At 67.7% G+C, this 57671-nt stretch carries 54 protein-coding genes and 1 pseudogene (2 of these 55 cut by a window edge); 18 read left to right on the forward strand and 37 right to left on the reverse strand.

Annotation, left to right across the window (positions count from 1 at the left end; translation table 11 throughout):
* From mraY to ACX9NE_RS16525, 10 genes are all read right to left on the reverse strand, one after another.
* Nucleotides 1–591: the 5' portion of a phospho-N-acetylmuramoyl-pentapeptide-transferase gene (gene mraY, locus ACX9NE_RS16480; RefSeq protein WP_459362412.1), read on the reverse strand. 489 nt of this gene lie to the left of the window's left edge; 591 of the gene's 1080 nt are visible here — the first part of the coding sequence; its start codon is at nt 589–591; its stop codon lies off the left edge, out of view.
* Nucleotides 588–2093, reverse strand: coding sequence for a UDP-N-acetylmuramoyl-tripeptide--D-alanyl-D-alanine ligase (locus tag ACX9NE_RS16485; protein ID WP_459362410.1), 1506 nt, complete (start codon nt 2091–2093; stop codon nt 588–590). Before ACX9NE_RS16485 ends, mraY begins: the two co-directional genes overlap by 4 nt.
* Nucleotides 2090–3604, reverse strand: coding sequence for a UDP-N-acetylmuramoyl-L-alanyl-D-glutamate--2,6-diaminopimelate ligase (locus ACX9NE_RS16490; RefSeq protein ID WP_459362495.1), 1515 nt, complete (start codon nt 3602–3604; stop codon nt 2090–2092). Before ACX9NE_RS16490 ends, ACX9NE_RS16485 begins: the two co-directional genes overlap by 4 nt.
* Nucleotides 3605–3892: 288 nt before the next feature.
* Nucleotides 3893–5548: a PE family protein gene (locus ACX9NE_RS16495; RefSeq protein ID WP_459362409.1), complete on the reverse strand. Its 1656-nt coding sequence runs from the start codon at nt 5546–5548 to the stop codon at nt 3893–3895.
* 190 nt (nt 5549–5738) lie between these two features.
* On the reverse strand, nt 5739–7403 hold the full coding sequence (locus ACX9NE_RS16500; protein ID WP_459362408.1) for a PE family protein: 1665 nt from the start codon (nt 7401–7403) through the stop codon (nt 5739–5741).
* Between the two features lie 165 nt (nt 7404–7568).
* Nucleotides 7569–9596, reverse strand: a complete 2028-nt coding sequence (locus ACX9NE_RS16505; RefSeq protein WP_459362407.1) for a peptidoglycan D,D-transpeptidase FtsI family protein — start codon at nt 9594–9596, stop codon at nt 7569–7571.
* On the reverse strand, nt 9593–10687 hold the full coding sequence (locus tag ACX9NE_RS16510) for a hypothetical protein (protein ID WP_459362406.1): 1095 nt from the start codon (nt 10685–10687) through the stop codon (nt 9593–9595). Before ACX9NE_RS16510 ends, ACX9NE_RS16505 begins: the two co-directional genes overlap by 4 nt.
* Nucleotides 10684–11841, reverse strand: a complete 1158-nt coding sequence (gene rsmH, locus ACX9NE_RS16515) for a 16S rRNA (cytosine(1402)-N(4))-methyltransferase RsmH (RefSeq protein WP_459362494.1) — start codon at nt 11839–11841, stop codon at nt 10684–10686. The genes ACX9NE_RS16510 and rsmH overlap by 4 nt, the downstream gene beginning before the upstream one ends.
* A gap of 1 nt (nt 11842) precedes the next feature.
* Nucleotides 11843–12274, reverse strand: a complete 432-nt coding sequence (gene mraZ / locus ACX9NE_RS16520; RefSeq protein ID WP_459362405.1) for a division/cell wall cluster transcriptional repressor MraZ — start codon at nt 12272–12274, stop codon at nt 11843–11845.
* Between the two features lie 389 nt (nt 12275–12663).
* Entirely contained in the window at nt 12664–13065 is a 402-nt protein-coding gene (locus tag ACX9NE_RS16525; RefSeq protein ID WP_459362404.1) for a DUF3040 domain-containing protein, read from the reverse strand.
* A 283-nt stretch (nt 13066–13348) separates the two neighbouring features.
* Between ACX9NE_RS16525 and ACX9NE_RS16530 the strand changes: the two genes are divergently transcribed.
* The 3 genes from ACX9NE_RS16530 to ACX9NE_RS16540 all read left to right on the forward strand — a co-directional run bounded on the left by ACX9NE_RS16530 (nt 13349) and on the right by ACX9NE_RS16540 (nt 16593).
* Complete coding sequence (locus ACX9NE_RS16530) at nt 13349–13963, forward strand: GNAT family N-acetyltransferase (RefSeq protein WP_459362403.1); 615 nt, start codon at nt 13349–13351, stop codon at nt 13961–13963.
* 83 nt (nt 13964–14046) lie between these two features.
* On the forward strand, nt 14047–14733 hold the full coding sequence (gene lppM, locus ACX9NE_RS16535) for a lipoprotein LppM (protein ID WP_459362493.1): 687 nt from the start codon (nt 14047–14049) through the stop codon (nt 14731–14733).
* 216 nt (nt 14734–14949) lie between these two features.
* On the forward strand, nt 14950–16593 hold the full coding sequence (locus ACX9NE_RS16540; RefSeq protein ID WP_459362402.1) for a PE family protein: 1644 nt from the start codon (nt 14950–14952) through the stop codon (nt 16591–16593).
* Here the strand turns inward: ACX9NE_RS16540 and ACX9NE_RS16545 are convergent.
* A complete protein-coding gene (locus tag ACX9NE_RS16545; protein WP_459362401.1) occupies nt 16590–17483 on the reverse strand; it encodes a mycobacterial-type methylenetetrahydrofolate reductase in 894 nt (297 codons plus the stop codon). The two genes, ACX9NE_RS16540 and ACX9NE_RS16545, sit on opposite strands and share 4 nt — an antisense overlap.
* Nucleotides 17484–17692: 209 nt before the next feature.
* On the opposite strand from ACX9NE_RS16545, the gene ACX9NE_RS16550 reads away from it, so the two are divergent.
* Nucleotides 17693–18766 (forward strand): polyprenyl synthetase family protein, encoded by a 1074-nt coding sequence (locus tag ACX9NE_RS16550; RefSeq protein WP_459362492.1) that lies wholly within the window; start codon nt 17693–17695, stop codon nt 18764–18766.
* A 4-nt stretch (nt 18767–18770) separates the two neighbouring features.
* Entirely contained in the window at nt 18771–20291 is a 1521-nt protein-coding gene (locus ACX9NE_RS16555; RefSeq protein ID WP_459362400.1) for an alpha-(1->6)-mannopyranosyltransferase A, read from the forward strand.
* On the opposite strand, the gene ACX9NE_RS16560 is transcribed toward ACX9NE_RS16555, so the two are convergent.
* Nucleotides 20278–20682, reverse strand: coding sequence for an Rv2175c family DNA-binding protein (locus ACX9NE_RS16560; protein ID WP_459362399.1), 405 nt, complete (start codon nt 20680–20682; stop codon nt 20278–20280). The genes ACX9NE_RS16555 and ACX9NE_RS16560 overlap by 14 nt on opposite strands.
* Nucleotides 20683–20762: 80 nt before the next feature.
* Between ACX9NE_RS16560 and ACX9NE_RS16565 the strand changes: the two genes are divergently transcribed.
* Nucleotides 20763–21962 carry a protein kinase domain-containing protein gene (locus tag ACX9NE_RS16565; protein WP_459362398.1) on the forward strand — a complete coding sequence of 400 codons (1200 nt, stop codon included), beginning with the start codon at nt 20763–20765 and terminating at the stop codon, nt 21960–21962.
* Here the strand turns inward: ACX9NE_RS16565 and ACX9NE_RS16570 are convergent.
* The 3 genes from ACX9NE_RS16570 to ACX9NE_RS16580 all read right to left on the reverse strand — a co-directional run bounded on the left by ACX9NE_RS16570 (nt 21959) and on the right by ACX9NE_RS16580 (nt 24857).
* Nucleotides 21959–23356, reverse strand: coding sequence for a class II 3-deoxy-7-phosphoheptulonate synthase (locus ACX9NE_RS16570; RefSeq protein WP_459362397.1), 1398 nt, complete (start codon nt 23354–23356; stop codon nt 21959–21961). The genes ACX9NE_RS16565 and ACX9NE_RS16570 overlap by 4 nt on opposite strands.
* A gap of 33 nt (nt 23357–23389) precedes the next feature.
* Nucleotides 23390–23896, reverse strand: coding sequence for a polyadenylate-specific 3'-exoribonuclease AS (locus ACX9NE_RS16575; protein WP_459362396.1), 507 nt, complete (start codon nt 23894–23896; stop codon nt 23390–23392).
* Nucleotides 23897–23993: 97 nt separating this feature from the next.
* Nucleotides 23994–24857, reverse strand: coding sequence for a hypothetical protein (locus ACX9NE_RS16580; RefSeq protein ID WP_459362395.1), 864 nt, complete (start codon nt 24855–24857; stop codon nt 23994–23996).
* A gap of 103 nt (nt 24858–24960) precedes the next feature.
* Here ACX9NE_RS16580 and ACX9NE_RS16585 point away from each other — a divergent pair, with 103 nt between their 5' ends.
* Nucleotides 24961–26238, forward strand: a complete 1278-nt coding sequence (locus tag ACX9NE_RS16585; RefSeq protein ID WP_459362394.1) for a glycosyltransferase 87 family protein — start codon at nt 24961–24963, stop codon at nt 26236–26238.
* A gap of 12 nt (nt 26239–26250) precedes the next feature.
* On the opposite strand, the gene ACX9NE_RS16590 is transcribed toward ACX9NE_RS16585, so the two are convergent.
* From ACX9NE_RS16590 to ACX9NE_RS16610, 5 genes are all read right to left on the reverse strand, one after another.
* A complete protein-coding gene (locus tag ACX9NE_RS16590) occupies nt 26251–26988 on the reverse strand; it encodes a lysophospholipid acyltransferase family protein (RefSeq protein WP_459362393.1) in 738 nt (245 codons plus the stop codon).
* A gap of 97 nt (nt 26989–27085) precedes the next feature.
* Complete coding sequence (locus ACX9NE_RS16595; protein WP_459362392.1) at nt 27086–27472, reverse strand: hypothetical protein; 387 nt, start codon at nt 27470–27472, stop codon at nt 27086–27088.
* Complete coding sequence (locus ACX9NE_RS16600) at nt 27469–28731, reverse strand: ArsA family ATPase (RefSeq protein WP_459362491.1); 1263 nt, start codon at nt 28729–28731, stop codon at nt 27469–27471. The genes ACX9NE_RS16595 and ACX9NE_RS16600 overlap by 4 nt, the downstream gene beginning before the upstream one ends.
* Nucleotides 28728–29162, reverse strand: coding sequence for an SRPBCC family protein (locus ACX9NE_RS16605; RefSeq protein ID WP_459362391.1), 435 nt, complete (start codon nt 29160–29162; stop codon nt 28728–28730). Before ACX9NE_RS16605 ends, ACX9NE_RS16600 begins: the two co-directional genes overlap by 4 nt.
* A 95-nt stretch (nt 29163–29257) precedes the next feature.
* Nucleotides 29258–29647 carry a polyketide cyclase / dehydrase and lipid transport gene (locus ACX9NE_RS16610; protein WP_459362390.1) on the reverse strand — a complete coding sequence of 130 codons (390 nt, stop codon included), beginning with the start codon at nt 29645–29647 and terminating at the stop codon, nt 29258–29260.
* Nucleotides 29648–29818: 171 nt separating this feature from the next.
* Here ACX9NE_RS16610 and ACX9NE_RS16615 point away from each other — a divergent pair, with 171 nt between their 5' ends.
* The gene (locus ACX9NE_RS16615; protein ID WP_459362389.1) at nt 29819–31621 is read left to right on the forward strand and encodes an AMP-dependent synthetase/ligase; all 1803 of its coding nucleotides are present in this window, start codon (nt 29819–29821) and stop codon (nt 31619–31621) included.
* On the opposite strand, the gene pimB is transcribed toward ACX9NE_RS16615, so the two are convergent.
* The 4 genes from pimB to ACX9NE_RS16635 all read right to left on the reverse strand — a co-directional run bounded on the left by pimB (nt 31618) and on the right by ACX9NE_RS16635 (nt 35308).
* The gene (pimB, locus tag ACX9NE_RS16620) at nt 31618–32763 is read right to left on the reverse strand and encodes a GDP-mannose-dependent alpha-(1-6)-phosphatidylinositol monomannoside mannosyltransferase (protein ID WP_459362388.1); all 1146 of its coding nucleotides are present in this window, start codon (nt 32761–32763) and stop codon (nt 31618–31620) included. The genes ACX9NE_RS16615 and pimB overlap by 4 nt on opposite strands.
* Before the next feature lie 72 nt (nt 32764–32835).
* Complete coding sequence (locus ACX9NE_RS16625; protein WP_459362490.1) at nt 32836–33672, reverse strand: hypothetical protein; 837 nt, start codon at nt 33670–33672, stop codon at nt 32836–32838.
* A gap of 32 nt (nt 33673–33704) precedes the next feature.
* Nucleotides 33705–34871, reverse strand: coding sequence for a peptidoglycan hydrolase RipC (gene ripC, locus ACX9NE_RS16630; RefSeq protein ID WP_459362387.1), 1167 nt, complete (start codon nt 34869–34871; stop codon nt 33705–33707).
* Nucleotides 34872–35044: 173 nt separating this feature from the next.
* Nucleotides 35045–35308: a hypothetical protein gene (locus ACX9NE_RS16635; protein WP_459362386.1), complete on the reverse strand. Its 264-nt coding sequence runs from the start codon at nt 35306–35308 to the stop codon at nt 35045–35047.
* A 134-nt stretch (nt 35309–35442) separates the two neighbouring features.
* Here ACX9NE_RS16635 and ACX9NE_RS16640 point away from each other — a divergent pair, with 134 nt between their 5' ends.
* The gene (locus tag ACX9NE_RS16640) at nt 35443–37458 is read left to right on the forward strand and encodes a DEDD exonuclease domain-containing protein (RefSeq protein ID WP_459370737.1); all 2016 of its coding nucleotides are present in this window, start codon (nt 35443–35445) and stop codon (nt 37456–37458) included.
* Here the strand turns inward: ACX9NE_RS16640 and trpD are convergent.
* A complete protein-coding gene (gene trpD, locus ACX9NE_RS16645) occupies nt 37442–38518 on the reverse strand; it encodes an anthranilate phosphoribosyltransferase (protein ID WP_459362385.1) in 1077 nt (358 codons plus the stop codon). The genes ACX9NE_RS16640 and trpD overlap by 17 nt on opposite strands.
* A gap of 137 nt (nt 38519–38655) precedes the next feature.
* On the opposite strand from trpD, the gene ctaE reads away from it, so the two are divergent.
* From ctaE to qcrB, 4 genes are read left to right on the forward strand one after another with little or no spacing between them, the layout of a single operon-like run.
* On the forward strand, nt 38656–39267 hold the full coding sequence (gene ctaE / locus ACX9NE_RS16650) for an aa3-type cytochrome oxidase subunit III (protein ID WP_055578990.1): 612 nt from the start codon (nt 38656–38658) through the stop codon (nt 39265–39267).
* A 41-nt stretch (nt 39268–39308) separates the two neighbouring features.
* Nucleotides 39309–40151 (forward strand): cytochrome bc1 complex diheme cytochrome c subunit, encoded by an 843-nt coding sequence (gene qcrC, locus ACX9NE_RS16655; protein ID WP_459362384.1) that lies wholly within the window; start codon nt 39309–39311, stop codon nt 40149–40151.
* Nucleotides 40148–41380: a cytochrome bc1 complex Rieske iron-sulfur subunit gene (qcrA, locus tag ACX9NE_RS16660; RefSeq protein ID WP_459362383.1), complete on the forward strand. Its 1233-nt coding sequence runs from the start codon at nt 40148–40150 to the stop codon at nt 41378–41380. Before qcrC ends, qcrA begins: the two co-directional genes overlap by 4 nt.
* Complete coding sequence (gene qcrB / locus ACX9NE_RS16665) at nt 41377–43050, forward strand: cytochrome bc1 complex cytochrome b subunit (RefSeq protein ID WP_459362382.1); 1674 nt, start codon at nt 41377–41379, stop codon at nt 43048–43050. The genes qcrA and qcrB overlap by 4 nt, the downstream gene beginning before the upstream one ends.
* Nucleotides 43051–43236: 186 nt before the next feature.
* On the opposite strand, the gene ACX9NE_RS16670 is transcribed toward qcrB, so the two are convergent.
* The 4 genes from ACX9NE_RS16670 to ctaC all read right to left on the reverse strand — a co-directional run bounded on the left by ACX9NE_RS16670 (nt 43237) and on the right by ctaC (nt 46485).
* Entirely contained in the window at nt 43237–43881 is a 645-nt protein-coding gene (locus ACX9NE_RS16670) for a DUF2561 family protein (protein WP_459362381.1), read from the reverse strand.
* Nucleotides 43881–44813 carry an MmpS family transport accessory protein gene (locus tag ACX9NE_RS16675; protein WP_459362380.1) on the reverse strand — a complete coding sequence of 311 codons (933 nt, stop codon included), beginning with the start codon at nt 44811–44813 and terminating at the stop codon, nt 43881–43883. The genes ACX9NE_RS16670 and ACX9NE_RS16675 overlap by 1 nt, the downstream gene beginning before the upstream one ends.
* Nucleotides 44814–44989: 176 nt before the next feature.
* Nucleotides 44990–45409: a cytochrome c oxidase subunit 4 gene (locus ACX9NE_RS16680; protein WP_459362379.1), complete on the reverse strand. Its 420-nt coding sequence runs from the start codon at nt 45407–45409 to the stop codon at nt 44990–44992.
* An 8-nt stretch (nt 45410–45417) separates the two neighbouring features.
* Entirely contained in the window at nt 45418–46485 is a 1068-nt protein-coding gene (ctaC, locus tag ACX9NE_RS16685) for an aa3-type cytochrome oxidase subunit II (protein ID WP_459362489.1), read from the reverse strand.
* Nucleotides 46486–46707: 222 nt separating this feature from the next.
* Here ctaC and asnB point away from each other — a divergent pair, with 222 nt between their 5' ends.
* On the forward strand, nt 46708–48687 hold the full coding sequence (gene asnB, locus ACX9NE_RS16690; RefSeq protein ID WP_459362378.1) for an asparagine synthase (glutamine-hydrolyzing): 1980 nt from the start codon (nt 46708–46710) through the stop codon (nt 48685–48687).
* Here asnB and ACX9NE_RS16695 read toward each other — a convergent pair.
* Nucleotides 48656–49280: pseudogene (locus ACX9NE_RS16695) on the reverse strand (transposase); the annotation flags it as partial. The gene asnB and the pseudogene ACX9NE_RS16695 overlap by 32 nt on opposite strands.
* A gap of 174 nt (nt 49281–49454) precedes the next feature.
* On the opposite strand from ACX9NE_RS16695, the gene ACX9NE_RS16700 reads away from it, so the two are divergent.
* From ACX9NE_RS16700 to ACX9NE_RS16710, 3 genes are read left to right on the forward strand one after another with little or no spacing between them, the layout of a single operon-like run.
* Complete coding sequence (locus tag ACX9NE_RS16700) at nt 49455–49847, forward strand: hypothetical protein (protein WP_459362377.1); 393 nt, start codon at nt 49455–49457, stop codon at nt 49845–49847.
* Nucleotides 49813–50094, forward strand: a complete 282-nt coding sequence (locus ACX9NE_RS16705; RefSeq protein ID WP_459362376.1) for a hypothetical protein — start codon at nt 49813–49815, stop codon at nt 50092–50094. The genes ACX9NE_RS16700 and ACX9NE_RS16705 overlap by 35 nt, the downstream gene beginning before the upstream one ends.
* A complete protein-coding gene (locus ACX9NE_RS16710) occupies nt 50088–50435 on the forward strand; it encodes a hypothetical protein (RefSeq protein WP_459362375.1) in 348 nt (115 codons plus the stop codon). Before ACX9NE_RS16705 ends, ACX9NE_RS16710 begins: the two co-directional genes overlap by 7 nt.
* A gap of 254 nt (nt 50436–50689) precedes the next feature.
* On the opposite strand, the gene ACX9NE_RS16715 is transcribed toward ACX9NE_RS16710, so the two are convergent.
* The 6 genes from ACX9NE_RS16715 to ACX9NE_RS16740 form a co-directional block, all read right to left on the reverse strand.
* On the reverse strand, nt 50690–51661 hold the full coding sequence (locus ACX9NE_RS16715; RefSeq protein WP_459362374.1) for a lactate/malate family dehydrogenase: 972 nt from the start codon (nt 51659–51661) through the stop codon (nt 50690–50692).
* Between the two features lie 575 nt (nt 51662–52236).
* On the reverse strand, nt 52237–53514 hold the full coding sequence (locus ACX9NE_RS16720) for a sensor histidine kinase (RefSeq protein WP_459362488.1): 1278 nt from the start codon (nt 53512–53514) through the stop codon (nt 52237–52239).
* Between the two features lie 19 nt (nt 53515–53533).
* Complete coding sequence (locus tag ACX9NE_RS16725; RefSeq protein ID WP_459362373.1) at nt 53534–54256, reverse strand: response regulator transcription factor; 723 nt, start codon at nt 54254–54256, stop codon at nt 53534–53536.
* 29 nt (nt 54257–54285) lie between these two features.
* Nucleotides 54286–54927, reverse strand: a complete 642-nt coding sequence (locus ACX9NE_RS16730) for a YoaK family protein (protein ID WP_459362372.1) — start codon at nt 54925–54927, stop codon at nt 54286–54288.
* Between the two features lie 77 nt (nt 54928–55004).
* Nucleotides 55005–55970, reverse strand: a complete 966-nt coding sequence (locus ACX9NE_RS16735; protein ID WP_459362371.1) for a lactate/malate family dehydrogenase — start codon at nt 55968–55970, stop codon at nt 55005–55007.
* A gap of 61 nt (nt 55971–56031) precedes the next feature.
* Entirely contained in the window at nt 56032–56298 is a 267-nt protein-coding gene (locus ACX9NE_RS16740) for a hypothetical protein (protein WP_459362370.1), read from the reverse strand.
* Between the two features lie 144 nt (nt 56299–56442).
* Here ACX9NE_RS16740 and ACX9NE_RS16745 point away from each other — a divergent pair, with 144 nt between their 5' ends.
* Entirely contained in the window at nt 56443–57300 is an 858-nt protein-coding gene (locus tag ACX9NE_RS16745; RefSeq protein ID WP_459362369.1) for a COG4705 family protein, read from the forward strand.
* Between the two features lie 330 nt (nt 57301–57630).
* Here the strand turns inward: ACX9NE_RS16745 and ACX9NE_RS16750 are convergent, their stop codons facing one another.
* Nucleotides 57631–57671, reverse strand: partial view of an alpha/beta fold hydrolase gene (locus tag ACX9NE_RS16750; RefSeq protein WP_459362368.1) — the end only. It continues 781 nt past the right edge of the window; 41 of the gene's 822 nt are visible here — the last part of the coding sequence; its start codon lies off the right edge, out of view — the gene reads right to left on this strand; it ends in the stop codon at nt 57631–57633.

Below are 57671 nucleotides of genomic sequence, written 5' to 3' on the forward strand. Positions count from 1 at the left end.
CATCGCCATACAGCCCGCGGCCAGGCCGTCCAGGCCATCGGTGAAATTCACCGCGTTCGACCAGGCGCTGACCACCACCACACAGAACAACACGAACATCCCCGGCGCGAAGGTGACGGTGGCGATCTCGCGGACGTAGGACAGGTCGGCACTGCCCGGCGTGAGCCCCGCGCCGTTGCGGAACTCCAACACCAGCACCGCGAACAGCACCGCGGCGGTGATCTGTCCGACCGTCTTGGCCGTCTTGTTCAGTCCCAGGTTGCGCGACCTGCGGATCTTGATCAGATCGTCGAGGAAGCCCACCCCGCCCAGGCTGGTAGCCAGACCGAGCACCAACAGGCCGGACGCGGTGATGCCCTCGCCGTCCAACACCAGCCCGAACAGGTGGGTGCCCAGGTAGCCGGCCCAGATGCCGGCCAGGATCGCGACCCCACCCATCGACGGCGTACCACGCTTGCTGTGGTGACTCGGCGGGCCATCCTCGCGGATCTGGTGACCGAAACCCTGCCTGGTGAACAGCCGGATCAGCGCCGGCGTCAACAGGATGGACACGGTCACCGCGATAGCCACGGCGATCAGGATCTGCCTCACCGGCGTGCGCTCCCGTCGTCGTCAGCGACCAACGCCTCGGCCAGCGCCCCCAACCCGGCAGAGTTGGACGCCTTGACAAGCACCACGTCCCCCGGCTGCAGCTCGGCGCGCAACAGGGCCAGGGCGGCGGCCGCGTCGTCCACCATGACGGCCCCTCGGTCGCCGTCGGAGCCCCACGAGCCCTCCATCACCGCACCCTGGTGCATGGCGCTCATCGACCTCCCGGTTCCGACGACAACGAGTCGAGACACATCTAATCGCACCGCGAGCCGGCCGATGCGGTCGTGCTCGGTTATGGCGTCCAAGCCGAGCTCGGCCATCTCACCCAGTACCGCCCAGCTGCGGCGCGGTTGGTCCTTCCCGTGCGCGATCCAGGCGAGCGCCTGCAAACCGGCCCGCATCGAGTCCGGGTTGGCGTTGTACGCGTCGTCGATGACGGTGACGCCGTCGGCGCGGGTGCTGACGTGCATGCGGTGGCCCGACACCGGGCCGGCCGCGTCGAGCGCCGCCGCGATCTGCCCGATGCCTGCACCACACTCGAGTGCGACCGCGGCCGCGCAAAGTGCGTTGCTGACCTGATGGTCGCCGTACACCCCGAGCCGAACCTCGGCCTCGTCAGCACCGGCGTGCAGGGTGAACTGCGGCCTGGCCAACCCATCGAGCGACACCGGCCCGGCCCACACGTCGCCGGCATTGCGACTCACCCGGACCACCCTGGCCGCCGTCACGTCGGCCATGGCGGCCACCATCGGGTCGTCAACGTTGAGAATCACCACCCCGGACGACGGAACGGATTGCGGCAGTTCGGATTTGGTTCGAGCGATCATCTCGCGCGAGCCGAATTCGCCCAGGTGGGCGGTGCCGACATTCAACACGACGCCGATCGAGGGGGTCGCGATGTCGGCCAGTGCGGCGATGTTGCCGGGGTGGCGCGCCGACATCTCCAGGATGAGGAAGTCGGTGTCACGCGTCGCCCGCAGCACCGTCCAGGGATGACCCAGCTCGTTGTTGAACGAACCCGGCGGCGCCACCACCTCACCCAGCGGCCGCAGCACCGCGGCCACCAGGTCCTTGGTCGACGTCTTGCCCGACGAGCCGGTGATCCCGATGATCCTCAGCCCACCGGCCACCAGGTCGGCGGCCACGGCCCTGGCGAGCCTCGCCAGCGCGGCCAGCACCGCCGCACCCGAGCCGTCGGCGTCGTGCTCGAGCACCGAAGCCCGGTCGTCGGCCGCCGCCTGCGGCTTCACCACGATCGCCGGCACCCCGACCGGGCGGGCGGCCAGCACCGCTACCGCACCGGCGGCCACCGCTGAGGCCGCATGGTCATGACCATCCGCGCGTGCACCCGGCAGCGCGAGGAACAGCCCGCCCGGACCGACTGCCCGCGAGTCGAATTCCACCGTTCCGGTGACGCGGGTGGCCGCGGCCCGCTTCGGGGTGATGTCGGCGAGCGTGCCGCCGACGATGTCGGCGATCTCGGCCACGGTCAGGTCGATCATCGCGTCTCCAGAGCGTGCGCCAGTTCCACCCGGTCATCGAACGGACGCACCTCGCCGGCGCCGCGCTGACCGGTCTCATGACCTTTGCCCGCGATGAGTATCACGTCACCGGGGCCGGCCCAGGCGACAGCGTGCCGGATCGCCGCCCGCCGGTCGGCGATCTCGACCAGCTCGGCTTTGGATCCCACTTCGGCTGCCCCGGAGAGGATCTCGCGCCGAATGGCGGCAGGATTCTCGCTACGCGGGTTGTCGTCGGTGACGACGACCAAGTCGGCGAGTTCGGCGGCCACCGCACCCATCGGCGCCCGCTTGCCCGGGTCGCGGTCGCCGCCGGCGCCGAACACCACGGCCAGGCGCCGATCGGATTGCGCCAGCGTGGACAGCACCGCGCGCAACGCGCCCGGTTTGTGCGCGTAGTCGACCAGGGCGAGAAAGTCCTGGCCGCGGTCCACCTGCTCGAGCCGCCCGGGCACCCGGGTTTGCCGAAGACCAGGCGCCGCCTGCGCGGGAGAAACCCCGACCGTATCCAGAATCGCCAGGGCGACAAGGCAATTGGCGATATTGTAGTGCCCCGGCAGGTTTATGCCGATGCGGTGCTTGGTCCCCGCGGGATCGACGGCGGTGAACTCCTGGCTCGCCGGTCCGGTGGTCGTGATGTCGGCGGCACGCCAGTGCGCTGGTTGGCCGGTGACGCTGACGGTGATCGCGTCACCGGCCCGCGCCGCCATCGCACGACCGGCGTCGTCGTCGACGCAGACGACGACCGTGCGGGCGCGCAGTGCCGAAGCGGGGTCGAACAGCAGCGCCTTGGCCTCGAAGTAGTCCGCCATGGTCTGATGAAAATCCAGGTGGTCACGCGAGAGGTTGGTGAAACCGCCGACGGCGAACTCGGTGCCGTCCACCCGGCCCAGGGCCAGCGCGTGACTCGACACTTCCATCACGACCGTGTCGACCCCGCGCTCGGCCATCGCCGCGAACATCGCCTGCAGTGCCGGGGCCTCCGGGGTGGTCAGCGTACTGGGGATGTCGACACCGTCGATGCGGATGCCGATGGTGCCGACCAGACCCGCGACCCGACCGCCGGCCCGCAGACCCGCTTCGACCAGATACGTCGTGGTGGTCTTGCCCGATGTCCCGGTGATTCCGACAATCGTGACCCGATCCGACGGGCGGCCGTACACGGTGGCGGCAAGCCCACCCAGCACGCTGCGCGGTGCCGGGTGCACCACGACCGGCACCTTTTGCGCCTGCGCCCCCATCACGGCGACGCCGTCCGCGTCGGTGAGCACCGCAACGGCGCCGCGCTCGATGGCATCACCGGCATGCCGGGCGCCGTGCGTGGTCGCGCCGGGCAGCGCGGCGAACAGATCACCGGGTTGGACGTCCTGGGCGCGCAGCGTCACGCCGGTCACCTGCACCTCAGAGATGACGCCGGAGGCCGCTGTCGCCGCGATCTGCGCAGCCAGCGCGACCAACGGCTGGCCCGCAACGGTACGGGGGCGTAATCCCATGGGCGTCGGCTCCGCCACTGGCACCACCTCCGTCCGACCGCAGATGTTTAAGAGATCGCCATGATCGGCCTAGACACCCTACCCAGACCGAGCGGTGTGACGCGCGAAAGCCGCGCCCGGGCACGACGGCGGCGACTGCCGATCAGCCCTGCCCCGGTTGGTGGGCCGCACCGGCCGTCGCCGCAAGTCAGCACCGACGACACCGACGGCGGCGGTCAAGTGAGAGCCACCACGCAGGGTGAGCCGCCGACCTGGGTGGGGGGTGGTCTTACCCGGTGCATCAGGCGGCTATGGCGCGCCGTTCTTCCCGGCGGGGCCGGCAATCAGGCCGCCACTGCCGCCCATGCCGCCGGGCCCGCCGTTGGCGCCGTTGCCGCCGTTGCCGCCGAAGCCGAAAAACGTCGGGACGAAGGGAATGGAATCAGAGATTTCCGCGCCGACGAATCCGCCGTCACCGCCGGCGGCAGCCCCGGGCCCGGCGCCTGCATTGCCGCCGTTGCCGCCGACTCCGATGCAGAACACGCCACCGCCGTTGCCGCCGCCACCGCCCCGGCCGACATTTCCGGCTGTACTGCCGCCGCCCGTGCCACCGGTGCCGCCGGTGCCGAGTCCGGCGCCGGCGATGCCCTGCCCGCCCATGCCACCGGCTCCACCCAATCCGTTGACGGCAGAAGCACCCGCACCGCCCATTCCGCCGATGCCCCATCCCGCGACCGCGGCGCCGGTGCCCCCGAGACCGCCACCGCCCCCAAGACCGCTGACGGCGTCAGAGGCGCCACCGACGCTGCCGGCGCCGCCGACACCCACACCCACGATGGCGACACCGGTACCGCCGAGACCGCTCGAGCCGCCGATAACCGAACCGAAGCCACCGACACCACTGGCGCCGCCCTGCGCGTAGCCGAGGAACGCGCCGCTGACACCGCCGTTTCCACCGTCCCCGCCGACACCGGCAACGCCACTGGCCGCACTACCCGCTCCGCCCGCGCCACCGAGTGCGAAGAAGGTAGCGGCGCCGGCGCCGCCTCCGCCACCTGCACCACCCGTTGCCGGGCTCGACCCACCAGTCCCGCCAACACCGCCCAGCCCGAAAAGCAGACCGCTACCGGCTCCGCCGGTACCACCGGTGCCGCCTCGAACCAGGCCGTACCCACCGTGCCCACCGGTGCCGCCGACCGCAGCAAGCGTTCCGCCGGCACCTCCGGTGCCGCCGGCGCCGCCGGTTCCCTGGGCAGATTCGCCGCCGGCCCCACCGTTACCGCCCGAACCGGCGAATGTGGCGTAGCCGCCGGCCCCGCCGGCACCACCTCTTGCATCAAGAGCCGACACCGACCCGCCGTTGCCACCAGCGCCACCGTTACCGACCAGCCAACCACCGCTGCCGCCAAACCCACCGGACCCACCCAGGTAGCCGTTGCCGCCCGCTCCGCCCGTCCCGATGAGCCCGGCGGAACCGCCGTTACCGCCTGGTTCACTGACCGTGCCGCTGGTGAAGCTGAAACCATTGCCTCCGTTGCCGAACAGAATGCCGCCGGGACCTCCGTTGGGACTCGCGGCCGTCCCATTCGCGCCGTCGCCGATCAACGGACGTTTGAACAACGCTTGTGTGGGGGCGTTGATCCAATTCAAGATGTCGTCGGTCAGCGTTTGCAAAGGCGACGCATTAGCCGCTTCCGTCGCCGCGTATGCGCCAACGGCCGCATTCAGCGTCCGCAGCAATCGCTGATGAAATTCTGCGGCCTGCGCGCTCAGCGATTGATATTGCAGGGCGTGATCGCTGAAAAGCGCGGAAACCGCCTGCGATATGTCGTCGGCCCCGGCTGAGAGCAATCCGGTAGTGGATGCCGCCGCAACGGCATTCGCGTCACCCAGTGCCCTCCCGATACCCGCCATCTGCTGCGCCGCGGTTCCCAGCACGTCCGGAGCAGCAATGACAAAGGACATCACATGCCTCCTGTTCGGCCCGTGTGGTCCGAGCCAGTATGCACCGTCGACGTGGACTGATAAGTGACGATCGGAAAATGTCTTCACGCAGACAACTGACCACCCTGCGTCACGGTGCTCAACTCGCCGAGCCGTAGCATGCCGTGTCCCGAAGGACAGCACGCCACGGCGAAACCGCAGCGCGGTGCGGCTATGGCGATCCATTCGTGCCGCTGGTGCCCAGGATCAAGCCGCCGCTGCCGCCGACGCCGCCGTTACCACCGTTGATGCCGCTGTCGCCATTGCCGCCGTTACCGCCGTTGCCGAAGAATCCACGGACAAAAGAGCCGTCGGATACGGCACCGACGCTTCCGCCATTGCCGCCGTCGGCAGGCCCGACGCCGTTGCCGGCGTTGCCGCCGTCACCGCCGAACCCGAAGGCGAGCAGCCCCCCCGCGTCACCGCCGGCTCCGCCGTCACCGCCGCCTCCGAAAATGCTGGCGCCACCAGCGCCGCCCAGACCGCCGACGCTTACGCCGGAGACAACGATGCCCTGGCCGCCCGAACCGCCGACGCCACCCGACCCGTTGAGACCGGAACCGCCGACACCGCCGGCACCGCCGACACCAAGGCCCACGACGGCGGCACCGACACCGCCCGTGCCACCCGCACCAGCGACGCCAGCGACGGCGCCTGCGTCGCCTCCTCCATTGCCCGCACCCCCTACCCCGATACCGAGAACCGTAGCGCCGATACCGCCCTGACCGGCGGCGCCGCCGGTGAGGGTGCCGGCGCCACCCGTGCCGCCGGCACCGCCCTGGGCATAGCCGATCAACGCGCTGGCGACACCGCCGGTGCCCCCGGTCCCTCCCACGCCGGTGTTGGTTGTGAGCGCGGCACCGCCGGCTCCACCTGAACCGCCGATTCCGAAAAGGAGACCTCCGCCGGCGCCTCCAACGCCGCCGGCGCCACCTTGCAGCACGGCCCCGGACCCGCCGGCGCCGCCGACACCACCCATGCCCACGAGCAGACCGCTGGCACTGCCGCCGTTACCCCCGGCCCCGCCGCTGTCGAGGCCGGCGCCCCCGGCACCACCGGCGCCGCCTATTGCTACGAGTCGTCCGCCGGCACCGCCGTTGCCGCCGGCCCCGCCAGCGCCGAAGTTGGATTGACCACCTACCCCGCCGTTTCCACCCCAACCGATCAAGGGGGCGCCGCCGCCGGCCCCGCCGGCGCCGCCGACTGCTCCACTACCCAGCGCCTGACCGCCGCCGCCGCCGGCACCGCCGCTGCCGATCAGCCAACCCCCATTGCCGCCGGCGCCGCCGATCCCACCCGCGCGACCGTTGCCGCCCGTTCCGCCGTTGCCGATCAACCCTGCGGCACCGCCACTGCCGCCATCGCGAGGTTTATCACCGGTAGTGAAGCTGAAGCCATCACCCCCGTTGCCAAGCAAAATCCCGCCCGCACCACCGTTGGGACTGGCGGCCGTCCCATTCGCGCCGTTGCCGATGAGCGGGCGTCCCAACAGTGCCTGAGTGGGGGCGTTGACCCGATCCAGAATGTTGCCGGCCACTGCCTGCAATGACGACGCGTTGGCCATCTCGGCCGCTGCGTACGCCCCCCCGGCGGCATTCAACGTCTGCACGAAACTTCGATGGAAATCAGCAGCCTGAGCGCTCAATGACTGATATTGCAGTGCGTAATTGCCGAACAGCGCGCTGATCGACTGCGATACCTCGTCGGCTCCGGCCGACAGGATCTCGGTTGTGGACGCTGCGACGGCTTGGTTCGCGCTGCCCAGCGACGTGCCGATGCCGCCGACCGCGCGGGCCGCGACGTCCAGCAGTTCCGGAATACCAACGACAAACGACATCGAATACCTCGTAATCGATCGCGGGACACGCCCGAATTCCGGTATTTACAGAGGGGCAGAAGCGATTATGCGCAGTTGCAGCGGATGCTGACAGAGATCTTTCGCGTCGTCGATCCCGGCTGCGTAGCGCGCCACCGCGGGACCCGGCGCTGCCAAGAGCGCCGGCTACATCGCCTGCAATGTCAGCGGCGGACCCGGATCAGGTGAGAGCGGCACGTTCTCGCGCTGCATCAGCCACCCCGCGATGCTGTGGAACAGCGGCGCCGCGGAGTGCCCCGGCGTGCCGTCGGCGTTGCGCTGCGGGTTGTCCATCATGATGCCGATGACGTAGCGGGGGTTGTCGACGGTGGCCATGCCCGCGAAGGTGATCCAGTAGACGTCGTCGAAATAGCAGCCGCAGCCCGGATTGATCTGCTGCGCTGTGCCGGTCTTGCCGGCCATCTGGTAGCCCGGCACCGCGGCCGCGGGACCGGTGCCCTGCTGGTAGCCCATCGGATCCTGCTGCACGACGGCGCGCAACATCTGCCGCACGGTCTGGGCGGTCTGTGCAGACACCACCCGGACGCCCTCGGGACGCGGTTCCTCGGTGCGCGAGCCGTCGGCCGCGATGGTGGCTTTGAGGATCCTCGGCGGGATCCTGACCCCGTCGTTGGCGATGGCCTGATACATGCCCGCCATCTGCAGCAGAGTCATCGAAATACCCTGTCCGATGGGGAGATTGGAGAAGGTACTGCCTGACCACTGATCGATCGGCGGCACCAGGCCGGCACTTTCACCGGGCAGCCCGACCCCGGTGCGCTGGCCCAGCCCGAACTTGCGGACCATGTCGTAGAAGCGCTCCGGGCCCACCCGCTGCGCCAGCATCAGGGTGCCTACGTTGGAGGATTTTCCAAAGACGCCGGTGGTGGTGTACGGCATGACGCCGTGCTCCCAGGCGTCGTGCACGGTTACCCCGCCCATCGAGATCGTCCCGGGTACCTGCAGCACCTCGTCGGGGTTGGACAAGCCGTACTCGATGACCGAGGACGCGGTGATGATCTTGTTCACCGAACCCGGCTCGAAGGGCGAGGACACCGGGAGGTTGCCCAGTTGTCGGTCGCCCTGCCGCCCGATGTCCTGCGACGGGTCGAAGGTGTTGTCGTTGGCCATGGCCAGCACCTCACCGGTCTTGGCGTCGAGCACGACGGCGGAGACGGTGTGGGCTCCCGAGACGTTCTTCGCCTGCTGCACCTGCTGCTGCACGTAGAACTGAATATCGTCGTCGAGCGTCAGCTGGACGGTGGAACCGTGCACCGCCTTGTGCCGGTTGCGGTAGCTCCCGGGGATGACGACGCCGTCCGAGCCGCGATCGTAGGTCACCGATCCGTCGGTGCCGGCCAACATGGCGTCCAGGGAGTCCTCCAGACCCAGCAAGCCGTGCCCGTCCCAGTCGATGCCGCCGACGATGTTCGCCGCCAGCGACCCGCCCGGGTACTGACGCAGGTCCTGGCGCTCGGAGCCGACCTCAGGGTATTTCTCCGAGATCGCGTGAGCGATGGCCGGCTCGACATTGCGAGCCAGATAGACGAATGAGTCGTTGCTCTGCAGCTTCTTGAGCAGAGTCGCGGAGTCCGGCTTGTTGTTGAGCTTGCCCGCGACATCTTTGGCGACGGCCTTGAGCCGCTCCTGCGGATCCGGCGCTTGTGGCGACTTCTTCCTGGCTTCCTCCAGCTGCTGGCGGACCCGCTTGGGCTGGAAGGTCAGCGCGCGTGCCTCGATGGTGAACGCGAGCCGGTCGTTGTGCCGGTCGATGATGGCGCCGCGGATCGCCCGCTCGACGTCGGTGACCTTCAGCTGGCCCGCCGCCTGCGCGTTGAGCTGCGCGGCGTTGGAGACCTGCAGGTAGAACAGCTGCGTGGTGGCCACCAGCATCAGCACGGCGATGACTGCGTTGCCGGCCCGGTGGCGGAAGACGAACGACGCACCGCGGCTTGCCACCTCCACCACTTGGCGGGTACGGCGCTCCTTCGCCGAGTGTCCGGTCTCTGGGTGCGCGGCAACCCGAGATGTGTTGGTGCCTTTAGCTTTACGTGATCGCTTTGGTTCCTGGTCGGCGCGGCGGCGGTCATCGCGCCGCGTGGACCGCCGCCGATCCTCACGCGACGGCCGGGGACCGCCGTCACGCGTGGCCCGTCTCGGGCCGCCGCGACTCACCGGGGCACCCCGGGTACCTGCGGTGCGACCGGCGCGACCTGTCCGGTGTTGGCCGGCAGCGGCTCATCGTGGATCGGATTGGGTACCACTGCCGGTGCCTGCGTCGGCGGCGCGGGTAGCTGCGCCGGTGCTTGACCGGGGTAAGCCGACAACGGGCCATGCACATCGGGCATCTGGCCCGGCACCTGGCCCGGCACGGCCGGCACCTGGCCCGGCACGGCCGGCACCTGGCCCGGCACCGGACTTTGCAACTGCGGGCCGTTCAGTGTTGCGGAGCCGTCGGGTCCGCGTAGCAGTACCTGGGGACCGGGACGCGCGGGCGCAGCCGGATCGCCGGGCGTCGGCGACACTCGCACCGCCACCTCCGGTGGCATCACCGCAGGTTTGGGCGGCGCCGGGGGCGCCTCGTCGGGAAGTTTGGCGTTCAGCGGCGGCGGTGGCACACCGTCGGCCGGCTTGGGCGTCCCCACCACCACCCAGTTACCGTCGGGCGCCTGGACCAGGTGGGCGGTGTCCCTGGTGGGGATCATGCCCTGCTTACGTGCCGCCTCGGCCAGCGCCGGCGCGGACTCGGCTTCCCGCACGTCACGTTCGAGCGCCTCCTTCTGCTGTTGCAGCATGCGGGTCCGCTCGCGAGCGTCACTCAGCTTGTAGGACCGCTCGGCGGCATCAGTGGACAACCACAACGTCAGACCCAGGCCGATGCCGAGCGAACCGATGACCAGCACGACGAACGGAACCTTGCTGATCAAGGTCTGCGGGCGCAGGTCGATCTCCGACAGCCGGGTAGCCAGCCGCTCACTCAGCTTCGGCCGAACAACTCTGGGTGCTTTGGCTTTACGTGCTTTCGCACGCGCCTTGGCCTGGCTGGCATTCTTGGCGCGGGCCGGCCGGTCGATCGGCCGGGAAAGCGGGCTGGTCTGCGGTCCCGACCGCGGAACGCGCGCCTCGCGGGTAGGTGCTGTCGCCTTGCCCGCACGCCCCCGGTTGCGGCGCGACGGTGGTTCCACCGTGCCGGGACGGGGGGCACCGGCACGTCGACTGCCACGCTCGCTCTCGCGGCGCTTCGTCGCCTCACGCTTTGCGCTCATGCTTGTGCCTTCCCCCTTGCGTGCTCGATTCGTTGCAGGGCCCGCAGTCGGGCCGGGGCGCTACGCGGATTGCGTTCCACCTCGGCCGCATCTGCTCTTTCCGCTCCGCGCGTCAACGATCGGAACAGGGGCCCGTGGCCGGGAAGCTCCACCGGCAGGCCGGCCGGTGTGCGGGAGGCGGTCGCGTCGGCGAACAACCGCTTGACGATCCGATCCTCCAGCGACTGGTAGGCAATCACCACGATGCGACCGGCCACGACCAGCGCGTCCAGCGCGGCGGGAATGGCGCTGCGCAGTGATTCCAGCTCGTCGTTGACCGCGATGCGCAAGGCCTGAAAGGTCCGCTTGGCCGGATGCCCACCGGTGCGCCGCGCCGGAGCAGGGATCGCGTCGTACAACAGGGCGACCAACTCCGCGGTGGAAGTGAATGGGGCGCGGGCGCGCCGCCGCACGATCTGGGCAGCGATGCGACGGGCGAACCGCTCCTCGCCGTAGCGGTGCAGGATGTCGGCCAATTCGGCCTCGCTGTAGGTGTTGACCACCTCGGCCGCCGTCAGCGGTGCGGAGGGGTCCATCCGCATGTCCAGGGGCGTGTCTTTGGCGTATGCGAAACCGCGCTCGGCGCGGTCGAGTTGCATGGACGACACGCCCAGGTCGAACAGTATCCCGTCGACTGATTCTGTTGTGCTGTAACCGGATTCGACGAGAGCACCCGCGATGCCGTCATAGCGGGTGTGCACCAGGGTGACCCGCTCACCGAACGGGGCCAGGCGGTCGCCGGCGATGGCCAAGGCGCTCGGATCGCGGTCGAGCCCGATCAGGCGCAAGCCCGGCAGTTCTGCCAGAAACCGCTCCGCGTGGCCGCCCGCGCCCAGGGTGGCGTCGACAAGTACCGCGCCGGAGCCATCGGAGTGCCGGCGGGTCAGCGCCGGGGTGAGCAGTTCCAGGCAACGCTGCGCCAGGACGGGGACATGACCGAAATCGGTTGCGCCCGAGCCCGGGTCAGCCACCGCGACACCTCCACCGCTCGGGCCGTACCGGCCTAGTTGCCGTCGCGCCCGTGCACCGAGGCCCCTGTCCGAAAGCACGCACCTGGCGTTGGGGAAGTACGCCAGGGTCGGTTCGGGCAGAGACCACGGTGCACGGGCATGCACCTCAGAAGATGTCGCCGAGTGCTTCATCGCTGGCCGCGGAGAAGTTCTCTTCATGGATCTGCTGATAGTTGTTCCACGCCTGCGCATCCCAGATCTCGAGGTAGTCCACCGCACCGATCACCACGCAGTCCTTGGACAAACCGGCGTAGCGGCGGTGGTCAGCCGACAGCGTGATTCGGCCTTGCGCGTCGGGATGCTGCTCGTCGGTGCCGGCGGCGAGGTTGCGCAGGAATGCCCGCGCCTCCGGATTGCTGCGAGGTGCCTTGCTGGCCCGGCGCGCCAACTGCTCGAACTCCGCCCGCGGGTAGACGGCGAGGCTGTGATCTTGGCTCTTGGTGACCATCAACCCCCCTGCCAGTGCATCGCGAAACTTGGCCGGCAGCGTGAGCCGCCCCTTGTCGTCGAGTTTGGGCGTGTAGGTGCCGAGAAACACTGGGCACCTCCAACTTGCTTCTCACCCAAACACTTCGGCCACCATACCCCACAACCCCCCACTTTGCCCCAGAAATACCCCCTCTGCGCGTCCGGTTGTGCCGTTTTCCCACGACGACGGGGCCAAGACGTGCGACCCCGACGTTCAGCAAGGCCTACCACTGGTGCGAAAGACATTGTCAAAAGCCAGTTTTGGTCGGATTGGCCTTTGGTGGGGCGCCGTGGGGGGCGATGGACACAACTGCGCTACAAGAGGGGAACGGGACGGTTGCGCCCTGCGTGCATGGCGTGTCGGACCGGCCCGGTCTGCGACCGTGGCCGTGGGACGGTGCGCGCACGCAAAAACGGGGCAGCCGCTGGGGCTACCCCGTTACTTGTTGATGAGTCGGTCTACTCGTCGAACCGGCGGCGGAACCGGTCCTCCATGCGGCTGGTGAACGAGCCGCCGGCGCCCTTGGAGCGGCGCTGACGGGACGAACCCACCGGCCCGCCGTGGTCCGGCCGGCCGGACAACCGCCGCCCGGTGACGGCGTACACGACACCGCCGAACATCACGACGAACCCCACAACGCTGAGGATCGGAAAGCTTCCGATCATCGTGGCCTTGAACGCCACCCCGGAAACCAGCATCCCCAGGCCGACGACGAACAACGCCGTGCCCTGGAGGCGACGGCGCGCGGTCGGGGCCCGGAAGCCCCCGCCGCGCACACTGGACGCAAATTTGGGATCCTCGGCATAGAGAGCGCTCTCGATCTGATCGAGCATTCGCTGCTCATGATCGGAGAGTGGCATTCGTCCCTCCTTGCCGACAGAACTGTCGCGTAACTACCGGTAGCACGTTCCGCCCGCTTTCGGGGCAGTTAAACACCATGATACGAGGTCGATCTGCGCCGTACCACTGATTCGCAGGCGATTCTATCCCGGCACCTTCACGGTGGTGGTGCTCGGTCGCGACCATATGGGCGTGGAACCCGTCACAGCGCTGCGCCGTGCGCCCAGTCGTGGCCAGCCGAACGCCGCGTCCGATACTGGAAACCCGGAGATCATCTGCAGACGATGAAAAGGACACCGCACGTTGGCGACATTCCTCATCGATTTGCCGGCCAGAGAAATGGAGCGCCGCCTCGGCGACGCCCTGAGCGTCTATGTCGACGCAATGCGCTACCCCAGGGGCACGGAGAACCAGCGGGCCTCCATGTGGCTGGAACACACCCGCAGACGTGGCTGGCAGGCGGTAGCCGCCGTCGAAGTCGCCACAGACGAGGGGGGCTCCGGTGATCCGGGCAGGCCGTCAGAGGCCGAGCTGAGCACCGCACCCCTCATCGGCATCGCCTATGGCTACCCCGGCGCGCCTGGCCAGTGGTGGCAACAGCAGGTGGTGCTGGGCCTGCAACGCAGCGGCCTCCCCTCGCACGCGATCGATCGGCTGATGAGCAGCTATTTCGAGTTGACCGAGTTGCACATCCACCCCCGCGCGCAAGGACGGGGGCTGGGTGAGGCGCTGGCTCGTCGCCTGCTGGCGGGGCGCGACGAGAACAACGTACTGCTGTCCACCCCGGAGACCAACGGCGAGGACAACCGCGCGTGGCGGTTGTACCGACGGCTGGGTTTCACCGACGTCATCCGCAGCTACTACTTCGCCGGAGACCCGCGGGCGTTCGCGATTCTGGGCCGCGCACTGCCCCTGTAGACAGACGGCGCGGCCAGCACTCATACCGGGTCTGGCACGATGACCTGGTGCGAGCCAGCTCACCCCCGCTACCAGCCCGCGGATTGTTCACTGCCCGGCGGCGCCGGGTGCTCGTCATCCTGATGCTGCTGGTGCTGGTGCCGTTGACCTCCGGGTGCCTGCGCGTGCGTGCGTCACTGACGATCTCGCCCGACGACCTGGTCTCCGGCGAGATCATCGCCGCGGCAAAACCCAAGAACAACAAGGACGCTGGGCCGCAGCTCGACACCAACCTGCCGTTCAGCCAGAAAGTCGCGGTCTCCAACTACGACAGCGACGGCTACGTGGGCTCCCAAGCGGTCTTCTCCGACCTCACGTTCGCCGAGTTGCCCCAGCTTGCCCACCTGAACTCCGACGCCGCCGGGGTGAACCTGTCGCTGCGCCGAAACGGCAACCTGGTGATCCTGGAAGGCCGGGCCGACCTGACCTCGCTGACCGACCCCGACGCCGACATCGAGTTGACCGTCGCATTCCCGGGGACCGTCACCTCCACCAACGGCGACCGGATCGAACCCGAAGTCGTGCAGTGGAAACTCAAGCCCGGCGTGGTCAGCACCATGACCGCGCAGGCCCGCTACACCGATCCCAACACCCGGTCGTTCACGGGGGCGGGAATCTGGCTGGGCATCGCGTCGTTCGCGGCGGCGGGCGTGGTGGCATTGCTGGCCTGGATCAGCCGGGACCGTTCACCGCGATTCACCGCCTCCGGCGATCAGACGTCGTCCGGTTAGTCGGTCGCGGCGGCCGCGACACGGGCGTCACCCGAGGTGGCGTCAGTGGCAGGGGCGGTCAGGGGTTCCGTGGGCAAGCGCTACCCGGTGCGACAGTGACCGCACGCCCGAGCAATCTGACGCGATCGCCCCCAAAGACGTCCGGAGGGCAACTTTCTCGCGTTACGCTGCCGCTTGCGACATTCTGTGGACATCTGACCGGGAAGAAGGTACCGCATGTCCTTCGTGTACGCGTCGACGGAGTGGGTCGCCGCGGCGGCAACGGATTTGGCGCGCATCGGATCTTCGGTCGACCAAGCGAGCGCGGCGGCGGCGGCGCCGACGTCTGCGGTGCTGGCGGCGGGGGCCGATGAAGTGTCGGCGGCGGTGGCGGCCATGTTCGGTGTTCATGCGCAGGCTTACCAGGTATTGAGCGCGCAGGCGGCGTCCTTCCATCAGCAGTTCGTGCAGTTGCTGAGCGCCGGTGCAGGCGCATACGCCAGCGCCGAGGCGGCGAATGCGGGGCCGATCCAGCAGGCGCTGAACCTGATCAACGCTCCCACCCAGGCGGTGTTGGGGCGTCCCTTGATCGGCAACGGCGCCGACGGGATCGACGGGACCAGCGGGAATGGTGGGGCCGGCGGTTTGCTGTTCGGTAACGGCGGCCGGGGCGGTTCTGGTGGGGTCGGTCAAAATGGCGGAGCCGGCGGTGCCGCAGGGCTTATCGGTAACGGCGGAGCCGGCGGCGCTGGTGGGATCGGTGCGCCCGGCTCGCCCGCTAATCCTGTTGGCGGTGCGGCCGGCAACGGTGGCGCCGGAGGACCAGGGGGCTGGCTGTTCGGTGCCGGTGGTGCGGGCGGCGCCGGCGGCCTCGGCGGGTCCGCTCTCAACGTCGGTGACGGTGTCGGCCGTAGCGGGGGCGCGGGCGGCTCGGGCGGAATCGGCGGTCGCGGCGGACTGCTCGGTGGTGCCGGCGGCGCCGGTGGCTTCGGCGGTGACGGCGGGACTGCGACCAGTACCGCGAACGCGACGACGCTCGGCGGGCTCGGAGGCGCGGGCGGTGGCGGCGGCCGCGGCGGCGACGCCGGATTCTTCTACGGCGACGGCGGTGCCGGCGGCAACAGTGGTGACGGCGGCGCCGGCCTCGTCTCCGGCCTCACCAATGGCGCTCGGGGCGGTGCCAGTGGCTTAGCCGGGGCCGGCGGCAACGCAGGAATGCTGGGCAACGGTGGCCACGGCGGCTCCGGCGGGCTCGGTGGCGGCGGGGCGGCTGCCACCATCTTCGGCGGCTCCGGTGGCAACGGAGGCATCGGTGGCGCCGGCGGAATCGGCGGCTGGTTGCACGGTGACGGTGGAACGGGTGGCACCGGTGGCGCCGCCGGAGCCGGTGGAGCGGGCGGACTCGGGCCGTCGGGTCACGGCGGCAACGGCGGTACGGGAGGCGCCGGCGGCGTCGGCCAGAGTGGCGGGTTCTTCAGCGGTTCCGGTGGCGCGGGCGGAGCAGGCGGGAACGGCGGAGTCGGTGGCACTGGCACCACCCAGGGCACGGGCGGCCCGGGCGGTGAAGGCGGAGCCGGGGGTTCGGCCCAGCTGTTCGGCAATGGTGGTGCGGGTGCCCGCGGCGGCGACAACGCACAAAACCTTGCCGTTACGAACAACAATGGCGGTGCCGGCGGCAACGGCGGCCTGCTCTTCGGGAATGGTGGCTCGGGCGGCAACGGCGGCGGCGGCGGCGACGCGAGCAACGGCGGCGGCGGCGGCAACGCCATTTTCATCGGCAACGGCGGCGATGGCGGCGTAGGCAACGGCACCGGCAAGGGCGGCCCCGGCGGGACCGGCGGGAAGCTGTTCGGCCAACCCGGGACGGCTGGGCCTCCCTAGGGCCGGTCCGGCGCCCAATAGGCGATCATCTCCGCGAACGTCTCGAACGCCGGGCCCGAGACGCCGTAGGTGGCCTCGAGGTGAATGCTCAATGGGAAGCCGAGTTCGGCCACACCGTCGATCACCCGTTTGTACAGTTCGACCAGCAGCTGGCGCTTCACCGCGGGTTCACTGCCGGCCAACTTCGTGACGAACTCCTGCTCGGCGGCCACCGACGCGTTGCCCGGGTCCTGGATGAGCCAGTTGATCAGGCCGACGCGGGTTTCCATCTTGGGCACGAAACCGAACGACAGCAGAATCTCGGGCCGGTGCTCGGTTTCGCCGGCGAACTCGGTCAGAAATTTCACAATCGCATCGGAATAGAGCAGCTGAGTCATGCCATAGGTGGCGCCCTGGTCGCACTTGAAGTTGAGCCGGCCCAGCTCGCCCTCGCGCGTGGGGATCACGATCACCCCGCGGTTGGCGACAGCGCCGCGGTAGATCGACAGCGCGTCGGTGGGCGCGACGCCGGAGCCCTCGCCGTCGTTCATGGTGCGCGGCACCCCGACGAACACCACTCCCTCCATCCCGGCGGCAGTGAGCTCGGCCAGTCGCGCGCCCAGCGATGCCTCGTCCATGAAGGCGGTGACCTGGGTGCACAGGCCGTGCATGCCGGGCAGGTGCGGCCGGATGATGGACCAGAAGTCCAGCACATCCAGCTTGGGCTTCATCGGGACCGGGCGATCGTCGTCCTCGGCGATCATGCCCGGGATCATGACGTGCCGGATGCGGCCGTCGAGGCCGGACTCTGCGGAATAGCGCACCACTTTCCGGGCGTCTTCTGCTGCCTTCTCCCGCCCCCCGTCAACGTTGGGCGGCACCAGCTCCAGCGCGATGGTGTTAAGCGTCACTGGGCTCCTCTTCCATCTGCTTCGTCTGCGGCTGCCCCCGATGCCCGCGGCCGGGCACCACGACAGCATAGGGGCGGTTGTCGCGCCAACCGAAGCGGTGGGGCCGCCAGCGGGTGCCCGGCAGCCGGGCGGCATACACTGTCGGGCCAGAAGCACGCCGAGCAGAAAGGGGCGTTTTCCTGAGCCCGGAGGCATCGGCAACCGTCGAGGTGGCCAGCACCATCACTGAGCAGCTGCGACGGTATCTGCACGACCGTCGCAGCGAATCGTCGTACCTCGAATTGCCGGGAGGCACCGACTACCAGGTGTTGACCGGCTGGCTCGAAGACTTCGTGCTGTGCGGCGGAAAGCGGATGCGACCCGTCTTCGCCTACTGGGGTTGGGATGCGGTGACGACTCAGGCACCCGACTCGGATGCATTGTTGCTGTTTTCAGCGCTGGAGCTGTTGCATGCCTTCGCGCTTATCCACGACGACGTCATCGACGCCTCCGCCACCCGCCGTGGGCGGCCGACAGCGCACATGCATTTCGCGGCCATGCACCGCGAGCGCGAATGGCGCGGCGCATCGGACCAGTTCGGCCTGTCGGCGGCAATCCTGCTCGGCGACATCGCGCACGCCTGGGCGAACGACATCATCTCGCGGGCCAGTCTGTGCCCTGCCGCCCGGACGCGGGTGGAACGCGTCTGGTCGGACCTTCGGTCCGAGGTCCTGGGGGGGCAATTCCTCGACATCGTGGCCGAGGCGTCGCCACCCGGCTCGGCCGCTCAGTCGGTTGCCTCGGCGATGACCGTCGCGACCTTCAAGACCGCCTCCTATACGGTGTCGCGACCCTTGCAGCTGGGGGCGGCCGCCGCCGCCGACCGGCCCGACGTGCTGGCGGCTTTCAAAGAATTCGGGACCGACCTCGGGGTGGCGTTCCAGCTCCGCGACGACGTCCTCGGTGTGTTCGGTGACCCGTCGGTAACGGGCAAGCCGTCCGGTGATGACCTGCGGTCGGGCAAACGCACCGTGCTGCTGGCCGAGGCCACCCAGTTGGCCGCCGAAACCGACCCCACGGCGGCCGACATGTTGCGCACCTTGGTCGGCACCGAGCTCACCGACGCCCAGGTGCGCGAACTGCGCAGCGTGATCGAGGGGCTCGGCGCGTTGGCCGCAGCGGAGAAGCGGATCGCCGATCTCACCCGGCGAGCGCTGGGCACGCTGTCTGCGGCACCGATCAACGCGACGGCCAAAGCGGGACTGTCCGAGCTGGCTCGCCTGGCCACCGATCGGACCGCCTGAGCCGATGAAGTCCCCGGCTTCCGCCCCGCCCGCAGCGTCCTACCGCCAACGCCTTTCGCGGCTGCGTACTTTCGCCACCGCGCCCGAGGGTGGCCCCGCTCGACTGGGACTCATCGGTGCGGTGCTGATCACCACCGGCGGACTTGGCGCCGGCAGCACCCGTCAGCACGACCCGGTGCTGGAGTCGATCCATCTGTCCTGGATGCGTTTCGGCCACGGCCTCGTGTTGTCGTCGATCCTGCTGTGGGTGGGCGTGGCCCTGATGCTGATCGCCTGGTTGCGACTGGGCCGGCGCTGTCTGGAGGGTGGGGCCACCGAGTTCACGATGCGGGCCACCACCGCGTTCTGGCTGGCGCCGCTGCTGCTGTCGGTCCCGGTCTTCAGCCGGGACACCTATTCATATCTCGCGCAGGGCGCCCTGCTGCGCGACGGGCTGGACCCCTACGCGGTCGGACCGGTTGGCAATCCGAACTCACTGCTGGACGATGTCTCGCCTATCTGGACCATCACCACCGCGCCCTATGGTCCGGCGTTCATTCTGGTCGCCAAGGTGGTCACCATGATCGTCGGCAACAACGTCGTCGCCGGGACCATGTTGCTGCGACTGTGCATGCTGCCCGGGCTGGCGCTGCTGATCTGGGCCGCTCCACGATTGGCGCATCATCTGGGCACCGACGGCGCCAAGGCGCTGTGGATCTGCGTGCTGAACCCGCTGGTGCTCATCCACCTGATGGGCGGGGTGCACAACGAGATGCTGATGGTGGGCCTGATGGCGGCCGGCATCGCGCTGACGCTGCAACGCCACCACGTGGCGGGGATCACGCTGCTCACGATCGCGATCGCGGTCAAAGCCACAGCGGGGCTCGCGCTGCCTTTCCTGTGCTGGGTGTGGATGCGGCATCTGCGCGAAGACCGCGGCTGGCGGCCGGTGCAGGCGTTCCTGGCGGCAGCGGCTGCATCGCTGCTGATCTGCATCGCGGGCTTCGCGGTGCTTTCCTGGGTGGCCGGGGTCGGCCTGGGTTGGCTGACCGCGCTGGCGGGCTCGGTCAAGATCATCAACTGGCTGACCATCCCGACCGCGGCGGCCAATCTGATCCACGCCTTCACCAACGGCTTTTTCGCGGTTCAGTTCTACGCCCTGTTGCGCATCGCCCGGCTCATCGGGATTTTCGTCATCCTGGTGTCGCTGCCGGTGTTGTGGTGGCGTTTCCGCCGCGACGACCGGGACGCGCTGCTCGGCATCTTCGGAGTGATGCTGGTCGTCGTGCTGTTCGTCCCCGCCGCGCTGCCCTGGTACTACTCCTGGCCGCTGGCAGTGCTTGCCCCGTTGGCCCAGTCACGCCAGGCGATGGCGGCCATCGCAGGGTTTTCGACCTGGATCATGGTGATCTTCAAACCCGACGGTTCGCACGGCATGTATTCCTGGCTGCATGTCGGGCTGGCGACTGGTTTCGCGATGGTCGCGTGGTACTCGCTGTACCGCGAGTCGGCGCCGAGCGCGGACCCGGCGGTCAGTACGCCATAGCCTGGGCGCGTCGTACCACTTCGCGGGCCTGATGGGCATGAAGCGCGTCAACCGGGCGCGCGTTGTTGAGCGCATCACGCGAGCCGTCGCGGGTGACGGTCAGCGACGGGTCCGGGGTGAACAGCCAGCGGACGATCTCGGTGTCGTGGTAGCCGCCGTCGTGCAGGATCGTCAACAGTCCCGGCAGACTCTTGACGACCTCTCCGGTGTTGGTGAAGAACACCTGCGGTACCACCACCCCGCCGGCGCGGCGCACCGCGACCAGGTTGCCCTCCCGTAGCTGTTGTTGAACCTTGCTGACCGGTATACCGAGCAATTCGGCAACTCGGGACAGGTCGTAGGTTGGCTCGTCAGGATCCAGAACATCGTCGCCGGCCGGAATGCTGCCCACGTTCGCCAGTCTAGAACCTGGCCGGCGGACAAGTCCGCGCGTTCCGCCATTAAATTGCGGGTCCACCTACGATGGCCTGCGTGGTTGGAGGGGACCCGTTGGAGAGCGCCTTGCTGGATGGCCGGTACCTGGTGCAGGCGAAGATCGGCAGCGGCGGAACCTCGACGGTCTATCGGGGGCTGGACACCCGCCTGGACCGGCCGGTGGCACTGAAGGTGATGGACTCCCGTTACGCCGGTGATCAGCAGTTCCTCACCCGCTTCCGGTTGGAGGCACGCACCGTCGCCCGGCTGAAGAACCCGGGCCTGGTGGCGGTATACGACCAAGGTCAGGACGGCAGGCACCCGTTTCTGGTGATGGAGCTCATCGAGGGCGGCACTCTGCGCGAACTGCTCGACGAGCGGGGGCCGATGCCGCCGCACGCCGTGGCAGCCGTGTTGCGCCCGGTCCTGGGCGGTTTGGCGGCCGCGCATCGGGCCGGACTGGTTCATCGTGACGTCAAGCCGGAAAACGTGTTGATCGCCGACAACGGAGAGGTCAAGATTGCGGACTTCGGGTTGGTCCGCGCCGTTGCCGCCGCCGGTATCACGTCGAGCAGCGTCATTCTGGGCACCGCGGCGTATCTGTCGCCCGAGCAGGTCCGCGACGGCAACGCCGGCCCCCGCAGCGATGTGTATTCCGCGGGGATTCTCACCTACGAGATGTTGACCGGGCACACCCCCTTCGGCGGCGACACCGCGCTGTCGATCGCCTATCAGCGACTGGACAACGACGTTCCACCGCCCAGCACTGTAATCGACGGTGTGCCAATACAATTCGACGACTTCGTGGCGTGTGCGACCGCCCGCGATCCGGCGCAGCGGTACGCCGACGCGATCGAGATGGCGGCCGACCTGGAATCGATCGTCGAGGAGCTGGCGCTCCCGGAGTTCCGGGTTCCGGCGCCGCGCAACTCAGCACAGCACCGGTCGCTGGAGCACAGCCGAATGACGCAGCGCCCTGCCCCGACGCCGGCTGCCCACCCGACCCGTCAGTTCACCCGTGAGCCCGCGGAGTCTCCCCCCGCTGCGCGGGCGCAACCGGACGTCGTCGACCGGATGGACGGTGAGGACGTCGCCGATTCCGTCGAATTCGCCGGAATTCCTCTTGACGAGTTCGCCTGGGCGCGCCAGCACAACCGCCGCATGGTGCTGATCTGGGTGGCGGTCGTGCTGACCCTCAACGGGCTGGTCGCGACCGCGGCGTGGACCATCGGCGTACACCTGAGCACACTGCTTTAGTCGCGGAGCATCTCCGCGACCAGGAACGCCAACTCGAGCGACTGCTGGGTGTTCAGCCGTGGATCGCACGCCGTCTCGTAACGGCCCCCCAGATCGGTGTCCGAAATGTCCTGCGCCCCACCCAGACATTCGGTGACGTTCTCGCCGGTGATCTCGACATGGATGCCACCCGGGTGGGTACCCAGGGCGCGGTGCACCTCGAAGAAGCCCTGCACCTCGTCGACGATCCGGTCAAAGTGCCGGGTCTTGTAACCCGTCGAGGACTCGTGGGTGTTGCCGTGCATGGGATCGCACTGCCAGATCACCTGGTGGCCGGTGGCCTGGACCTTCTCGATGATCGGCGGCAGCACGTCACGAACCTTGTTGTTCCCCAACCGGCTGACCAGGGTCAGCCGGCCCGGCTTGTTGTGCGGATCCAGGCGCTCGACGTATTCCACCGCCAGCTCGGGGGTCATCGTCGGGCCGATCTTGACGCCGATCGGGTTGGCGATCACCTCGGCGAAAGCCAGGTGGGCGCCGTCGAGCTGGCGGGTTCGCTCGCCGATCCAGACCGTGTGTGCGGACAGGTCGTAAAGCTTGGGTTCGCCGCCTTCGATATCGGGGTCGTCGGACAGCCGCAGCATGGAGCGCTCGTAATCGAGCACCAGCGCTTCATGGCTGGCGTAGATCTCGGCGGTCTGCAGATTACGGTCGGCCACGCCGCAGGCGCTCATGAAACGCAGGGCGCGGTCGATCTCGGAGGCCAGCGCCTCATACCGGGCACCGGCCGGTGAGGTGCGCACGAACTCGCGGTTCCAGTCGTGCGCCAGGTGCAGCGACGAGAACCCCGACGACGTCAGCGCCCGCACCAGGTTCATCGCCGCGCTGGCGTTGGCGTAGGCCCGCACCAGCCGCGACGGGTCGTGTTGGCGGACCGCGGCGTCGGGAGCGAAGCCGTTGATCATGTCACCGCGGTAGGACTTCAGGCCCAGTGCGTCGATGTCGGCCGAACGCGGCTTGGCGTACTGACCGGCGATGCGGGCCACCTTGACCACCGGCATGCTGGCGCCGTAGGTGAGCACAACCGCCATTTGCAGCAGGGTGCGGATGTTGCCGCGGATGTGCGGTTCGGTGTTGTCGGTGAACGTCTCCGCGCAGTCGCCACCCTGCAGCAAGAACGCCTCGCCCCGGGCCACCTGCGCGAGCTGTTCCTGCAGCCGGACGATCTCGGACGGCACCGTGACCGGCGGTACGCTTTCGAGCACCTTGCGCATCGCCGCCGCGTCGTCGGCGTCCCAGCTGGGCTGCTGCGCGGCCGGCTTGGCCAGTGCGGCGTCCAGCTGCGCCCGCAGGTCGGCAGGCAGCGGCGGCAGCGCCGGCAGCTGGTCGATCGGAATGTCGACGGTCCAGTTCATCGGTCCATGGTAACTGTGGCCGTTCACGGCTGATCAGGGCGAACGCGGCACGCCCGCGTCGGTGGCGGACATGATTATCTGGAAGCGGCGCAGCTGATCCCGCGCGTCGACCAGCGCGTCATGTGCACCCTGGGAGCGAGCCGGCAGCCGCGGCGATCCGCGGTCCTCCCACAGCTGCCGCAGCTCCCGGGTGAACCGGGGGATCGCCCTGGGCAGACTGGGCATCGTCCCCCACAGCTGGCACAGAACCACGTGATCGTAGGCCCCCAGCCAGGCCCACAGCTCGATGGGCTCGGAGCCGTTTACGCCCAGGAACTCCTCGAGATCGGCACGGATCCGCCGTCGCGATCGCCACAGCTGAGACGACGGCGACGGCAGTTTCGGCAGCACGTGCGCCCGAACCCAGTTGCCGGCCCGGCCGGGATCGAATTCCGTGGACACGGCGTAGTACTCGCGACCGTCCTCGGCGACCACCCCGATCGAGATCAGCTCGATGGTGCGGCCGTCCTCGATGAACTCGGTGTCGTAGAAGTACCGCACCGCCGCAGCTTAGTTCGCCGCAGTTGCGCGAGCAGCCGCAAACTCGCACGCTGCAGCGCGCTGCAGCGCGAGTTTGCGGCTGCTCGCGCCAGGGGGGCTAGGTGATCAGGATGGGTCCGGTGGTGTCGGGTGGTGGCGCGGGATGCACCTCGAGATCCAGCTGGGCGTCCACCGTGCGCTCGTCGGGCAGTCGAGGAGTTCCAGCGATGGCGCCCTGCAGCCACAGCTTGGCCTGCACCACGGGACGTCGCCATCGACGCTCGCGCGCCAGCGCTCGGCGCATCTTGGCGGGCCGGGCGGTGTAGCGCCAGCGCGCCCACGGAGCGTGCGGTCGGGACAATCGGACCGCCCCGATGATGAGCAACACCACGACGAACATGCCGAGCAGTCCGGTCCACACCTTGCCCTTGAGCAGCACGATCACCGCCAGGGGCAGGGTGACCACCAGCGCCGGGGCCAGCGTGCTCCGCAGTCTGAGCCAGTCGCCGTCGTACCGGATCGGCAGCACGAACATCAGCGGGTGCAAACCCAGCATCAACAGCCCCGCCACCGCTACCGCGGCGAACACCGCGTCCACCGAGCTGCGGCCGTCTTCTTCCCAGTAGACGTCGGACAGGTGCAGGATCAGCGCGTACTCGTCCAGCACCAGGGCCGCTCCGACTCCGAAAAGAACGGCCGCCAAGGTCAATTGGTGCTGTTGACCGTTGACCGCCAGGGTCACCAGGGTGAGCCCGGACAGCATCACCAGCACCACCCCGAACGCCACGTGGTGAATGTGCACGGTGCCGATGTGGATGTTGCGGGGCTGCCACCATCGCGCCGGCCGGGCCCGGTCGGACCGATGGCGGATGACGCGCACGCACGAACGCGTCACGAAGAAGGTCAGAATGAAGGCGATAAGACAACACAACAGCGGAAGTCGACCGCGGTCGATGATGTCATGCTGCAGCCAGTGGTGCACTCAGAAAAAGCTACGCGCGCCGACCCGCCAACCCCGCACGCCGCGCTGCACGGACAAGATGCGGGGAACGAACGATTAGGCTGTCTCGTGAAAATGAGTAGAAATGAGTAAAGGGCGGTCGCCCGGGGCGGGCAATCGACTCGGGCGGGTTTCGCTATGGTGCCTGCTCTGGCTGCTTGCCGCCCTGGCACTGACAAACACCTGCTGGCAGTTGTTCGGCCACATCCCCTACCGCATCGACATCGACGTGTACCAGATGGGCGGGCGAGCGTGGCTCGACGGTCATTCGCTGTACACCGGCAACGTGATGTTCCACACACCCGTCGTGGACCTGCCGTTCACCTATCCCCCGCTGGCGGCCATCGCGTTCAGTCCGTTCGCCTGGATGGGTATGCCGGTCGCCAGTGTGGCGATCACCGCGCTCACGCTGGTGACGCTGTTAGTCTCGATCACGATCGTGCTGACCCGCCTCGACGTGTGGTCCGAGTCCGATCTGCTGCCCGGTCCGGCCTGGTTGCGCCGCGCGTGGCTGGCGGTCGTGATCGTCGCTCCCGCGTCGATCTGGTTGGAACCGATCGCGGCGAACTTCGCCTTCGGTCAGATCAACGCCGTGCTGATGACGTTGGTGATCGCCGACTGCTTCCCGCGCCGGACACCCTGGCCGCGCGGTCTGCTGCTGGGGCTGGGGATCGCCCTCAAACTCACTCCGGCGGTGTTCCTGCTGTACTTCCTGCTGCGCCGGGACAACCGGGCCGCCCTGACGGCCCTGGCGACTTTCGTGGGCGCGACGTTGGTCGGGTTCGTGTTGGCCTGGCAAGATTCCTGCGAGTACTGGACTCACACGCTGCACCACACGGACCGTATCGGCGAGGCGGCGTTGAACACCGACCAGAACATCGCGGGTTCACTCGCTCGGTTGGGACTCGATCAGCACGAACGTTTCCCGTTGTGGGTGCTGGCTTGCCTGCTGGTGCTGGCCGCGACCATCTGGGCGATGCGCCGGGCGCTCAAGGCCGGCGAGCCGACCCTGGCGATCATCTGCGTCGCCCTGTTCGGGCTGGTGGTTTCGCCGGTGTCCTGGTCGCACCACTGGGTCTGGATGTTGCCCGCGGTGCTGGTGACCGGCGTGCTGGGCTGGCGTCGCCGCAATGCCGCGCTGGGCGTCGTGACCGTCGCGGGCCTGGGTTTGATGCACTGGTCGCCGATCGAGCTGTTGCCCAAGCATCATGAGACGACGGCGAACTGGTGGCGCCAGCTACTCGGGATGTCCTACGTCTGGTGGGCTCTGGCGGTCATCGTCGTTGCCGGTGTCACTGTCACCGCCCAGATTGCACCGTCGCGCTCGACCCCGCGGGAACGTACGCCGGTCGCGGCTGCCTGAGCCGCTCGGCCTTCAACCTGCGGCGGTCTCGGGAATCCGGGCAGCTTCCGACGACTCCTGTTCGTCGCCGTCTTTGGCGCTGCCGTCCTTGACGCTGGCGGCGTAGATATCGACGTACTCCTGACCGGACAGACCCATCAACTCGTACATCACTTCGTCGATCACGGCGCGCTCGATGAAGTGGTTTCCGGCCAGACCGTCGAACCGGGAGAAGTCCATCGGCTTGCCGAAACGAACCGTGACACGGCCGAACCTCAGCATTTTCTTGCCGGGCGGGTTGACGACGTTGGTGCCGATCATCGCGACCGGAATCACCGGGACCCCTGTCTGCAGGGCCAGCCGGGCCAGTCCGGTCTTGCCCTTGTAAAGCCGGCCGTCCGGTGAGCGAGTGCCTTCGGGGTACATGCCCAGCAGCCGGCCCTGACCGAGCAGCCGCTGCGCTGCGTCCAGTGCACCCTGCGCGGCGTCGGCATTGGTGCGGTCGATGGGCACCTGACCGGAGACGGTGTAGAACCAGCGGTTGATCCAGCCCTTGAGGCCCGTGCCGGTGAAGTATTCGGCCTTGGCCAAAAACCAGATTCGGCGGCGCACCACCAGCGGCAGGTAGAAGCTGTCTGCCACCGCGAGGTGGTTGCTGGCCAGGATCGCCGGACCCGAACTCGGGATGTGTTCCAGTCCTTCGACTTTCGGACGACCCAGCAACGTGAACAGTGGGCCCATGAAGATGTACTTAAACAGGTAGTACCACATGGCCCTCCCTCTCGCCTCCGCACCCGTTGTTGTCTGCGCCAACTGTACCCACCCGCGCTGGCTGCGACCACCTCGCGAGACCTGGCCTACCGCAAGCTCACTCCTGCAGCCTGACCGGGATGGGCTGGTACCCCGTCTTGGTACCGCCGCCGCCGTTGGTGGGCTGCGCGGGCTGTTCGGGGGGAACGTCGTCGCCGGACGGCTCATCCTGCGCCGCCGACGAACGGTCGATGTCCTCGACGATGGCCTTGATCACTTCCAGCAGGGCGACGCTGTGGTTGGCGATGACCGTCACCAGTGGGTGCTGTTCACCACTGACCGCCGCCGCCAGCGCGCACACCGGGCACCACACCTGCTGGCACTTGCCCGGCGCGCCGCTCGACGCCATGGTGGCCGCCGCCCGCACCGCGGGGTCGATTCCGTCCAGGATCGCCTGGGCGAGCCTGCGCAGTTCGGGGCCGATGTCGGTGTGAGGCCCACTCACTTCGGCCATACCTCCGGATCGGGTTGGAAACGGACAGTCAGCTCACTGCCCCTTAGATGCGCGTCCAGCACCGTACACCGCCGCAACACCGACGCCAACCGAACTCGGCGGCGTACGCCGCCCGCACCGATGATCAGGTCGTCGTCGGAGCGGCCCAGCGTCAGCGATCCGGCGTCGAGTTGGGGCAGGGTGAGCCGCATCCGGTACACCGAATCCAGGCCCGAGCCCGACTCCAGGTCGACGACCGGATGCAGGGGTCCGGGGGGCGGCGCGCCGCGGCGGCGGCGCGCGCTGTCGAGCAGTCCGCCCAGCGCCTTCGGCCCGATCGGCTCACCGGCCTGGTGCGCGACCAGCACCAGTGCGACGTCGCCGATCGTGGCGTCGAGTTCCTCCAGTACGGCGCGTTGCTCGGAGATGCGTTCGGCATACCAGTAGAACGCGGGATGGTCGGGCAGACTGCGGTACTCGTAGGTCTCGTCGCGGACCAGGACCTGATTCACCAGCAGCTCCTCGATCCGCACCCCCATCAACGCCAATGATCCCAGCGTGCGGGCCGCTTCAGCGGCGACCACCCGCTCGGGCGTGAGCACCAGGTGGGCGCTGACCAGGTTGCCGTCGGTCAGCAGGGAGCTCAGGTGCTCGACGCCTGCGCTGGTGCGTTCGAGCAGTTGCACCACCGCGGCCGAACGAGGGTCATCGGCGCCGATACTCAGCCTGCGATGCCGCGGCCACGCGCGTTCGACGTACAGCCCGAAAGTGGCGGGCAGGGTCAACATCCGCAGCGCATCGGCGGTCGAGGCGCAATCGACCACGATGCGATCCCACCGTCCCGACATCGCAAGTTCGCCGACGGCGTGCAGGCCGAGCACTTCCTGAATCCCGGGCAGCGCCGAAAGCTCCTCGGGCGCAATGCGACTCAGCTCAGATTCCGGGAACCGCGCATCCAGCGCGCCCACCACATGGCGCCAGCGGTCCTCGAGCAGGGCCAGCGTGTCCAAAGCCAGGGCGTCCAGAAAGCCGCCACCGGCGCCGGAGTCGTCGGCGTGCACGCGGACGGGTTCGCCGTGCCCGGTCGGTGGGACCGGGACGCCCAGCACGTCACCGAGGGAATGGGCCTGGTCGGTCGAGACGACCAGCACGCGCTGTCCAGCGCTGGCATCGCTCACTGCGGTCGCACATGCCAGGGTGGACTTTCCTACCCCACCCTTACCGACGAAAAGGCTGATCCGGGCCGGGGTCGGCGCGACGGAATCGCTCAGCCCTCGACTCGTTTCTTCAGATCCTTCAAAGCGCCGTCGATCAATCTGCGCTCGGCCTTGCGCTTGAGCATCCCGATCATCGGGATGGCCAGGTCTACCGCCAGCTCATAGGTGACCTCGGTGCCAGAATCCTTGGGCGCCAGAATGTATGACCCCTCGAGCGACTTGAGCAGGGAGCTCGATTCCAGGGTCCAGCTCAGCGACTTGCGATCGGCAGGCCACTCGTAGTTCATGATCAGGGTGTCTTTGAAGATGGTCGCGTCCATCAGCATCCGCGCCTTCTTCGGGTAGCCGTCGTCGGTGGCCTCGAGGACTTCGACTTCCTTGTACTCGTTGATCCACTCGGGGTAGGACTCGATGTCGGCGATCGCCTTCATCACCTCAGCTGGATCCGCGTCGATGTAGATCGTCTGATTCGTCTTGTCCGCCACTTGGCTGCTTCCCTTTCCCGGCCGACCCCGGTCAGTGCGGGAGTGCCCCGGTCTCCCTGCAGAAACGCTACTCGCTATTGCCAACCTTGATCCGGTTAAACTACCGGAGAACTGCCGACGGGACGCGAGTGTTCCAGGGTCGTTTTCACCTCGAACGCCATTTTCTTGCCCGCCACCCGACGGCGGTGTGTCATTTTAGCCAGGTTCAGCTTGGCCAGCTCGGGACCCGAGACCCCGGTCGGTTCCGCGTGCAGAAAATAGTGCAGGATCACCCCGTCCATCGACGGTTCCAGCCAGATCTCCATCGTGCCGGTCAGGGGGCCACTCACCGCCCACCGGATTCCCTTCTCGGCACGATCCTCGGTGACCTGCAGCTGCAGGTCCGGCCACCAGCGACGCCACTGCGACCGGTCGGCGATTGCGGCCCCCACCAGTGCGCCCGCGGCGGCGACGTAGGTTTCGTCGGCGATCTGGATGGTGTTCATCGCCTCAGCTTCACATACCCGGCTGTGCGGGTCGGTGCGGCCCCTTGCCCGTCTGGCAATCCACGCTGAGCCCCGACCGGCCTTCGCCATGCTGCGCGAATAACCCGGATAGGCTGGTGCCAGCAAGCCGGCCGGCAATAGCGCCACCCATGGTCCAGGGAGGTAATCAGAGTGCGCCAGTACAGTGTCCCTGCCCGCTTCTCCGTTTACGATCACGACCACGTGGCCGCCGTGGTGTACGAGCACGAGCGCAACGATCCCGACTACGTCATTTACCGGCGCAAAGTCGACGGCGCCTGGACGGATGTCACCTGCGCCGAGGCGGCCAACCAGATTCGTTCCGTTGCACTGGGTTTGATTTCGCTAGGAGTGCAGGCGGGCGACCGCGTCTCGATCTTCTCGGCCACCTGCTACGAATGGGCGATCCTTGACCTGGCCATCTTGTCGATCGGTGCGGTGACGGTGCCGATCTACGAGACATCGTCGGCCGAACAGGTCCGCTGGGTGTTGCAGGATTCCGAAGCCGTGCTGGTGTTCGCCGAGACCGACGCGCACGCCGCAATCGTCACCGAACTCACCGGCGACCTGCCCGCCCTGCGCCGGGTGCTGCACATCAACGGTTCGGGTCCCAAGGCGCTCGACCAGTTGGTGGAGGCCAGTGCATCCGTCGATGCCGCCGACTTGACGGCGCGGCAGACTGCGCTGCAGGCCGACGATCCGGCGACGCTCATCTATACCTCCGGCACCACGGGACGACCCAAGGGCTGCCAGCTCACGCATTCGAATCTGCTGCACGAGATCCGCGGCACCGGCGAGTGTCTGCCGACGCTGTTGTGCGAGGGTCAGCGACTGCTGATTTTCCTGCCGCTGGCCCACGTACTGGCCCGGGCGCTCACCCTGGCGGCATTCGCCAGCAAAGTGACTGTTGGATTTACCAGCGACATCAAGAACCTGCTGCCACTGCTGGCCGAGTTCAAACCAACGGTGGTGGTTTCGGTTCCGCGAGTGTTCGAGAAGGTCTACAACACCGCCGAGCAGAATGCCGCCAATGACGGCAAAGGCCCGATCTTCAAAGCGGCCGCACAGACCGCGGTCGATTGGAGCCGCGCCCAAGACAACGGAAAGCCGGGACTGGTACTGCGCGCCAAGCACGCGCTGTTCGACCGGCTGGTGTACCAGAAGCTTCGGTCGGCGCTGGGTGGCGACTGCCGTGCCGCCGTCTCCGGGGGTGCGCCGCTGGGCGCACGGCTGGGGCACTTCTACCGCGGCGTGGGAGTGACCATCTACGAGGGCTACGGTCTCACCGAGACCAGCGCGGCGATCACCGTGAATCAGATCAATGCCCTCAAGATCGGCACCGTGGGCAAGCTGGTGCCCGGCAACAGCCTGCGCATCGCCGAGGACAGGGAGCTGCTGGTACGCGGCGGCGTGGTGTTCACCGGCTACTGGCGCAACGAGAAAGCCACCGAGGAAGCCTTCACCGACGGCTGGTTCCGTACCGGCGATCTCGGCGCTGTCGACGAAGACGGCTTCGTCAGCATCACCGGCCGCAAGAAGGAACTCATCGTCACCGCAGGCGGAAAGAACGTCGCGCCCGCGGTACTGGAGGACCAGCTGCGGGCCCACCCGTTGATCAGCCAGGCGATGGTCGTCGGCGACGCCAAGCCGTTCATCGGCGCGCTGATCACCATCGACGCGGAGGCCTTCGAAGGCTGGAAGCACCACCACCACAAGGCCGCCGCAGCGACCGTAGCCGACCTGGCAACAGACCCGGATCTGATGGCCGAGGTCGACGCGGCGGTCAAGCAAGCCAACCAACAGGTGTCCCACGCGGAGTCGATCCGCAAGTTCCGCATCCTGCCCGTCGACTTCACCGAGGACACCGGCGAGCTGACACCGACGATGAAGGTCAAGCGCAACGTGGTCGCCGAAAAATTCGCTTCCGCCATCGAAGCGATCTACGCCAAGGACTAACCGGCGTCCAGCAGGCCCCTCAGCCGGTCGGCCAGGACGTCCCAGCGCCAGTCCGTTCGCACCCAGTCCCGCCCGGCGGCACCCATGGCGGCCGCGCGGTCGCGATCGGTGAGTAGCTCGACGACCGCGTCGCCGATGTCCTGCACCGAGTGGCCGTCGACCACCAGCCCGGTCTTGTCGTGCTGGACCGCTTCCGGAGCCCCGCCCGAGTCACCTGCCACCACGGGTACCCCCGTCGCCGAAGCCTCCAGAAAGACGATGCCGAGTCCCTCGACGTCCATGCCGGCACCCCGGGTGCGACATGGCATCGCGAAGACGTCCGCCATAGCGTGGTGGGCGGGCAGCTCATCACCGGGCACAGCGCCGGCAAAAACCACGTGGTCTTCCACCTCGAAGTCGCGGGCCAGCCTGCGCAAGGTCTCGAGGTAGGGACCACCGCCCACAATCACCAGGGCGGCCCCGTTCACCCGCTCGCGGATCGACGGCAGCGCTTTGATCAGCATGTCCTGTCCCTTGCGGGGAACCAGCCGCGACAGGCACACGATGGTCGGACGATCGCCCAGCACGTAGCGCCGGCGCAACTCGGCGCGGGCGGCCGGATCGGGCCGGAACCTGTCGCTGTCCACTCCGGGAGGCAGGTACTGCAGGGCCGCCTTCGACCCGAACGCCGGAGCGAACCGTGATCGGGTGTAGCGGCTGACGAAGGTCACGACGTCGGTGTGATCACCGATGCTGCGCAGCACCGAGCGCGCGACCGGGAGCATCGACCAGCCCACTTCGTGACCGTGGGTGCTGGCCAGCACTCGCTTGGCCCCGGCCTCCCGGGCGCGCGGCGCCATCAGGGCCAGCGGGGCGGCCGCGCCGAACCAGACGGTGTCGATGTCATGGTCTGCAATGAGCCGACGCATCCGGATGTCGACGGTAGGCACGGGCAGCATCAGCGTGGTGGGATGGCGTATCACGCGATAGCCCGCCGCCTCAGCGGCGTTGTCAAAAGCCTCGGCGCCCTTCCACTTTGGCGCGTACACCAGGACGTCGTGCGACCGGGAGTCGACCAGCCGTCGGACGAACTCCCCGAGATAGGACTGGATGCCCCCGCGTCGGGGCGGAAAATCGTTGGTTACCAGCAGAACTCGGCTCACCCCGTGAGGTTAGCGGGCCAGGAAACTGCGCGAGCGCGGCGCGGTGTATTTCCGGTCGCTCGCGGCGGGTCGTCAGCCGACGCGGCTCGTCGCCCACTCCCGCCAGCGGGGCAGCAGAGCGGCGGTGTCGGCTCCGAGTGTCGTTCCCAGCGCGCTCGGCAGATCAGCATGTCCAACGCCGCAGGCCGCCGAATAAAGCGCACGCAAGGTGACCGGCCCGTAGGTGTCGACGACGAATCTGGCGAACCACCAAGCCCGGTCGTAGCCCAGCGCACGCTGCGGGCCCGGCACGTCGAGGTCGTCGTCCGAGGGCAGCGACCGCAGTGCCGCCGGCGCGTCGGCGGGCAGCGCCGACTGCGGGCGGCCGACGAAGTCGGCCACCCCCTCGGTGAGCCAGCGCGGCGCGTCCGATGCGGTGTCGACCCGAGCAGCGTAATGAAAAAGCTCATGGCGCAACACTATTCGCAATGCCGCAGTGCTCATGCGAGTTGCACCGGGAGCCAACACGATCCGAGCTCCAACCATCGTGCGAGTCGACGGATCGACCCGATCGACCACCGTCACCGCCGCAATGTCCGCCCACCGCGAGGCCGGACCGCCCCCCGCTATCCGCCGAAATTGCTCGTCGGAGCCCGTGGCCACCACCGCGATCTCATGCGTCCAGCCGGGCCCCCAGAACCCCTCGACCGCATCGACAGCGCCGCCCAGATCAGCGGCGACCCGCGACAGTAGGCGAGCGGTCTGCGCGCCGCCCAGATCGACCAGACGCACGACACGGTCACCGATCACCGCCATCGACGTGAGCGGGTCGGCGGGGCGGGTGACCGCTGACGCGGCCACTGCGGGCCGGTCAGGCACCGGCAGCACAAGCACCGCGGTCAGTTCAGCAACGAAGACACACGCCAGCAGAAACTGCCGCCGTCGCCGAGAAAGCGAAACCGTCAGTAGCGTCGGGCGTCGTAGATCGGACCGGACGAGTCCATCGGCACCACGCGCACCGGCTGCCCGTACGTGGAGGAGTGGACCATCATCCCGTCGCCGATGTAGATGCCCGTGTGAGAGGCGTCGGAGTAGAAGGTCAGCACGTCCCCCGGCTGCAGGTCATTGAGTGACACCGGCTGACCGCCGTGCGCGAGCGCCTGACTGGAGTGCGGAAGCGCGATGCCCGCCTGCTGGAAGGCCCACATGACCAAGCCGGAGCAGTCGAATCCGCCGGGCCCGGCACCGCCCCAGACGTAAGGGCTTCCAATCTGAGTCAGCGCAGCCTGTACGACCGTTGCCCGGTCGCCGCTACCCCCGCCGCCGATGAACGGCACGTTGGAGGCTCCGCCCGGCATGGGCGCTCCGCCGGGGGCCGGGACACCGTCCGGCGGCGCCGGCGCACCCGGCGCCAACGCGTCGGGAGCTGGTTCACCCGGAGCGCGGTCCGGAACGCGATCGGGCACCGGCCCGGGGTTGGCCAGCGCGGTGCGCTGGTCCGGCGTCAACGCTTGATACTGAGACTTCACGACGGCGATCTGCACCTGCAACTGACTCTGCTTGTGCTGCAGGTTGGCTCGCACCGCCGCGGCCTGCTCGGCAGCGGCCTTGGCGTCGGCGGCCGACTTGGCGGAAGCCTGCTCAGCCTTGGCGGCTTCCTCGCCCGCAGCCTTGAAACTGGCCATCTGCGAAGACATTTGACCCGCCATCACGCGCTGCACCGCCAGCCCGTCGATCAACAGCTGCGGCGACCCGGCAGTCAGGATGGCGTCCAAACCGTCGGTGCGACCACCCATATACGTTGCGGCGGCAACCTTGTTCACGGCGCTCTGGAAGTTGGCCAACCGCGCTCGGGCCGCTTCCAGCTTGGCCTGGTCGTCAGTCAGCTTCCGTTCCGCGGCCTGTTGGGCGGCCAGCTTCTCGTTCAAGTCGAGTTGAGCGCTGTGCATCGCCTCGGTCGTCTGCTCGGCCTGCCGGGAGAGCTCGTTGAGCTTCGCCAACGCGTCGTCGGCCGGATCGGCCAGCACACCGGCGGCCGTAATGCCCGAGAACACGATGAAGCTCGCCAACGAACCAAGGACAGACCGCCTGATAATACGCGCGATCGAATGCCTACAGTCGAGCCTCAAGATTTTGCTTCCTTAAACTGCCATCGACGTAGATGCGCCGAGCTGGTTTAGGTCTCAAACAGGTTACGAAACGATATCGACGTTTGTCCAAAGGGAGGACTTAAGAAATTAGATAGATTTATGTCATTTCTATGTGAGGCAGGGTTTCTGGACTCGTTGACCCTACACGACCTTTAAGCGACTCCCTTGGGTGACACATCACGGTCGCGCCGCATCGGTACCAGGCGCAACCGCGGAGCCAGCCCCGCCTCGGCCAACGTCTCCAGCGCGACTTGCTCGTCGTACGAGAGCGTTTCGGGCACCCCCAACAGAACACTCACCACGCACTCGCGGCATCCAGGTCCGCGTACCGCGCAGTCGTCGCAGTCGATGACCACCGGCTCACCCGGTCTGGCCGGCGCGCCCCCTGGCCTTTCGATTCCGCTGCTGTATGTCATTTGGATCGGTCCTCTCCGTGGGCTATTCCGTCGCCGAGTCGCACGAGCATCGCACGCTAACCGCGGGCACCGACATCTCTGGATCGGCGATCGTGCGGGCCGACCGGGACCGGCGTGGGAACCGGGCAGTGTCGGTGCGGATCCCTAACGTCACCGCCATGGGTACGACCGGCGGGACTCAACTCAGTTTCACCGGGCTGGTCGCATCCGACGAACTTTCCCTAGGCGAGACCACCTTCGTCGTCGTCGATCTGGAAACCACCGGCGGACGCGCCAGGGGGCAGGACGGCACCACCCCGGATGCGATCACCGAAATCGGTGCGGTCAAGGTGTGCGGCGGGACCGTCCTCGGGGAATTCGCCACCCTGGTAGACCCGCAACGCAGCATCCCCCCACAGATCGTCCGGCTGACCGGCATCACCACCGCGATGGTGTGTGACGCTCCAACCATCGAGGCCGTCCTGCCGATGTTCCTGGACTTCGCCGGCGACGCGGTGTTGGTGGCCCACAACGCCGGCTTCGACATCGGCTTCCTGCGCGCCGCCGCCGAACGATGCCAACTCAGCTGGCCGCGACCGCGGGTGTTGTGCACGGTTCGGCTGGCGCGCCGGGTGTTGAGTCGCGAAGAAGCTCCCAGCGTGCGGTTGGCCGAGCTGGCACGGATCTTCGCGGTGGCGACCCAGCCCACCCACCGAGCTCTCGACGACGCCCGCGCCACCGTCGACGTCCTGCACGCCCTCATCGAGCGAGTCGGCAACCAGGGCATCCACACCTACGCCGACCTGCGCTCGTACCTCCCGGACGTCACCCCCGCCCAGCGCCGCAAGCGGGTGCTGGCCGACGGTCTGCCGCACCGGCCCGGGGTCTACCTGTTCCGCGGGCCGTCCGGCGAGGTGCTCTACATCGGCACCGCGGTCGACCTGCGACGCCGGGTGAGCCAGTACTTCACCGGTGCCGACCCACGTCGCCGGATGAAGGAGATGGTCAACCTCGCCAGCTCCGTGGACCACGTGGAATGCGCGCACGCACTGGAAGCGGGTGTGCGGGAATTGCGGCTGCTGGCCGCCCACGCCCCGCCGTACAACCGCCGGTCGAAGTTTCCGCACCGCTGGTGGTGGGTGGTGCTCACCGACGAGCCGTTCCCCCGGTTCTCGGTGATCCGCAATCCACGCCACCAGAGCACCATCGGCCCGTTCCGGTCACGCACCGACGCCGCGGACACCGCGGCGCTGCTGGCCCGCTTCACCGGCGTGCGGACGTGCACCAAGCGGCTTGGCCGTTCGGCGGTGCACGGTCCGGCGTGTCCCCAGGTGGAGCTGTCGCCCTGTCCCGGCGCCCGCGATGTGACGGCCGGGCAGTATGGCGAAGCGACGCGGCGCGCCCGGGCGTTGATCGACGGATCGGACAGCTCGGCGCTGGCCGCGGCCGTCGACCAGGTTGCGGTGCTGGCCGGGCGTCACCACTACGAGAGCGCGGCCCGCCTGCGCGACCACGTCGCCACCGCCGTCGAGGCGCTGTGGCGTGGACAGCGGCTGCGGGCTTTGACGGCACTGCCCGAGCTGGTCGCCGCGGCACCCGACGCAGCGGGCGGCTACCAGTTCGCCGTCATCCGCTATGGCCAGCTCGCGGGTGCCGGCTGTGCCCAGCGCGGGGTCCCCCCGATGCCGGTGGTCGACGCCATCCAGGCGGGCGCCCAGACGATCCTGACATCGCCGGCCCCGCTGGGCGGCGCATTGGTCGAGGAGACCACTCTCATCGCGCGCTGGCTGGCGACGCCCGGGGTGCGCATCGTGCGGGTGACGGGCGCCGCCGAAGCGGGTTGGGCGTCCCCGGTGGGGTCGGCAGGCGCGTGGGCGGCGTGGGCGGCGACCGCACGTTCGGCACGGCTGGCCGGACTTCAGGCGCCGGGCTCGATTGCCCCGCTCCTCCTCGGCCCCAGCGGGCCGCATCGTCGCAGCGCGGGCTCGATTGCCCCGCTCCTCCTCGGCCCCGGCGGGCCGCATGGTCGCGGCGCGGAGTTCGATTGCCCCGCTCCTCCTCGGCCCCAGCGGGCCGCATCGTCGCGGCGCGGAGTTCGATTGCCCCGCTCCTCCTCGGCCCCAGCGGGCCGCATCGTCGCGGCGCGCGGCGCACTCAGATCTGCTGGCTGAACCGCACCCATCGCGCGAGCAGGTCTTCGGCCGCGCCGCTGTCGATCGCGGCATCGGCCCGCTGCAACCCCTCTTCCCACGCCGGCAACCATCCAGCGCGACTGGATAGTCCTGCGTGGGCGACGAGTGCCCCCGCGGCGTTGAGCACCACCGCGTCGCGCACCGGTCCTCGGGCGCCGGCCAGCACCGCGCGAACCTCGGCGGCATTGGCCGCGGCGTCGCCACCGCGCAGCTCATCGAGCTCAGCGCGTGCGAATCCGAAGCCGGCGGGATCGAACTTCAACTTGTCCACGGTCCCCGCCTGCACCCGCCAGATGGTGCTCGTCGTGGTCGTGGTCAGTTCGTCAAGGCCGTCGTCGCCGTGCACCACCAGCACGCTTGAGCGCCGCGCAGCAAACACACCTGCCATCACTTCAGCGAGGTCGGCGAAGGCGCAGCCGATCAACCCGGCTCGAGGCCTTGCCGGATTCGTCAGCGGCCCAAGGAGATTGAACACCGTCGGCACACCGATCTCGCGGCGCACCACAGACGCATGACGGTACGACGGGTGAAATTGCGGCGCAAAGCAAAATCCGATCCCCAGCTCGGCCAGGCTGCGCGCGACCTCGTCGGGCCCCAGATCGATACGCACTCCGAGCGCCTCCAGCGTGTCGGCGCCACCCGACAACGAGGACGCCGCCCGGTTGCCGTGTTTGACCACGGGCACACCGGTGGCCGCCACCACGATCGAAGCCATCGTGGACAGGTTCACCGTGTTGACCCCGTCGCCGCCGGTGCCGACCACGTCGACAGCGTCGTCGGGGATGGCGCCGACGGGCATGCGACGGGCGTGGTCGAGCATTACGCCGGCCAGTTGGCTCACTTCGTCGGGCGTCGGGCCCTTCATCTTCATCGCCACGGCGAACGCCGCGATCTGGGCCGGCTGCGCACTGCCGCTCATGATCTGGTCCATCGCCCAGGCGGCCTGGACGCGCGTCAAGTCCTGCCGTTCGGTCAGGCGCCCCAGCACCTGCGGCCACGACGGCGCGGCGGACGAACCAGCCTCGGACGACGCAGCCACGTCGCCGATGGTCCCACGAGAATCCCTCGCTCCCAACCAAGCCCGGCCAAGCCCGCCCCGAGGTCCCGCGACACGAAATCCCGGAAATTCCTGACCCGGGTAGTCTTCGACAACTACAAAGCGTCATACTTGCGGATGTGACGAGTGCTGTAGGGACCTCGGGTACTGCGATTACGTCGCGAGTGCATTCGCTGAACCGCCCCAACATGGTCAGTGTTGGCACCATAGTGTGGCTTTCTAGCGAGCTCATGTTCTTTGCTGGCCTGTTCGCGTTCTACTTCACGGCGCGAGCGCAGGCCGGCGGGAACTGGCCGCCGCCGCCCACCGAGCTGAATCTGTATCAGGCGGTGCCGGTGACGCTGGTGCTCATCGCGTCTTCGTTCACCTGCCAGATGGGTGTGTTCGCGGCCGAACGCGGCGACGTTTTCGGCCTGCGCCGCTGGTACGTGATCACCTTCCTGATGGGGCTGTTCTTCATCTGCGGCCAGGCCTACGAGTACGTGCACCTGGTGACGCACGGGACCACGATCCCCGGCAGCGCCTACGGCAGCGTGTTCTATCTGGCCACCGGCTTCCACGGCCTGCACGTCACCGGCGGGCTGATCGCGTTCATCTTCCTGCTGGTGCGAACCACCATGAGCAAGTTCACTCCGGCGCAGGCCACCGCCAGCATCGTCGTCTCCTACTACTGGCACTTCGTCGACATCGTCTGGATTGCTCTGTTCGCCGTGATCTATTTCATCCGATGAGCCCGCGGCTCCCGAATACACCAATGAACAGGAGTGCTCGGTTGAAGAAATTTGGGTTCACCCCATCCGGTGACAGCAAGAGTGTTCGTTCGCGGCGGCGTCTGCACCGGCGGCTGTCTGGCGGACTCCTGCTGCTGATCGCCCTGACCATCGCCGGCGGCCTGGCCGCCGTGCTGACGCCGGCACCGCAGGTCGCGGTCGCCGACGAGTCGGGCTCGGCCATGCTGCGGACCGGCAAGCAACTCTTCGACACCTCATGCGTGTCGTGCCACGGCGCCAACCTGCAGGGCGTGACCGACCACGGCCCCAGCCTGATCGGTGTCGGCGAGGCGGCCGTCTACTTCCAGGTGTCGACCGGCCGGATGCCCGCCATGCGCGGCGAGGCGCAGGCGCCGCGCAAAGAGCCGATCTTCGACGAGGCGCAGATCGATGCCCTCGGCGCCTACGTCCAGGCCAACGGCGGTGGTCCGACGGTGGTGCGCAACCCGGACGGCAGCCTGGCAATGCAGTCGCTGCGTGGCACCGACCTCGGCCGCGGCGGCGACCTGTTCCGACTCAACTGCGCCTCATGCCACAACTTCACCGGCAAGGGCGGCGCGCTGTCGTCCGGCAAGTACGCACCTGACCTGGGCGAGGCCAACGAGCAGCAGATCCTCACCGCCATGCTGACCGGGCCGCAGAATATGCCCAAGTTCGCCGACCGCCAGCTGTCGTTTGAAGCGAAGAAAGACATCATCGCCTACGTGCGCACCGCCGCCGAGGAACGCTCCCCGGGCGGTTACGGACTGGGTGGATTCGGACCCGCGCCCGAGGGCATGGCGATGTGGATCATCGGCATGGTCTCCGCAATCGGGCTGGCACTGTGGATTGGGGCGCGAGCATGAGCGACGAACCGCACGGGACCGACGGCGCTAGAGGGGACGTCGGCTCCGACACTGACACCACCACCCACTCGGGTCAGACGGAGCCCGACGACGCGGCCCTGGCGGGCATGTCACGCGAGGAACTGCTGGAGCTGGGCAGCACGATCGACGGCGTCCAGATCGTCTACAAGGAGCCGCGCTGGCCCGTCGAGGGCACCAAGGCCGAAAAGCGGGCCACGCGCGGGGTCGCCGCCTGGCTTTTGCTGGGCGGCGGATTCGGGCTTGCCCTGCTGCTGGTCTTCCTGTTCTGGCCGTGGGAGTACAAGCCGACCGGCTCCTCGGGCAACCTCCTGTATTCGCTGGCCACTCCGCTGTACGGGTTCACCTTCGGGATGTCCATCCTGTCCATCGCCATCGGCGCAGTGCTCTTCCAGAAACGCTTTATCCCAGAAGAGATCACGATCCAGGATCGCCACGACGGCGCCTCCAGAGAGATCGACCGCAAGACGGTGGTGGCCAACCTGGCCGACGCGTACGAGGGCTCGACCGTCGGACGGCGCAAGCTGATCGGCGCATCTCTGGGGATAGGCCTGGGAGCATTCGGCCTGGGCACCCTGGTGGCGTTTGCCGGCGGCCTGATCAAGAACCCGTGGAAACCCGTCGTTCCCACCGCCGAGGGCCAGAAGGCGGTGCTGTGGACCTCCGGCTGGACCCCGCGCTACAAGGGCGAAACGATCTACCTGGCGCGGGCGACCGGCTTACATGACGGTCCACCCTTCCTCAAGATGCGCCCGGAAGACATGGACGCCGGCGGGATGGAGACCGTGTTTCCGTGGCGGGAGTCCGACGGTGACGGCACCACCGTGGAATCTCACGAAAAGCTGCAAGAGATCGCGATGGGCGTCCGCAACCCGGTGATGCTCATCCGGATCAAACCCAGCGACGTGGACCGCGTGGTCAAGCGACAGGGCCAGGAGAGCTTCAACTTCGGCGAGTTCTACGCCTACACCAAGGTATGCTCGCACCTGGGTTGTCCCGCATCGCTGTACGAACAACAGTCCTACCGAATCTTGTGCCCGTGTCACCAGTCGCAGTTCGACGCATTGCATTTCGCCAAGCCGATCTTCGGCCCGGCGGCTCGCGCGTTGGCTCAGCTGCCCATCACAATCGACTCCGACGGGTATTTCGTCGCCAGCGGTGACTTCATCGAACCCGTGGGACCGGCATTCTGGGAGCGCACAACAACATGAGTCCAAAATTGAGTCCCCCGAAGATCGGCGACGTCCTGGCCGGCCAGGGTGAAGCCATCGACTCGCGCTATCACCCGTCCGCGGCGGTGCGGCGCCAGCTCAACAAGGTGTTCCCGACGCACTGGTCGTTCCTGCTCGGTGAGATAGCGCTCTACAGCTTCATCGTGCTGCTGATCACCGGCGTGTACCTGACCCTGTTCTTCGACCCGTCGATGGCCGAGGTCACCTACAACGGCGTGTACCAGCCGCTGCGCGGCGTCGAGATGTCACGGGCTTACGAGACGGCGCTTGACATTTCGTTCGAAGTGCGCGGTGGTCTGTTCGTCCGACAGATCCACCACTGGGCGGCGCTGATGTTCTCGGCGTCGATCATGGTGCACATGGCGCGCATCTTCTTCACCGGCGCCTTCCGCCGGCCCCGTGAGGCGAACTGGGTGATCGGGTCGCTGCTGCTGATCCTGTCGATGTTCGAGGGTTACTTCGGCTACTCGTTGCCCGACGACCTGCTGTCCGGCATCGGGCTGCGCGCGGCGCTGTCGTCGATCACGCTGGGCATGCCGATCATCGGCACCTGGCTGCACTGGGCGCTGTTCGGCGGCGACTTCCCGGGCACGATCCTGATCCCGCGGCTCTACGCGCTGCACATCCTGCTGATCCCGGGCACCATCCTTGCCCTGATCGGCGCTCACATGGCGTTGGTGTGGTTCCAGAAGCACACACAGTTCCCCGGACCGGGCCGCACCGAGCACAACGTCGTCGGCGTGCGCGTCATGCCGACCTTCGCGGTCAAGTCCGGTGCTTTCTTCGCCTGCATCGTCGGTGTGCTGGGCCTGATGGGCGGTCTGCTGCAGATCAACCCGATCTGGAACCTGGGTCCCTACAAGCCTTCTCAGGTTTCGGCGGGCTCGCAGCCCGACTTCTACATGATGTGGACGGAAGGTCTGGCTCGTATCTGGCCGCCATGGGAGTTCTACTTCTGGCACCACACCATTCCGGCGGTGGTCTGGGTGGCGATCATCATGGGCCTCGTTTTCGTCCTGCTGATCATCTATCCCTTCTTGGAGAAGCGGTTCACCCGCGACTACGCGCACCACAATCTGCTGGTGCGTCCGCGGGATGCTCCGGTGCGCACCTCGATCGGCGCGATGGCGATCAGCTTCTACATGGTGCTCACGCTGTGCGCGATGAACGACATCATCGCGTTCAAGTTCCACATCTCGCTGAATGCGACGACGTGGATCGGGCGTATCGGCATGGTGATTCTGCCGCCGCTGGTGTACTTCATCACCTACCGGTGGGCCGTCGGGCTGCAGCGCAGTGACCGTGCGGTGCTCGAACACGGCGTCGAGACCGGAATCATCAAGCGGCTGCCGCACGGTGCCTACATCGAGCTGCACCAGCCGCTCGGACCGGTCGACGACCACGGCCACCCGATCCCGCTGGGGTACCAGGGTGCCGCCTTGCCCAAGAAGATGAACAAGCTGGGCTCGGCCGGATCCCCGGGTAGCGGCAGCTTCCTGTTCGCCGATCCGGCGTCGGAGGACGCGGCGTTGCGGGAGGCGGGCCATGCCGCCGAAGTCCGTGCGCTCACCGCCCTGCGTGAGCACCAGGAGGGCTCTAACGGCTCCTCCAACGGCTCCAACGGTTCGACCGACGGCGGGCACAACTAGGGCCCGAGCGAGGCACTGAGCCGCCGTCCCCGGTTTCCGGGGGCGGCGGCTTGCCTTATACCGCTGCGCGTTTCGGGCCTCGGGGGCTCCAGCGTGCGGTCGGGGCGGGCTCGCGGTCAGAATCCCACCCTCGCTACACGCTGAAGGCCCCGCGATACACGCCGAAGGCGGGCAGCAACAGAAAACTCAGTGCGCGGCCTGGCCGCGGCGCAGTTGCCGCACGTAGAGAACTTCGACGGCCGGCAGAACCGCTGCGATCACTCCCGCAAACCCGTAGCTGACCCACGACGCACCGTCGTGGCCGGCCGCCATCAAGTACGTCGCCACCGCGGCCGCGATGAGCGACGTACCTATCACGCTGGTCAGCGCGAGGGCTCCGCGCAGCCAGATCCGGTCGACCACCGCTCCCGACCACTCATCAAGGGCGCCATACGCTTTCACCGCCTCGCGGCGCGCCGGCTCGAGCGGGGTGCGTGTCCCGGATCGCGCGGCGGGCCGCCCCGGCCTGACCGCTCCACCCTGTAGGGCCCGCGACCGCACCACGGGTTCCAGCTGCGTCATGCGGCGGGCCCGCACCAACACCGGGATGGCACCGGCGATGATCAGCGCGGAGACGACGATGACGGCATACAGCACCCACGTGGTGTGCGGAGTCCGCGCCATCTTGTGGAAGCCACGGCCGAGGTCGGCCAGCGCGACGGCCGCCGCGACGCTGACGCCGACCAGCACCAGCCATATCCCGGCGCAGGCGCCGATCATGATGCGGTCGATGATGTCGGGGTTGACCACCGGGTCCGGCCCGCGCCGATACGCCGAATACTTACCCACCATCAGCAGCTCGTCTGGGGCGAGTCATTGGTGTTGGACGACAACACCGTTCCGTCACTGGTGATGATCGAGCAGTTCAGTCGGCTGACACGGAAGAGGCTGGATGCCTCCACCGAACCCACGTCCGATTGCGAGATCGGCGTGACGGTCATCGACCACGGTATGTACACGTTGTGCTGCGTCCGGCGCCGGCCCGACGCATCGACATAGGTGACCGAGATGATGTCACCCGGAGCTTTGGTGCCGGTCACCGAGTACGTGACCTGCCGGGGACCGGCTGGTGTGGTGGTCGTGGGCGGTGGCGCCGCGGCGGTGGTGCTGGTGGCCGGCGGCGGCGCGCCGGTAGTCGAGGGCGGCGGCGGCGGTGGCGGCGGCGGGGGCGTCACAGTTACTGTCTGCGTCTCCGTTGCGGTAGGGGTTTCGGGCGGCGGCGGTGGCGGTGGCGGCTCAGAGGACGGCGGCGGAGGGGGCTCCGACGTGGGCGGCTTGGTGGTGGTGATCTGATCCTGTACCGGCGGCGCCGAGGAGGTGGTGGTCGCTGGATTGGCGAGTTGGCTGGTACTGGTCCGCGTCACCAGCAGTGACACCGCCACGACCAGCGAGATCGCCGCCAGAATCGCGGCCACACCGACCACCCATGGCCAACGCGGAGACCGGTCGTCATCCGGGTCGGCGTCGTCATAGCTGTCATAGTCGTACAGCGCCAGGTCGCTCGCCAGGTAGGGGCTGCTGAAGAGTTCGGACTCGGGTGCGGAATAGGCACGTGAGTAGGCGTCGGTCTCAGCTGCGGGCGCCACCTCGCCCGCGTCATCGAGGGGCGCCAGCTCGTCGCCATGATCGAGTTCGTCGCTGTTGCTGACGGATCCGGGTTGGGCGGGCTCGCTGGCAAGGTCGGGTTCGTCAGGATCCCGTCCCGGCGGATTCGGCCCGCTCATGTCTGCCTACCCTGTCCAACTACCCCACCAGCGCGCGGGGCTCCGCGGCTGCTTCCGTGCACTACGTGAAAACTCATCGTGCCTCGGAAACCCTACCCAACCGGCCGGGACACAGGTCCCGTGGCAAACTGCCCACCGGTCAACTGGTGACCTGATTGTGACCTTTACGGCTCCAATCAGTGTTTCTCGGGTCCAACGTAGTACTCGAAGACCAGCCCGGCTACCGAGGCCAGGATGAAAACGACACCCGCGACGATCAGCCAGGGCAGCCAGAGACCGATGCCGACAGCGGCCACCGATCCGGACAGGGCGATCATGATCGGCCACCAACTGTGTGGACTGAAGAACCCCAATTCGCCTGCGCCGTCACTGATCTCAGCGCCCTCGTAGTCTTCCGGGCGAGTGTCGAGGCGACGCGCCACAAACCGGAAGAAGGTCGCCACGATCAGCGCCAAGCCGCCGGTCAGCCCCAGCGCGGTGGTGCCGGCCCACTCGACGCCGCCGTTGGCGAAGACGGCGGTCAGTATCGCGTAGAGCACCGTCACCAAGATGAAGAACGCGGCGATGAATTCGAACAGCCTGGCTTCGATGTGCATGAGTCGTCCTAACCTCTGGAGCTCGGGGCCAATTCACCGCGGCGGGTGTCGAACGGATGGGTGGTGATCGCCAGGGGTGGTTGGTTGATTGCCTGCAGGGCCTCGGCGTTCGTCTTGCCGGCGATCCGCTGCTGCAGGTAGGCCACGAAGTCGTTGGGCTCCACCACCCGCACCTCGAAGTTCATCATCGCGTGGTAGGTGCCGCACAGCTCGGCGCAGTGGCCCACGAACGCGCCCGTCCTGGTGATCTCTTCGACCTGGAAGCGGTTCTCCGAGTGGTTCGCCTCGGGGTTGGGTAGTACGTCACGCTTGAACAGGAATTCCGGCACCCACCAGTCGTGGACGACGTCGGCCGAAGCCATCTGGAACTCGATGCGCCGGTGGGCCGGCAACACCAGGACCGGGATTTCGGTGCTGGTGCCCAGGGTTTCCACCTTGTCGAAGTTCAGGTAGGTGCGGTCCTCGGTGTTGAGTCCCTTGACCGGCCCGACGAGCTCTTCACCGTGACGGTCCTTGCCCTCAGGCTTGGAGGTCATCGCCTTCTTCTTCGCCTCGTCGGCACCCTCGTACTTGAACGTGCCGTCCTTGAAGGCGACGCGCTGGTAGCCGAATTTCCAGTTCCACTGGAACGAAGTGATGTCAATCACCACTTCGGGGTCCTTGGCCAGGTGCGTCATCTTCTCCTGCACCACGACCGTGAAGTAGAACAACACCGAGATGATCAGGAACGGCGTGACAGTCAGCACCAGCTCCAGCGGCATGTTGTAGCCGAACTGCCGGGGGAATTCGTCGTCGCCCTTCTTCTTCCGGTGAAAGGCGCAGGCCCAGAAGATCAGGGCCCAGACGATGACGCCGACCACCAGCGAGGCGATCACGGCGCCGATCCACAACTGCCGGTTCAGCTGACCCTCGTGGGTGATGCCCTTCGGCCAGCCGAGGGCCAGCGCATCCTGCCACGAACAGGCACTCAGGCTGACCGCCAGCACACCTAGCGTCGCGGCCAGCGCCACCGGGCGCAGCAGACGGGACAATCCCCGCGCCGTGGTGGGACGCTGCTGAGACCTGTACTGCGACAAGCTCTGCGAACTGTCGTGCCCGCGACGTGTCACGTTGACGCCTCCTGTATCGCAAGCTGTGCCGACCGGCCGTTGGCTCGCTCGGTCTAACTCGGATGTCGAATACTACGCAGCGTAGACCACGCCGCTGCGACGGGCGACTGCCTGGTCACCGCGACCCGCCGGGGGCAGCATGCACGGCGCCACCGCGCGGTCTGCGCGACTGCGGCATACTGGGGCGCCGTGTGTGGATTGTTGGCCTTTGTTGCCGCTGCAGCGGGCCCGGACGGCCCCGGCACAGGCGACGACGCCGCCGCAGCGCGTGCCGCCGAAGCTGACGGCGCGATCGCCCGTGCCGCGCACCTGATGCGCCACCGGGGGCCCGACGAGCCGGGCACCTGGACCGATCCCGACGCCGACGGTTCCGTCGTCTTCGGATTCAACCGACTCTCCATCATCGACATCGCTCACTCACACCAACCGCTGCGCTGGGGCCCCGTGGAGACACCGGACCGCTACGTGCTGGTGTTCAACGGCGAGATCTACAACTACCTCGAGCTCCGCGAGGAACTGCGTGCCGTGCACGGTGTCGTCTTCGCCACCGACGGCGACGGTGAAGCCATCGTGGCCGGATACCACCATTGGGGCACCGCCGTGCTCAAGCGGTTACGGGGCATGTTCGCGTTCGCGCTGTGGGACACCGTCACACGGGAGCTGTTCTGTGCGCGCGACCCGTTCGGCATCAAGCCGCTGTTCATGGCGACCGGCGCCGGCGGCACCGCGGTGGCGAGCGAGAAGAAATGCCTGTTGGACCTCGCCGGCCTGGTCGGCTTCGACACAGGCATCGACGAACGGGCCGTGCAGCACTACACGGTGTTGCAGTACGTGCCCGAACCCGAAACGTTGCACCGCGGCGTACGTCGGCTCGAGTCGGGCTGCTGCGCCCGCATCCGGCCGGGATCGGCCCCTGCCGTCACCCGCTACTTCGTTCCGCGGTTCGCGGCGGTGCCGATCGCACCGGGCACCGAGCAAGCGCGCTACGACGAGATCACGGCGGTGCTGGAAGATTCGGTCGCCAAACACATGCGCGCCGACGTCACCGTCGGGTCGTTCCTGTCCGGGGGCATCGACTCGACGGCGATTGCGGCGCTGGCGATCCGGCACAATCCCCGGCTGATCACGTTCACCACCGGTTTCGAGCGCGAGGGCTTCTCCGAACTCGATGTCGCCGTGGCATCCGCCGAAGCGATCGGTGCCCGGCACATCGCCAAGGTGGTCAGCGCGGAAGAGTTCGTGAGCGCGCTGCCCGAGATCGTGTGGTACCTCGACGAACCGGTCGCCGACCCGGCTCTGGTTCCGCTGTTCTTCGTCGCCCGCGAGGCCCGCAAACACGTCAAAGTGGTGCTGTCGGGTGAAGGTGCCGACGAGTTGTTCGGCGGGTACACGATCTACCGTGAGCCGCTCTCGCTCAAGGCGTTCGACTACCTGCCGCGGCCGCTGCGGCGCTCGATGGGCAAGGTATCCAGGCCGCTGCCCGAGGGTATGCGCGGCAAGAGCCTGCTCCATCGGGGTTCCCTGACACTCGAGGAGCGCTACTACGGCAACGCCCGCAGTTTCACCGACGAGCAGCTGCGCGCCGTGCTGCCCCGGTTCAGGCAGGACTGGACGCACACCGACGTGACCGCAGCCATCTACGCCGGCTCGGCCGGCTGGGATCCGGTGGCCCGCATGCAGCACATCGACCTGTTCACCTGGCTGCGCGGCGACATCCTGGTCAAGGCGGACAAGATGACGATGGCCAATTCGCTGGAACTACGGGTCCCGTTTTTGGATCCGGAGGTGTTCGCGGTCGCCTCGCGACTGCCCTACCAGGCCAAGATCACCCGCACCACCACCAAGTACGCGCTACGGCGGGCGCTGGAGCCGATCGTGCCCGCACATGTGTTGAATCGGCCCAAGCTCGGATTCCCGGTTCCGATCCGGCACTGGCTGCGTGCCGGGGAACTGCTGGAGTGGGGTTACGAGATGGTCGGGTCGTCACAGGCGGGACATCTCGTCGACCTCGACGCGGTACGGCAGATGCTCGACGAACACCGGGTTGGCGCCAGCGACCACAGCCGCCGGCTGTGGACGATGCTCATCTTCATGCTGTGGCACGCGATCTTCGTCGAGCACAGCGTTGTGCCCCAAATCAGCGAACCGGTGTACCCGGTCGAATTATGACCCGACTTAGGACAATTGAGTGTGCACGGCCCGGGGTGATCGCTGCGATGGCGTCGCGGAGGTCGTCGGGTAGTCGATCTGCAGCGGTCAGGATTTGGCGGCCGGCGGTATTTTGCACGTGCGGTAGCGGCGTGCGGTCCGCACGAATTTTCTGATGCTCAACCGGTTCGGATCTCGATGTAGTAGCTGACGGCCACGGCTGCGAACACGATTGTCAGGTGAGCGTCGATGGACTCGCGCTTATGGTGGTTGATCCCGCCTGCCTGTAGGTCGTGCTCGGACATCCGAAAGGCCTTCTCGATGCGCCAGGGCCGGTGATATGGACCGATGACGAACTCTGCAGACTGGTCGGCGAGGTTGGTGGTGTAGCCCTTCGACCCGGCCAGTGCCCGGCTCTTTGCCTGCAAGACACGGTCGAAGGTCTTGGTGGCACCCGCCGGCTTGATGAACCAGTTGCGTTTGACCGCGTCGTGCCCGTCGACGGCGCGTTGGGCCTTGGCGACCTGCTCGTCGGTCCCGCGCAGACTGCGCCGAGCCCGGTAGTGCCGGTATTGGTGGTAGGTGACCCGATCCGGGATCCCGCGTGTCGCCTGCCGTAAGGATGGGACCGTTGTGACCTGATTTTTTGCCAGGGTGATGGGACCACCTGGATTGCCAGTTATGGGACCACCCGCGCGTCGCGTCGGTGGTGTTTTCATTTGTCCGTTCGATCGCCATGACAGCGCAAGTCACGAAGGTCGGCGGCATGGCTTTTCGGGAGGTCAGTGTTGAACGAGATCAGGGAAGTGCTACGGGTGTGGCTGGGGGTGGCGGGGTTGCCGGCCCCGGGGTACCGCACGATCGCCGCGCATTGCGGCCTGGACCGCAAGACGGTGCGCCGCTACGTGGAGGCCCCGCAGGCGGCCGGTCTGCGCCGCGACGACGACCTCAGCGCGGTCGATGACGCGGTGATCGGGATGGTCGCCGAAGCGGTGCGTCCGGTCCGCCCCGATGGTCACGGCGCGGCCTGGGAGCAACTGCAGGGTTCGAAGAACAGATCACCGGGTGGGTGGGCCGCTAACAATGAGCAGCGGCCTTTGAAGGTGACCAAGGTCCACACCCTGCTGTTCCGGCAGGGGGTGTGTGGTGCCGTATTGGACGTTGCACCGATTCGCCAGTGAGCGTTGCGGTTTCGGCCGCAAGGGCATCACGGTACGGGTTGCTGATGGTGATCCCGGAGTGGAGTACCAGGTCGATTTCGGCCATCTGGGGATGCTCACCGACGCCGATGACCGGCGGCGCCGCAAGGTGCACGCGTTGATCTTCACCGCCGTCTACAGCCGGCACATACCTGCAGACCCTGGCGGCGGTGATGGCCGGATGTCAGGCGGCGTGGGAATTCTTCGGCGGGCGTATTCGCGGTGCTGATCCCGGACAACCTCAAACCGGTGATCGCTGCCGCGGATGCGGTCAACCCGCAGTTCAGCCAGGGGTGGCTCGACTACGCCGGGCATGCCGGGTTCCTCACCGACCCGGCCCGGATGACATCGAAAGACAAGCCGCGCGTGGAGCGCAGCGCGCAGTATGTACGTCGAAACTTCTGTGACGGTGAAACATTCACCAGCCCGCACCAGGCGCAGGATGCCGTGCTGCGCTGGTGTCGTGACACCGCGGGCACCCGCATCCATGGCACTACCTGCGCACGGCCGGCGCAGGTGTTCACCGCCGACGAGCAACCAAAGCTGTTGGCCTATGCCCGGTTGCTATGACGTGCCGGTGTTCAAGACGGTCAAGGTGCACCGCGATTTCCACCTGCCGAGGTCGCCAAGGCGCTGTACTCGCTGCCCTAGCAATGGACAGGTACCACGCTGGGACGGGCGGGCGCGGCGCGTCACCGATCGACCATGACTTGAACAGGCGGCGGGGCATTTCGGTGGGTCATGGGACGGGTTCCTTCATTGAAGGACCCGTCCTCCTTACACCCGGACCCAACCGCGTCTACAACGTTATGACCCGGCGACAACTAACTGGCCAGCCATTGGGTTGTCGCTGCGCTGTCGTGTACGTCTACGCATTGTGCGGATGCCGCACGCAGGATGGCGGCGCTTTTCTCGAGGGCTGTACGCTCCTCGGCGGTCATGGGCGGCTCCACGACGCCTTCGACGCCATCGGACCCGATCACTGCAGGCAGTGACAAGGCGGCGCCGAATTTCGGGTGGTAGACGCTGACCGGCAACACCACCCGCTCGTCGCGTAACACGGCCGCAGCCAACCTCGCCGACACAGCGGCGATGCCGTAGCGACTGGCCCCGGTGCCCTCGATGATGGCGATATTTGCGAAACGCACGTCGCGCTCGATTTCCTCGCAAATCTCGATCGGTGGGCGCTGCCCATCCAGCAGGTCCAGGACAGGCCGGCCGACAACGGTGGCTGTCGACCACAGCAGCACCTGTGAGGTGCCATGTTCGCCGACCACCAGCGCGTCCACATCGGCGGGTTCCACCAAGAAACGCTCGGCCAAGTGCACCCTAAACCGCAGGCTGTCCAGGAGGGTGCCGGTACCAAATACCCGGGTGTGTCCGGCCAGGCTGCAGGCGACATCAGTCAACAGGTCGGGGGGGTCGGTCACCACCATCAGCACCGCATCCGGTGCCGAGCGCACCACTTGCGGCACGACGTCCGCGTAGATGAGGGCGTTCTCGACGGCCAACCGTAACCGCCCCTGCGGGTCGGCCCGGTCGATCGCACCGCCGGCGCGCTCATTGACACCGGCCGTGATGATCACCAAGTCGGCGTCGACGAGGTCCTCATACCCGCCGGCGCGCACTTCCACGGGCGGCGCGAGCGGGGCACCATAACGCAGGTCCAAAGCCACCCCCGCTGCCCGCGCCTGGTCACAGTCGACGAGGACGAGTTCCCGGCACACCGCGCGTTCGACCAACGCCAGGGCCGTCGCAGCCCCCACCTCACCAGCTCCGACAATTCCGACTTTCACTGCGATACCTCCCGAATTCGTTTATTGCTTGATCACGTAATTTCGAAGCTAAGGAACCGCTGGTCATCAGATGGCCACCGATCGGTAAGCCAACGATTTACCTTGATGCGGATCGGGTTTCGGTGTCGATAGATTGGACTCGTCGAGCGCGGCGCCCGCGTTGCAGGCCGTTGATCCGGCCGAAGAATGAGAATTGCCGTGTTGCGTCCTGAAAGTTGGAGGTCTCGTCCAGGTAGGTGACGAAGCGTCGGGTAGCAGGCCCCGGTTTGTCGTGGAGACGCGGCGGGCTGAGCGGGGTGTGGTTGAGTCCCACGCAGTGATGTCAGTCGGGGCCGGCGATTCGCGCGACGCTCCGCGCGTTTGCACTATGGCCGCAACGTGTTTGTCGAGTTGGTCATTCGAGCCGCGAAGCAAGTCCGGGCGGCCGTGGGAACAACGCGGCATCGCCCGCCACTACTTGCACCGCTGGCCCAGCCAAACAGCGACGGCTAGTGGCGTGTTCGCGCCGGGCCCTGCCCGGCCAGCAGGGCGCAGAATCGCACTGCTACACCCAGGAGATGCGATTATGGGTCTGCTCACGCATCCTGACTAACGTCATCCGCCGTGGCGCTCGGGAGGAAAAGTGTGAAGGTCGTCGGTGCGCGCGATGCGAGGAGCAGCCGTCCACCTTCGGCCTCGGCTAGGCTGCGGGCCAGCGGTAGGCCAATGCCATGGCCGTCGGCTTTAGCCTCTTGGGCTTCGAACGGCCTAATGTCGTCGCTGATCCGCCCCTCGTCGATGACGTCGATTGCCACGCTGTTTCCCGCTCCCCGGGCGCGGACGGTGATCTGACCCGTCCCATGACGTGTGGCGTTCTCGACAAGTACGGCCAAGATCTGTCGGACCGCGGCGGCGGACGTCTGCGACGGCCCGAGCCGCGGATCGCCGGTGACCTCGAGGATCCGCCCGGCCGCGGCGGTTCGGTCGTGCCACGCGTCTCGCAGTTCTCCGAGCAGCGCCGCCGTGTCCAACGGTTCCGTTCGGTGCTCCTGGGTGCGGGCCAGCGTGACGAGGTCATCGATGGTGCGCTCCAGACGATCCGCGTCGGCGATCGCGTCGCGGATCGCCGCCCGGTAGTCCGCGTGGGGGGTGTCAAGTGCAGTTTCCAGACGTAGGCGCAGCCCCGCCAGGGGCGTACGCAGTTGATGCGAGGCATTGGCCGTAACCGCGCGTTCGCGCTCCACCAGGTTGCCGATCCGGCTTGCGGCCTGGTTGAGAGCCGTCGCCGCGGTGTCGATTTCGGGGATGCCGCTGTGGTTCGCCCGCACCGTGAAGTCGCCGTCGCCTAGCCTGGCCGCCGATGCCGCGAGCGTCTCGACCGGATTGGCGAGTCGGCGCGCCTGCCGGCGGGCGAGTTGCCATATGGCGGCAAGAATCACCGCTTCGAGGGTGATCATGCCGAGCCAGGTGACCGCGATCCTGGGATAGACGCCCCGCGGCGAGGCGGCGGCCCGCACGACATACGCAACCCCGGGCCGGTTGGCGATCGGCACGGTCACCGTCAGCTGGCCTATATCGGAGTCGCTGTGCACGGCGTTATCGGCGAGCGACCGCCTCACGAGCGCGTCGGCTCCCATCGGTCCGCGACCGCTGACAAGGCGCCCGTCCGCGCCATAGAGCCCGACATCCGTGCCGCGCGGGTGAGGCCGCAGGTGGCCCGGCGGGTGACCGTGTACGAGGTCCGTCGCGACTTCGACGGCGGCGATGTCGGCAACCCGCTCGAGGTCGGTGGCCTGGTCGATGAAGAAGTATCGCGCCGCCGCGATCGCCAGCGGGACGGCGAACAGGCTGGTGGCCAGGGCCGCCGACAGCACCGCCAAGGTAACGATGCGCTTACGCATCCGGCGACCGCCCGGGCGAGTCGAGGCGATACCCGTAGCCTCGCAGCGTCGTGATCGTCGGCGCCTCGGTTGGCGTGGCGCCGTTTCGGGAAGCAGCGTCGGCGAGTTTGCGGCGCAGTATGCCGATGTGGACGTCAAGCGTCTTGGTGGGCCCGTACCAATTCTCGTCCCAGACATCGGCCATCAGCGTCTCCCGGCGGACGGCAGTATCAGCTTCGGCGGCCAGCCGGGCGAGCAGGTCGAATTCGCGACTCCGAAGCTCGAGAGGGTACCCGTGGTAGGCGGCGGTGCGCGCGGCGGGATCGATGATCAACTCACCCACGACGTGGGCGTGCGGCGGCTTGACCTGGTTCGGCCCGCGGCGGAGGTGTGCCCGGATACGCGCCAGCATCTCAGTGTAGCGAAACGGCTTGGTCAGGTAGTCGTCGGCGCCGGCGTCGAGGCCGACGACGATGTCGATCTCGGCGTCGCGGGCGGTGAGGATGACCAGGACGGCGCTGGGCAAAGTGTCGCGCAGCTGCCGGCACACCTCCACCCCGTCCAGGTCGGGCAGGCCCAGGTCGAGGAGCACCAATTCGAAGTCCTCGACGGCGGCCTCCCGCAGCGCGCCACGCCCGCTGCGGGCCCAGCTCACCTCGTGACCGTGGGCGCGCAGCCCGTCCACGAGCAGATTGCCGATGGTCTGATCGTCCTCGACGACCAGCAGCTGAGCCATTTTCCCAGTCTATCGACGCGTGGACCCGGTCAAATGGCCCCGACGGCCGCACGAACGGGCGGTGCCAGGACCGCCGCGACGGGGGTCAGCATCAGCATTGGCACAGCGGCCGGCACGGTAGCCAGCGCGAGGCCCCCGACGGCGGCACCGCCGATGGCAGCAGTCAGCGCGGCGAGCGAGGCGCGGTCGGTGCGTGCGCGCGGCGATCCGGTGAGCGTGGCGACCACGCCGGTCAGGGTGCCGGTGAGGTAGGTAGTAGTCACGGTCACGGCGAGCCTGCGCATCGCCGCGCCCTGCAAGCCCATGGCCGCCGCTGCTGCGGCGAGCAATGCCAGTTGAGCCGCCCCCACAGGTGCGCCGCGCGTGGCTTCCCAACCCACGGCGAGAACAACCAGCACCGCGAATTCGACGGCGAGCGCCGCGGTTACCGGGCGCGGCCACACCGGATCTTCGGCCTTATGCCGACCGGTGATTCGAGTGCCGGCGGCCACGCCCAGCACGTAGCCGGCCAGACCCACCGCGGTGTGGGTCAGCACGGCGGCGTCGCAATGGGCAAGAGCGAGTCCGGTCAAGGCGAAATTGCCAGTCATGACGCTGGCGAAGACGCCGCCGAGATGGGTCAGCGTGGTCACATCCAGGGCCCCGGTGCCGAAAGTGAGCACTGCGGCCACCGTGGCCGGCCACCCAGGCCGCGGGCGGCTTACCGTCGTGGACAGCGCCGGCGCTAGCCGGCGCTGCAGCACGTCCATCACTGGCCGGAGGCCGCGACCAGGGTCAGCGCCCGTTCGCATCGTTGCGACGCCCCGCGCAAAATCGCGGCGCTGCCTTCCAGCGCGACCCGCTCGTCGGTGGTCATCGGTGGCTCGACGACCCGCTCGACGCCGTTTATTCCGACCACCGCGGGCAGGGACAGCGTGGTGCCGTAGTGGGGGTGGTAGAAACCGACCGGCAGCAGTACCTGCTCGTCGTGCAACACCGCCGCCGTCAACCGCGCGACCACCGCGGCGATGCCGTACCGGCTGGCTCCCGTGCCCTCGATGATGGCGATGTTGGCGTAACGGACGTCGTCTTCGATCTCTTTGCGAACCTGTTCCAGCCGCCGGCCGTCGCGGTCAAGCAAGTCCAGGGCCGAACGGGCGCCGACCGAGGCGGTGGACCACAACAGAACCTCGGACGTGCCGTGCTCGCCGACCACTACAGCGTCGACGTCACAGGGCCGGACGTGCAACCGCTCGGCCAGGTGGACCCGGAAACGCAGGCTGTCCAGCAGAGTGCCGGTGGAAAGCACCCGGCTGTGGCCGGCGAGTCGACGAGCGACGTCGGCCAACGGGTCCGGCGGGTCGGTGACCACCATCAACACCGCCGCGGGCGCGACGTCCACGATCCTTGGCACGATGTCGGCGTAGATAAGGGCGTTCTCCGCAGCCAGGCGCAGCCGCCCCTGGGGGTCGGCGCGGTCGATGGCGCCGCCGGCGCGCTCGTTGATACCGGCGGTGATGATCACCAGTGCTGCCCCGGCGAGGTCGTCGAAACCACCGGCCCGCACTTCTGAGTCGGGCGTGAGGGGCGCTCCGTACCGCAGATCCAATGCCACCCCCGCAGCCCGCGCCTCGTTGCGATCGACGAGCACGATCTCGCGACACAGTCCGTGCTCGACCAACGCCAGCCCGGTAGCCGCTCCTACCTCGCCTGCTCCTACGATGCCGACTTTCACTTTGATACCTCCCGAATTGAACCGAATTCCTCTGACGAAACCGACGCTAGGCAGCGGTCGGTTAGTGGTTATTGATGATTTGGTAAGTCGGCGCTTTACCTTCGCGCACCGGGATTCTGCGCCGCCCGCGGCCAGATAACGGTTCGGCCGGTTCGCCGGGGCGCATGAGCACGTCCACATCGGTGTCGACCAGACTGGCCGGCTCCTTGAGGTCTTCGTTCTCGACGACGCTGGACAAGCCCGCATCGGGATCGCCACCGGCATCAGCGTGCAATCGGGGCGTGCAGGTCGAATTCGCGGGCTGCAACCGAAGGGAATGCTGACTCACAGCCCCAGTGCGGATGACGCTAGGCAGGTTTGCCGTGCTTCGGCTTGCGAGGAAGGTAAATCAGTCGCTTACCTGATGCGGGGCGGCCGTTAACTCTCGGGTCCCTAGCCTTCGAGGGGTGTCGATTGCCGCGAGGAGGCAGCCGTGCCAGCCCGATCAGATTCCCGCGTCCGTTGGATCCTCAACAAGGTCCCCGAGGTCACCCTCTACTTCTGGATCATCAAGATTCTGGCCACCACTGTCGGTGAGACGGCTGCCGATTACCTCAACGTCAAACTGAACCTGGGATTGACCGGAACGACAGTCGTGATGGGCATCCTGCTGGTCATCGCCCTCGTCTTCCAGTTCCGCTCCACCAAGTACGTGCCGGGCCTGTACTGGCTGGCAGTCGTGCTGATCAGTGTGGTTGGCACGTTGATCACCGACAATCTGGTCGACAACTTCGGGGTTCCGCTGCAGACGACCACCATCGTGTTCAGCATCGCGCTGCTAGCGACCTTCGCCGGCTGGTATGCAAGCGAGAAAACCCTTTCCATCCACACCATCTACACCAGCAGGCGGGAAATCTTCTATTGGTTGACGATCCTGTTCACCTTCGCCCTGGGCACCGCGGCCGGTGACCTGGTCGCTGAACGCCTCCGGTTGGGCTACCCGATCTCTGCTCTGGTGTTCGGCGCACTGATCGCCCTCGTCGCAACGGCCCACCTGGTTTTCCGGCTCAACGCCCTCCCCGCATTCTGGGCCGCCTACATCCTGACCCGTCCGCTCGGCGCCTCCCTGGGCGACCTCCTGTCCCAACACCGCAGCAACGGCGGCCTCGGCGTCGGCACGACCTGGACCAGTGCGGTGTTTTTGCTCACGATTATCGGGTTGGTCACCTATCTGGCTGTGAGCCGAAAAGATGTGACGACCGCCCCGGCCAGGCGTCCCGCCGACGACAATGCGCGCATTCCCGACGCGCAGGCACGACCCGGGAGCATTTCACGACCCGGGAGCATTTAGAGTGCCGACTGGCCCGGGGCCTGCCCGGGATCAGGTACCCGCACAATGGACGACCGACCCCGGTGCTCGCTTCATTAGTGGCAACAAATCAGGGATCGACCCGTATGCGCTTAGGTCGGCTCATCACCATCCCCCACGGCAACGGCTCGCTCGTCCAAGCAAGTCCACACCTACCCGGAACCGCCGAAATCGGCGGACGTGGGGTTACCACAGGTGCCACTCCCCCGCCGCATAACTCGAGGGCCTGATCTTCGGAGGTACTTGGCGCAGGATCTTGGCTTAGGCGATAACGGCGTTGGCGTGGACATCGGTCGCCAATCTCGATTCTCATCACAGGTGAGCCAGTAGTCGTTCGGCGAATGCCTCGGGAT

Source organism: Mycobacterium sp. ML4, assembly GCF_054515735.1.

What these genes read in the sequence shown, in the direction of transcription:
- ACX9NE_RS16485 (WP_459362410.1), bottom strand. Translation starts at nt 2,093, where the DNA reads ATGATCGACCTGACCGTGGCCGAGATCGCCGACATCGTCGGCGGCACG.
- ACX9NE_RS16490 (WP_459362495.1), bottom strand. Translation starts at nt 3,604, where the DNA reads ATGGGATTACGCCCCCGTACCGTTGCGGGCCAGCCGTTGGTCGCGCTG.
- ACX9NE_RS16495 (WP_459362409.1), bottom strand. Translation starts at nt 5,548, where the DNA reads ATGTCCTTTGTCATTGCTGCTCCGGACGTGCTGGGAACCGCGGCGCAG.
- ACX9NE_RS16500 (WP_459362408.1), bottom strand. Translation starts at nt 7,403, where the DNA reads ATGTCGTTTGTCGTTGGTATTCCGGAACTGCTGGACGTCGCGGCCCGC.
- ACX9NE_RS16510 (WP_459362406.1), bottom strand. Translation starts at nt 10,687, where the DNA reads ATGAGCGCAAAGCGTGAGGCGACGAAGCGCCGCGAGAGCGAGCGTGGC.
- ACX9NE_RS16525 (WP_459362404.1), bottom strand. Translation starts at nt 13,065, where the DNA reads ATGCCACTCTCCGATCATGAGCAGCGAATGCTCGATCAGATCGAGAGC.
- ACX9NE_RS16540 (WP_459362402.1), top strand. Translation starts at nt 14,950, where the DNA reads ATGTCCTTCGTGTACGCGTCGACGGAGTGGGTCGCCGCGGCGGCAACG.
- ACX9NE_RS16555 (WP_459362400.1), top strand. Translation starts at nt 18,771, where the DNA reads ATGAAGTCCCCGGCTTCCGCCCCGCCCGCAGCGTCCTACCGCCAACGC.
- ACX9NE_RS16570 (WP_459362397.1), bottom strand. Translation starts at nt 23,356, where the DNA reads ATGAACTGGACCGTCGACATTCCGATCGACCAGCTGCCGGCGCTGCCG.
- ACX9NE_RS16585 (WP_459362394.1), top strand. Translation starts at nt 24,961, where the DNA reads ATGAGTAAAGGGCGGTCGCCCGGGGCGGGCAATCGACTCGGGCGGGTT.
- ACX9NE_RS16590 (WP_459362393.1), bottom strand. Translation starts at nt 26,988, where the DNA reads ATGTGGTACTACCTGTTTAAGTACATCTTCATGGGCCCACTGTTCACG.
- ACX9NE_RS16610 (WP_459362390.1), bottom strand. Translation starts at nt 29,647, where the DNA reads ATGAACACCATCCAGATCGCCGACGAAACCTACGTCGCCGCCGCGGGC.
- ACX9NE_RS16635 (WP_459362386.1), bottom strand. Translation starts at nt 35,308, where the DNA reads ATGACATACAGCAGCGGAATCGAAAGGCCAGGGGGCGCGCCGGCCAGA.
- qcrA (WP_459362383.1), top strand. Translation starts at nt 40,148, where the DNA reads ATGAGCGACGAACCGCACGGGACCGACGGCGCTAGAGGGGACGTCGGC.
- qcrB (WP_459362382.1), top strand. Translation starts at nt 41,377, where the DNA reads ATGAGTCCAAAATTGAGTCCCCCGAAGATCGGCGACGTCCTGGCCGGC.
- ACX9NE_RS16670 (WP_459362381.1), bottom strand. Translation starts at nt 43,881, where the DNA reads ATGGTGGGTAAGTATTCGGCGTATCGGCGCGGGCCGGACCCGGTGGTC.
- ACX9NE_RS16675 (WP_459362380.1), bottom strand. Translation starts at nt 44,813, where the DNA reads ATGAGCGGGCCGAATCCGCCGGGACGGGATCCTGACGAACCCGACCTT.
- ACX9NE_RS16680 (WP_459362379.1), bottom strand. Translation starts at nt 45,409, where the DNA reads ATGCACATCGAAGCCAGGCTGTTCGAATTCATCGCCGCGTTCTTCATC.
- ACX9NE_RS16725 (WP_459362373.1), bottom strand. Translation starts at nt 54,256, where the DNA reads ATGGCTCAGCTGCTGGTCGTCGAGGACGATCAGACCATCGGCAATCTG.